General features: G+C 58.8%; 49 protein-coding genes and 1 pseudogene (2 of these 50 running past the window's edge). 28 read left to right on the top strand and 22 right to left on the bottom strand.

Annotation, left to right across the window (positions count from 1 at the left end; genetic code table 11):
* The 5 genes from AC07T0_RS07255 to AC07T0_RS07235 form a co-directional block, all read left to right on the top strand.
* A protein-coding gene (locus AC07T0_RS07255; RefSeq protein ID WP_495000510.1) for a chromate resistance protein ChrB domain-containing protein crosses the window boundary here: on the top strand, positions 1–129 show its 3' end. Its footprint begins 816 nt before the window's first position; 129 of the gene's 945 nt are visible here — the last part of the coding sequence; the start codon falls outside the window, past its left edge; its stop codon occupies positions 127–129.
* Positions 122–1,480: a chromate efflux transporter gene (chrA, locus tag AC07T0_RS07250; RefSeq protein ID WP_495000555.1), complete on the top strand. Its 1,359-nt coding sequence runs from the start codon at positions 122–124 to the stop codon at positions 1,478–1,480. The genes AC07T0_RS07255 and chrA overlap by 8 nt, the downstream gene beginning before the upstream one ends.
* 80 nt (positions 1,481–1,560) lie before the next feature.
* The gene (locus AC07T0_RS07245; protein ID WP_495000509.1) at positions 1,561–2,013 is read left to right on the top strand and encodes a chromate resistance protein ChrB domain-containing protein; all 453 of its coding nucleotides are present in this window, start codon (positions 1,561–1,563) and stop codon (positions 2,011–2,013) included.
* A 696-nt stretch (positions 2,014–2,709) separates the two neighbouring features.
* Positions 2,710–5,709, top strand: coding sequence for an ATP-binding protein (locus AC07T0_RS07240; RefSeq protein ID WP_495000508.1), 3,000 nt, complete (start codon positions 2,710–2,712; stop codon positions 5,707–5,709).
* 6 nt (positions 5,710–5,715) lie between these two features.
* Entirely contained in the window at positions 5,716–6,705 is a 990-nt protein-coding gene (locus AC07T0_RS07235; RefSeq protein ID WP_495000507.1) for a response regulator, read from the top strand.
* A 325-nt stretch (positions 6,706–7,030) separates the two neighbouring features.
* Here the strand turns inward: AC07T0_RS07235 and AC07T0_RS07230 are convergent, their stop codons facing one another.
* The 8 genes from AC07T0_RS07230 to AC07T0_RS07195 form a co-directional block, all read right to left on the bottom strand.
* Positions 7,031–7,639, bottom strand: coding sequence for an ANTAR domain-containing response regulator (locus AC07T0_RS07230; RefSeq protein ID WP_495000506.1), 609 nt, complete (start codon positions 7,637–7,639; stop codon positions 7,031–7,033).
* Between the two features lie 4 nt (positions 7,640–7,643).
* Positions 7,644–8,795, bottom strand: a complete 1,152-nt coding sequence (locus tag AC07T0_RS07225; RefSeq protein ID WP_495000505.1) for a transporter substrate-binding domain-containing protein — start codon at positions 8,793–8,795, stop codon at positions 7,644–7,646.
* Positions 8,796–8,804: 9 nt separating this feature from the next.
* Positions 8,805–9,806, bottom strand: a complete 1,002-nt coding sequence (locus tag AC07T0_RS07220; RefSeq protein WP_495000504.1) for an asparaginase — start codon at positions 9,804–9,806, stop codon at positions 8,805–8,807.
* Positions 9,807–9,811: 5 nt separating this feature from the next.
* On the bottom strand, positions 9,812–10,519 hold the full coding sequence (locus tag AC07T0_RS07215) for a branched-chain amino acid ABC transporter ATP-binding protein (RefSeq protein ID WP_495000503.1): 708 nt from the start codon (positions 10,517–10,519) through the stop codon (positions 9,812–9,814).
* On the bottom strand, positions 10,516–12,249 hold the full coding sequence (locus tag AC07T0_RS07210) for an ABC transporter permease subunit (RefSeq protein WP_495000502.1): 1,734 nt from the start codon (positions 12,247–12,249) through the stop codon (positions 10,516–10,518). The genes AC07T0_RS07215 and AC07T0_RS07210 overlap by 4 nt, the downstream gene beginning before the upstream one ends.
* A 70-nt stretch (positions 12,250–12,319) precedes the next feature.
* Positions 12,320–13,153 carry a branched-chain amino acid ABC transporter permease gene (locus AC07T0_RS07205; RefSeq protein ID WP_495000501.1) on the bottom strand — a complete coding sequence of 278 codons (834 nt, stop codon included), beginning with the start codon at positions 13,151–13,153 and terminating at the stop codon, positions 12,320–12,322.
* Between the two features lie 58 nt (positions 13,154–13,211).
* On the bottom strand, positions 13,212–14,375 hold the full coding sequence (locus AC07T0_RS07200; protein WP_495000500.1) for a substrate-binding protein: 1,164 nt from the start codon (positions 14,373–14,375) through the stop codon (positions 13,212–13,214).
* 39 nt (positions 14,376–14,414) lie between these two features.
* A complete protein-coding gene (locus tag AC07T0_RS07195; RefSeq protein WP_495000499.1) occupies positions 14,415–15,311 on the bottom strand; it encodes a nitrilase family protein in 897 nt (298 codons plus the stop codon).
* Positions 15,312–15,746: 435 nt separating this feature from the next.
* Between AC07T0_RS07195 and AC07T0_RS07190 the strand changes: the two genes are divergently transcribed.
* Positions 15,747–18,119 (top strand): bifunctional diguanylate cyclase/phosphodiesterase, encoded by a 2,373-nt coding sequence (locus AC07T0_RS07190; protein WP_495000498.1) that lies wholly within the window; start codon positions 15,747–15,749, stop codon positions 18,117–18,119.
* A gap of 4 nt (positions 18,120–18,123) precedes the next feature.
* Here the strand turns inward: AC07T0_RS07190 and AC07T0_RS07185 are convergent, their stop codons facing one another.
* From AC07T0_RS07185 to AC07T0_RS07175, 3 genes are all read right to left on the bottom strand, one after another.
* The gene (locus AC07T0_RS07185) at positions 18,124–18,561 is read right to left on the bottom strand and encodes a type 2 periplasmic-binding domain-containing protein (protein ID WP_495000497.1); all 438 of its coding nucleotides are present in this window, start codon (positions 18,559–18,561) and stop codon (positions 18,124–18,126) included.
* An 11-nt stretch (positions 18,562–18,572) separates the two neighbouring features.
* Positions 18,573–19,811, bottom strand: a complete 1,239-nt coding sequence (locus AC07T0_RS07180) for a porin (RefSeq protein WP_495000496.1) — start codon at positions 19,809–19,811, stop codon at positions 18,573–18,575.
* Positions 19,812–20,002: 191 nt separating this feature from the next.
* Positions 20,003–21,892 (bottom strand): sensor histidine kinase, encoded by a 1,890-nt coding sequence (locus tag AC07T0_RS07175; RefSeq protein ID WP_495000495.1) that lies wholly within the window; start codon positions 21,890–21,892, stop codon positions 20,003–20,005.
* Positions 21,893–22,185: 293 nt separating this feature from the next.
* Here AC07T0_RS07175 and AC07T0_RS07170 point away from each other — a divergent pair, with 293 nt between their 5' ends.
* The 5 genes from AC07T0_RS07170 to AC07T0_RS07150 all read left to right on the top strand — a co-directional run bounded on the left by AC07T0_RS07170 (position 22,186) and on the right by AC07T0_RS07150 (position 27,050).
* Positions 22,186–22,401 (top strand): tautomerase family protein, encoded by a 216-nt coding sequence (locus tag AC07T0_RS07170; protein ID WP_248745806.1) that lies wholly within the window; start codon positions 22,186–22,188, stop codon positions 22,399–22,401.
* Complete coding sequence (locus tag AC07T0_RS07165; protein ID WP_495000494.1) at positions 22,398–23,048, top strand: DsbA family oxidoreductase; 651 nt, start codon at positions 22,398–22,400, stop codon at positions 23,046–23,048. Before AC07T0_RS07170 ends, AC07T0_RS07165 begins: the two co-directional genes overlap by 4 nt.
* Positions 23,049–23,092: 44 nt before the next feature.
* Entirely contained in the window at positions 23,093–23,803 is a 711-nt protein-coding gene (locus AC07T0_RS07160) for an SDR family NAD(P)-dependent oxidoreductase (protein WP_495000493.1), read from the top strand.
* A gap of 199 nt (positions 23,804–24,002) precedes the next feature.
* Complete coding sequence (gene ftsH, locus AC07T0_RS07155; RefSeq protein ID WP_495000492.1) at positions 24,003–25,919, top strand: ATP-dependent zinc metalloprotease FtsH; 1,917 nt, start codon at positions 24,003–24,005, stop codon at positions 25,917–25,919.
* A 126-nt stretch (positions 25,920–26,045) separates the two neighbouring features.
* Positions 26,046–27,050, top strand: a complete 1,005-nt coding sequence (locus AC07T0_RS07150) for a zinc-dependent alcohol dehydrogenase family protein (protein ID WP_495000491.1) — start codon at positions 26,046–26,048, stop codon at positions 27,048–27,050.
* 31 nt (positions 27,051–27,081) lie between these two features.
* Here AC07T0_RS07150 and AC07T0_RS07145 read toward each other — a convergent pair whose 3' ends face one another.
* The 5 genes from AC07T0_RS07145 to AC07T0_RS07125 form a co-directional block, all read right to left on the bottom strand.
* Positions 27,082–28,440, bottom strand: coding sequence for an MBL fold metallo-hydrolase RNA specificity domain-containing protein (locus AC07T0_RS07145; protein ID WP_495000490.1), 1,359 nt, complete (start codon positions 28,438–28,440; stop codon positions 27,082–27,084).
* 122 nt (positions 28,441–28,562) lie between these two features.
* Complete coding sequence (locus AC07T0_RS07140; RefSeq protein ID WP_495000489.1) at positions 28,563–29,744, bottom strand: ABC transporter permease; 1,182 nt, start codon at positions 29,742–29,744, stop codon at positions 28,563–28,565.
* The gene (locus AC07T0_RS07135; RefSeq protein WP_495000488.1) at positions 29,702–31,195 is read right to left on the bottom strand and encodes an efflux transporter outer membrane subunit; all 1,494 of its coding nucleotides are present in this window, start codon (positions 31,193–31,195) and stop codon (positions 29,702–29,704) included. The genes AC07T0_RS07140 and AC07T0_RS07135 overlap by 43 nt, the downstream gene beginning before the upstream one ends.
* On the bottom strand, positions 31,195–32,082 hold the full coding sequence (locus tag AC07T0_RS07130; protein ID WP_495000487.1) for an efflux RND transporter periplasmic adaptor subunit: 888 nt from the start codon (positions 32,080–32,082) through the stop codon (positions 31,195–31,197). The genes AC07T0_RS07135 and AC07T0_RS07130 overlap by 1 nt, the downstream gene beginning before the upstream one ends.
* Positions 32,079–32,798 (bottom strand): ABC transporter ATP-binding protein, encoded by a 720-nt coding sequence (locus AC07T0_RS07125; protein WP_495000486.1) that lies wholly within the window; start codon positions 32,796–32,798, stop codon positions 32,079–32,081. The genes AC07T0_RS07130 and AC07T0_RS07125 overlap by 4 nt, the downstream gene beginning before the upstream one ends.
* 291 nt (positions 32,799–33,089) lie before the next feature.
* Between AC07T0_RS07125 and AC07T0_RS07120 the strand changes: the two genes are divergently transcribed.
* From AC07T0_RS07120 to AC07T0_RS07105, 4 genes are all read left to right on the top strand, one after another.
* Positions 33,090–33,515, top strand: a complete 426-nt coding sequence (locus tag AC07T0_RS07120; RefSeq protein WP_495000485.1) for a potassium channel family protein — start codon at positions 33,090–33,092, stop codon at positions 33,513–33,515.
* 264 nt (positions 33,516–33,779) lie between these two features.
* Entirely contained in the window at positions 33,780–34,592 is an 813-nt protein-coding gene (locus AC07T0_RS07115; RefSeq protein WP_495000484.1) for a polysaccharide deacetylase family protein, read from the top strand.
* Between the two features lie 26 nt (positions 34,593–34,618).
* Positions 34,619–35,860, top strand: coding sequence for a putative glycoside hydrolase (locus AC07T0_RS07110; protein ID WP_495000483.1), 1,242 nt, complete (start codon positions 34,619–34,621; stop codon positions 35,858–35,860).
* Complete coding sequence (locus AC07T0_RS07105) at positions 35,812–38,199, top strand: exo-beta-N-acetylmuramidase NamZ domain-containing protein (protein ID WP_495000482.1); 2,388 nt, start codon at positions 35,812–35,814, stop codon at positions 38,197–38,199. Before AC07T0_RS07110 ends, AC07T0_RS07105 begins: the two co-directional genes overlap by 49 nt.
* 41 nt (positions 38,200–38,240) lie before the next feature.
* On the opposite strand, the gene AC07T0_RS07100 is transcribed toward AC07T0_RS07105, so the two are convergent.
* Positions 38,241–39,146: a LysR family transcriptional regulator gene (locus AC07T0_RS07100; protein ID WP_495000481.1), complete on the bottom strand. Its 906-nt coding sequence runs from the start codon at positions 39,144–39,146 to the stop codon at positions 38,241–38,243.
* Positions 39,147–39,350: 204 nt separating this feature from the next.
* Between AC07T0_RS07100 and AC07T0_RS07095 the strand changes: the two genes are divergently transcribed.
* The 5 genes and pseudogenes from AC07T0_RS07095 to AC07T0_RS07075 all read left to right on the top strand — a co-directional run bounded on the left by AC07T0_RS07095 (position 39,351) and on the right by AC07T0_RS07075 (position 43,698).
* Positions 39,351–39,995 (top strand): Rossmann-fold NAD(P)-binding domain-containing protein, encoded by a 645-nt coding sequence (locus AC07T0_RS07095; RefSeq protein WP_495000480.1) that lies wholly within the window; start codon positions 39,351–39,353, stop codon positions 39,993–39,995.
* An 87-nt stretch (positions 39,996–40,082) separates the two neighbouring features.
* Entirely contained in the window at positions 40,083–41,015 is a 933-nt protein-coding gene (locus AC07T0_RS07090) for a LysR family transcriptional regulator (RefSeq protein ID WP_495000554.1), read from the top strand.
* Positions 41,016–41,356: 341 nt separating this feature from the next.
* On the top strand, positions 41,357–41,746 hold the full coding sequence (locus AC07T0_RS07085; RefSeq protein WP_495000479.1) for a hypothetical protein: 390 nt from the start codon (positions 41,357–41,359) through the stop codon (positions 41,744–41,746).
* A gap of 23 nt (positions 41,747–41,769) precedes the next feature.
* Positions 41,770–42,843, top strand: a pseudogene (locus AC07T0_RS07080) (Cache 3/Cache 2 fusion domain-containing protein); the annotation flags it as partial.
* The gene (locus tag AC07T0_RS07075) at positions 42,835–43,698 is read left to right on the top strand and encodes a methyl-accepting chemotaxis protein (RefSeq protein ID WP_495000553.1); all 864 of its coding nucleotides are present in this window, start codon (positions 42,835–42,837) and stop codon (positions 43,696–43,698) included. The pseudogene AC07T0_RS07080 and the gene AC07T0_RS07075, both read left to right, overlap by 9 nt.
* Before the next feature lie 50 nt (positions 43,699–43,748).
* Here AC07T0_RS07075 and AC07T0_RS07070 read toward each other — a convergent pair whose 3' ends face one another.
* Positions 43,749–44,756: an AraC family transcriptional regulator gene (locus AC07T0_RS07070; RefSeq protein WP_495000478.1), complete on the bottom strand. Its 1,008-nt coding sequence runs from the start codon at positions 44,754–44,756 to the stop codon at positions 43,749–43,751.
* A gap of 356 nt (positions 44,757–45,112) precedes the next feature.
* Here AC07T0_RS07070 and antA point away from each other — a divergent pair, with 356 nt between their 5' ends.
* The 6 genes from antA (at position 45,113) to AC07T0_RS07040 (ending at position 53,717) form a co-directional block, all read left to right on the top strand.
* On the top strand, positions 45,113–46,516 hold the full coding sequence (gene antA / locus AC07T0_RS07065; protein WP_495000477.1) for an anthranilate 1,2-dioxygenase large subunit: 1,404 nt from the start codon (positions 45,113–45,115) through the stop codon (positions 46,514–46,516).
* A gap of 2 nt (positions 46,517–46,518) precedes the next feature.
* Positions 46,519–47,010, top strand: coding sequence for an anthranilate 1,2-dioxygenase small subunit (gene antB, locus AC07T0_RS07060; protein ID WP_495000476.1), 492 nt, complete (start codon positions 46,519–46,521; stop codon positions 47,008–47,010).
* A gap of 17 nt (positions 47,011–47,027) precedes the next feature.
* Entirely contained in the window at positions 47,028–48,059 is a 1,032-nt protein-coding gene (antC, locus tag AC07T0_RS07055) for an anthranilate 1,2-dioxygenase electron transfer component AntC (RefSeq protein ID WP_495000475.1), read from the top strand.
* Between the two features lie 396 nt (positions 48,060–48,455).
* Positions 48,456–50,381 (top strand): IucA/IucC family protein, encoded by a 1,926-nt coding sequence (locus AC07T0_RS07050; protein ID WP_495000474.1) that lies wholly within the window; start codon positions 48,456–48,458, stop codon positions 50,379–50,381.
* Positions 50,371–51,582: an MFS transporter gene (locus AC07T0_RS07045; protein WP_495000552.1), complete on the top strand. Its 1,212-nt coding sequence runs from the start codon at positions 50,371–50,373 to the stop codon at positions 51,580–51,582. The genes AC07T0_RS07050 and AC07T0_RS07045 overlap by 11 nt, the downstream gene beginning before the upstream one ends.
* 14 nt (positions 51,583–51,596) lie before the next feature.
* Entirely contained in the window at positions 51,597–53,717 is a 2,121-nt protein-coding gene (locus AC07T0_RS07040) for a TonB-dependent receptor (protein ID WP_495000473.1), read from the top strand.
* 171 nt (positions 53,718–53,888) lie between these two features.
* Here the strand turns inward: AC07T0_RS07040 and AC07T0_RS07035 are convergent, their stop codons facing one another.
* From AC07T0_RS07035 to AC07T0_RS07020, 4 genes are all read right to left on the bottom strand, one after another.
* On the bottom strand, positions 53,889–54,389 hold the full coding sequence (locus AC07T0_RS07035; protein ID WP_495000472.1) for a GNAT family N-acetyltransferase: 501 nt from the start codon (positions 54,387–54,389) through the stop codon (positions 53,889–53,891).
* Between the two features lie 59 nt (positions 54,390–54,448).
* Positions 54,449–54,883 carry a nuclear transport factor 2 family protein gene (locus AC07T0_RS07030; RefSeq protein ID WP_495000471.1) on the bottom strand — a complete coding sequence of 145 codons (435 nt, stop codon included), beginning with the start codon at positions 54,881–54,883 and terminating at the stop codon, positions 54,449–54,451.
* A 290-nt stretch (positions 54,884–55,173) separates the two neighbouring features.
* Positions 55,174–55,335, bottom strand: coding sequence for a DUF2986 domain-containing protein (locus AC07T0_RS07025; RefSeq protein WP_495000470.1), 162 nt, complete (start codon positions 55,333–55,335; stop codon positions 55,174–55,176).
* 166 nt (positions 55,336–55,501) lie between these two features.
* Positions 55,502–55,966: a MarR family winged helix-turn-helix transcriptional regulator gene (locus tag AC07T0_RS07020; RefSeq protein WP_495000469.1), complete on the bottom strand. Its 465-nt coding sequence runs from the start codon at positions 55,964–55,966 to the stop codon at positions 55,502–55,504.
* Between the two features lie 298 nt (positions 55,967–56,264).
* Between AC07T0_RS07020 and AC07T0_RS07015 the strand changes: the two genes are divergently transcribed.
* Both AC07T0_RS07015 and AC07T0_RS07010 read left to right on the top strand, forming a co-directional pair.
* Positions 56,265–56,612, top strand: a complete 348-nt coding sequence (locus AC07T0_RS07015; protein ID WP_495000468.1) for a DUF6124 family protein — start codon at positions 56,265–56,267, stop codon at positions 56,610–56,612.
* Positions 56,613–57,112: 500 nt separating this feature from the next.
* Positions 57,113–57,671 carry the 5' portion of a hypothetical protein gene (locus AC07T0_RS07010; protein WP_495000467.1) on the top strand. The gene runs 125 nt beyond the window's last position, so the window shows 559 of its 684 coding nt (coding positions 1–559); its start codon is at positions 57,113–57,115; its stop codon lies off the right edge, out of view.

Here is a 57,671-nt window from a genome sequence, read left to right as displayed (position 1 = left end):
GGCATCGAACGGGTGCTGGCGGGGCTGCGTGAAACCATTGCTCTTGACGACCCGCTGCTGGCAGCTGCGAGCGCCATCTTCGACGGCCTGCTCGCCGGGTTTACGAAAGAGGAACAACCCAATGAGTAAGGTTTTGGTATCGGCGGTTGAAGAGAATCCTCCCAGGCCGGTAGAGATCAGTTTGCGTGAGGCGTTCTGGTTCTGGCTGAAGCTCGGTTTCATCAGCTTCGGCGGGCCCGCGGGGCAGATCTCGATCATGCACCAGGAGTTGGTAGAACGACGGCGCTGGATCTCCGAAGGGCGATTCCTGCATGCCCTCAACTTCTGCATGTTACTCCCCGGGCCGGAGGCTCAGCAGTTAGCAACCTATATCGGCTGGCTGATGCATCGAACCCGCGGTGGTGTGATTGCCGGGGGGCTCTTTATCCTGCCCTCGCTGTTCATCCTGATTGCCTTGTCCTGGATGTATATCGCGTTCGGCGACGTACCCGCGGTGGCGGGTCTCTTCTATGGCATCAAGCCTGCCGTCACGGCCATCGTCGTTCAGGCTGCCCATCGCATCGGCTCCCGAGCTCTGAAGAGCGGTTGGCTGTGGGCCATTGCCGCCGCCTCATTCGTGGCGATATTTGCCTTTGATGTGCCCTTCCCGCTGATCGTACTGAGTGCCGCGCTGCTCGGTTACCTGGGCGGGCGCCTTGCCCCCGAAAAATTCAAAATCGGCGGTCACGGTGCCGCTAAAAAATCCTATGGCCCGGCCTTGATCGATGACGACACCCCATCCCCCGACCATGCTCGATTCAGCTGGGTAAAACTGGCCCTGCTAGTGCTTGTCGGCGCTGTATTGTGGGCGTTGCCAATGGCCATCTTGACCGCGCTGTTTGGCTGGGAAGGCACCTTGACCCAGATGGGCTGGTTCTTTACCAAGGCCGCTCTGCTGACATTTGGCGGTGCCTATGCAGTGCTTCCTTATGTTTATCAGGGCGCGGTGGGGCACTATGGATGGCTGACCCCAACACAAATGATCGATGGCCTGGCCCTGGGTGAAACCACGCCGGGGCCGCTGATCATGGTGGTGGCTTTCGTCGGCTTTGTCGGCGCCTATGTCTCCCAGGTGTTCGGTGCTGATCAGGTATTTCTGGCCGGAGCCCTCGCCGCCACGCTGGTGACCTGGTTTACCTTTCTACCATCGTTCCTGTTCATTCTCGTGGGTGGTCCGCTGGTGGAGGCCACGCACAACGAACTCAAGTTCACCGCGCCGCTGACCGGGATCACCGCCGCCGTGGTTGGGGTGATTCTCAATCTGGCGATGTTCTTCGGCTATCACGTGCTGTGGCCAAAAGGGTTCAGCGGCACCCTCGACTGGCCCTCTGCACTGATCGCGATTGCCGCAGCGATTGCCTTGTTTCGCTTCAAGCGTGGCGTGATTCAGGTATTGATGGCCTGCGCGCTGGTTGGTTTGGCAGTGCATCTGCTGCGCTAGTGTGGGGTGATCGACGGTTCTCTGGTGGGCATCGTGCCGACCAGATCACTCAGCCTACTGAGTTAGGCAGGAGGTGTTCCATGAAGTGGATTACCCGTGAACGACCCAAGATCGACAGGATTGCCTGTCCTTGGCTGATCACCCGCTTTATCGATCCCGAGGCCGATTTCTTGTACGTGCCCAGCAGGGAGGTTTTGCGGATTGCCGCAGAAAAGGATGCAACGCCCTACGATATTCCCGGCGTTGAGCTTACGCATGAGGGAGAGCTGTGCAGCTTTGATGCCTTTCTGAAGAAGTATCAGCTCGATGAGCCTGCCTTGCAGCATCTGGCGAAAATCGTACGAGGAGCAGACACCTCCCAACTGGACCTGACGCCGCAATCGGCTGGGCTTTACGCGATTTCGCTGGGGTTATCGCAGTGCTTTGCCGATGACCACGAAATGCTGGCGCACGGTTTGATCATGTATGACGCACTGTATGCCTGGTGCAAGGAGTGTCAGGGTGAGTCGCACAATTGGCCGCCACAGATGTGAAAAGTGCCTCGCACCCGTATTTTTTTGAAGCGGCGTTCTGAAGATTCGCACGCGGAATGTGTATTGAACTGTATCCCCTCCGGCCTCAACCAACTGCGCATATGCGGTCCCTACATCTACCGTACTCTGTCCAGTTGGCACTTGGGGCCCTGTTTTCAAAAAAACCCAATTGCTTATTTTCTGCATCCAGCTACTCTTCAGGCTTGCAGTCACTATGAAAGGGTACTTCCCATTATGGTACCACTATCGTCTTTCCACTTCGTGCTTACTTACTCCAGAGTGCTGACACACGTCCGACCCAAAACATTGCCTACCAAGACCAACACTTTATGGGGGCCTTCCACTTCAATTCGGAGCGATATAATTACAGCCATTTCACACCTAAAAAATCTAACGAAAACCACTACAAAATCGACGCAGAAAAAGATAAACCAATGACGACCACAGAAGCAATTACGGGCAAAACAATACCCGACAAAAACCCATACAAAAGAGCAGTTATATACTCAAGTGGAAACCTTATTATTTCGACAGCAGAAACAGTGGAACAACTTTTTGAGTCTCCCCTGAGGAAAAAAAATCAAAAACAATTGCAGGGTTGATGCCAGGGAAAAATGTGGGCGAAAGCCGTGCCGCGCAAGCGAGTGTCAAGCGGTCACGCGCGCCTGACATTGGCAACTGCCGTGAGGGAAAATCATGATGCTGTTCAGATCCTCCATTCGCTTACGATTGACGCTTTTCATTGGGGCGTTCGTCGTGGTCATTGTCGGGGCGGCAGTGACCACCGCTGTGGCATTGAAGGTGGTCGATCGAAACACGGAGGAGATCGCGCAGAAATGGCTCGTGGGGGCGACACTGCTCGGCGAGATCGACGATCGCGTCGCGGCGTTCCGGATCGCCGAGATGAACCATGTGCTGGCTCCCGACCAGAAGGCGCGAGCGGCAGCCAACGTGAGCGCCAACACGCAAAAGCAGAACATCGCCGATGTGGAACACGAGTATGTCAACCTGCTCGGCGACCAACTTCCGAGCGGTTCTCTGGATTCGTTTCATGAGGCCTGGAAGAACTATCAGGCGGAGCACGATGCGTGGGTGAAGGCGGACGTCAATGGCGCGAGCAGCGAGCCGGTATATGACGACAGCGCGTTGGGTCGGCGATATCGGGCGACGGATACGGCGATCGAGCACCTGGTCGACTTACAGCGGGACATCGCTTATGCCCGAGCGGACGCCGTGCAACAGATCATGGACCAGATGATCATCAGCGCTATGGCGATCTCCGCGGCAGCGATAGTGCTCGCCATAGCGTTGATGGTCGGGATCCGCAACCAGATCACCCGGCCGCTGGCGGCCATCACCGGGGCGCTGTCGAAGGTGGCCACCGGACGCCGCGACATTGAGGTACCCGAACTGAACCGGTTGGACGAGATCGGAGAGATAGCGAGGTCCTGCGAGGTGTTCCGTGTCAAAATGCTGGCGCAGGAACAGTCTGATAAGGCCAGACGGGTGGCGGTCGAAGAACAGCTTTCAGCGATTGTTACCTCCACCACCGACGCCATCATCAGCAAAACCCTGGACGGGGTTGTCACCAGTTGGAATCCCGCAGCCGAGACCTTGTTCGGTTACATCGAACGGGAAATGATCGGGCAGCCGATAACGCGGCTGATACCACCGGATCTTGCCGATGAAGAGACGCGGATCCTTGCCAAGATCCGGCATGGCGAGAACATTACGCATCTCGAAACGACCCGGAGATGTAAAAACGGTGAGCTGATCCCCGTATCGGTCACCATTTCGCCGATCAAAGACGCGGCCGGAACCGTCATCGGTGCCTCCAAGATCGCGCGCGATATAAGCGAACAGAAGAAAACCGAGAGGAGCCTCCAACAGGCCAAGGAAGATGCCGAGGCCGGTGCGCGAACCAAGGCTGCTTTCATCGCCAATATGAGTCATGAAATTCGTACCCCCATGAATGCCATCCTCGGCTTCGCCGAGGTTGCGCTTCAGGATACCCAGCTTGCGCCACAGACCGCCCAGCATGTCCGGATCATTCTCAGCTCGGCGAAGGCGTTACTGACAATCCTCAACGACATCCTCGATGTCTCCAAGCTGGAGAGCGGCAAGCTGGAAATGGAGACCGTCGCTTTCCACCTCTCCAACGCGCTGGCGGAGGCCTTGCGCGTTTTGGATCAGTCCGCATCCGACAAGGGCCTGAAGCTCGTCATGGAATACGATGCGGATCTGCCTTTGCGTTTCCTGGGGGATCCTGCGCGACTGAGACAGGTGGTGCTGAATTTGGTCAGCAATGCCATCAAGTTTACCGAGAAAGGCTCGATCACGCTTTCGGTAAGACCGTGGAACCAAGCAAACATGCTTCACTTCGCCATCACCGATACGGGAATTGGCATGACCCCCGAGCAGTCAGCAAAGGTGTTTAAACCTTTCTCCCAGGCGGATGCCAGCACGACCCGTCGGTTCGGCGGGACCGGCCTGGGTACTGCGATATCCAAGCAGCTCGTGGAACTTATGGCGGGAAAAATCTGGGTCACGAGTGAGCTTCGGAAGGGATCCACTTTTCATTTTACCGTCCATCTGCCGGAAGCCCCCGCCAATGATGACTGCCTTTACGAAACAGGCAGCGCCGTCGGCGGCGACTATGTCTCACCAAGGGCATTCCATGTACTGCTGGTTGAGGACATCCAAACCAACGCGACCCTCGCGATGCTCCGGCTGGAGGGGCAAGGCCATCAGGTCGAATGGAGAAAGAATGGACTGGAGGCGGTAGCCGCGTTCCAGACCGGTCGATACGATCTGATCCTCATGGACGTCATGATGCCCGAGATGGACGGTCTGGAGGCCACCCGGAAAATTCGCAAGCTCGAAAAGCCTGAGGAGCACACCCCGATAATCGCGCTTACCGCCAGCGCCATGCGCGAAGACTACGACCTGTGCATAGTGGCCGGAATGGACAGCGTCCAGGCCAAGCCGATCAACTTCAGTGAACTGCTTTGTGCCATGGAACAGGCCGTTCCCGAAGGGCTGGGGCAGCCCGTCACTGCGCGCCGGATCGAGATCGTCACGCCGATCGGGGTGGACTTTTCTCCGCTGGACGGGATTGTCGATCATCAAAACGCGATCAGAATCTGGCGTGATCCGGTTGTCTACGCCAAGGCCTTGGCTGCCTTTGCAGCGGATCGCTCCCGGGATGCCGACGAAATAGAGCGCTTACTGCTGGCAAGCCCCGGTAATTCGGAGACGGCCCGTGCCGTGGCCCATACCCTCACGGGCGTTGCAGGAAATCTCTTCATCACCAAGGTTGCCGGCCTGGCCATTAAGATCGATTCCGACCTGAAATCCCAGCATCGGAAGGCTGCTATATCTGAACTCGGACAATTGCGCTGGCTCCTCGCGGAAGCCGCCAATGCCATCAACAAGATCGTCCCCTGCGACGATGATACCGCCGCAAGGGCAAAGGTTTTCAACCAAGCGGCGGTGGTGGCGCTGCTTAAAGATTTGTCTTGCGCCCTGGAGAAACTCAATCCGTATGTTGCCGAGCCGATCCTGGCGCGACTGGCCGAGTACCTACAAAAGACCGACCTGGCGCCCATTCAACAACGGGTCGATGCATTTGATTTTATGGGCGCGAGGGCAAGGGTGGAAGCACTTGCCGAGATGCTCGGTGTCAACAACGGGTAACACGACATGCAGAAGAAACTTCTGGCCATTGATGATGAGCCCAACAATCTCCGGGTGATCGGGCAGATCCTGCGGGATCGCTATGAATTGATTTTTGCCACCAACGGTGAGGAAGCCATCGAGGCCGCGGCCAAGCACCAGCCCGATTTGATCCTGCTGGACATTATGATGCCAGGTATGAACGGCTATGAGGTATGCGAGAAACTCAAGGCCAATCTATCCACGCGGGAAATCCCCGTGATCTTTGTCACCTCCATGAGTGAGGTCGAGGATGAGGCACGAGGGTTCGACGCGGGTGCGGTGGATTACATCCAGAAGCCGGTTTCCGCTCCCATTCTGCTACGCCGAGTGGAGACACATCTGTCCCTGGTCCGGATGCATGAATTGGAAGAAAGCCAAAGGCAGGCCGTCTTCATGCTGGGTGAGGCCGGACATTTCAACGATACCGATACCGGCGCTCACATATGGCGCATGGCGGCGTATGCCGGTGCCCTGGCGTCGGCGGCAGGATGGCCCGATGATCTGGTGGAGCGCCTCGAACTCGCCGCGCCCTTGCACGATACCGGCAAGATCGGCATACCGGATGCCATTCTTAAGGCACCGCGCGAGCTGACGGCAGAGGAATGGGGGATCATGCAACAGCATGCGCAGATCGGTTTCGGTATCTTGAGCAAGTCCAATTCCAAGGTATTCGCAATGGCTGCGGAGGTCGCCCATCATCACCATGAAAAATGGGACGGCAGCGGCTATCCAGACGGCCTCGCGGGAGATGCGATTCCTGAGGTGGCCCGAATCGTCGCCCTGGCTGACGTTTTTGATGCCTTGATGACAAAGCGTCCGTACAAGGAGCCGTGGAGCATCGAGGACACCCTGGCAGAAATCCGAAAGGGCGCGGGGAGCCATTTCGAGCCGCGCTTGGTCGATCTGTTCGAGAAGATCCTCCCGCAGCTTTTGCGGATCAAGGAGGAATGGAGTGAGAAAGAGGCCCGACTTTAAGCTCAACACCTAAGACAATGCGCGGCGAGCCCACTCAAAAGCCTGATCAACCTGACTACGCACTTTCCGCGCGCTCAACCGACTCTTTGCCTGGCGGTCACTAGAAGTTTCGAACCGCATCCGATATTGCTCTAAATTTTCCCAGGCCATTTGCAACGGTTGCTGCTGAGCTTCAGGTAAATACCTGAGCAAATTGTCAATGGCTGTTTGGGTATCAACCCTTGCCATTTCCCAAGGAGTACGGCAGTCATCGTCGGGCTCAAGAATGAATGTGGCTTCACGATCACACACACGCCATCATTGACGCATCAATGCCGCCTCCAGACTAAGGTTTCAAACCAAGCCTTTCCATGGCCTCATGGGCCTCGATGATCATTCCGGACACCTCGGCGACCGTTACATGCAAATTAGTTGCCCGCGACCTCATGTGCTCGTAAGCCTGCGTCTCGGTCAAGTTTTGACGTTCGACCAGTACACGAATTGCTTTTTCGATCTGTCGACGAGATTTTATGGTCAATTCCAGTTTGTCGATTTTCCCTTGCAACCGCTCTTGATAGCTATACGAGGCTCTCGCAAGTACCAGTGTGCTGAGAATTCCGGAAGAGCGAAACGGTTTGGAAATCACACCGTGAGCACGCGTATCGAGTAACAACTTCAAAATGGTCGGGCTTTCGTAGTCGGAGAGCGCGATGAGCGCCGCAGAAACAGATGCGCCCGACCAGATTTTGTTTCCTTCCAGTTCCTGCGTGATCTGAAAGAGAATGACGTCAACGTCCGCAGGAGGCTCTGAAGGGAATGGCCATACGATCTTCACCCGGCATCCAATTCTTTTCAGCTGCTGCATGACAATATCGCGATCATCCCCAGGGGGATAAACAAACGCAACGCAGATACTGCGCAAATCTTCATAGAGACGGCGAAGGCTGGAACTCATGGCGTTACCTCAACCAAAACTCAGAGAAGCCGAAAGTGGAGAGATAAGGATCGGGTTTGACCGGCCCCGAACCTTCCCATACGACGTCGAACTGGCCATCACTGCGGCAGATGCCGATCCGGGGAGTCAGGGCGCAATGGTTATTTTCCGCATCAATCGCTATCGGACCTTCTGGCGAAGCGAACTTCACCTTGTGTACGGCGTCGACTAATTTGCGCCTATCCAGACTACCAGCTCGCTCCAGGGCACGCGCAAACAGGTGAACCTGGGAATAGGCCATTTCCGACCAGGTACTGGTTGGGCGATCGCCGAATCGTGTGCGCCAAAGCTCAATGAACCGTTGATTACTGTCGTTGCGCAGCGAACCGAAATAGGTGGCTGCGGTGATGTGGCCCTCACACCGTTGCGGCCCAATTAGCCGGATTTCTTCTTCGGTCATGGAGAGACTGGCAATGGGCATCTTTTTGGGATCAAGCCCATGCTCGCCATAGCGTTGATAGAAAGATCGGGCCGACTGTCCGACCAGGGTCGAGAAAACAACATCCGGCTGGGCTTCGCGGATTTCATTCAAAACATCCTTGAGTTGCTCTACGCCTGCGTCGATGGGCAGGTAGACCTCATCCACAATTTCGCCACCGTATTGTTCAACAACGTCCCTCATGATGCGATTGGATTCACGCGGATAGATGTAGTCCGCGCCCACCAGAAAGAACCGGGTACCCTTGTTTTGCAGCAGGTAGGCGGCCAGTTGAATGCTGTTCTGATTGGGGACGGCACCGGTATAAATGATGTTCGGTGAATATTCGAACCCTTCATAGAACGAGCAATACCAAAGCAAAGCGTTATGGCGTTCGATGAGCGGCAGCACCGCTTTTCGGCTGGAAGATCGGGAACAGCCAAAAATGACGTTGATCTCCTCTTCGATCAGTAACTTGCCGGTCAAGCGCCGGTATTCTTCCGTAGACCCCTTGGGGTCATAAGCGGTTGGGATCAACGGCAGACTCAGGACGCCACCCAGCGCGTTGATTTCCTCGATCGCCAGCGCAGTACCAAAAAAATGCTCGGACTCGGTGACACCGGTAGCACCCGAGCGCGAGTACAAGATGCCAATGGGCCACCCCTGATCTTTAGTGACTGCTGTCTTGGTGCTTGGCATGACGCTCACCTATTGATCAAAAATTTCTTGTAGTTCGGTTGCGGACCTGAAGTTTTGGATAGCCAACATCAACAATATCCTCGCTTTCTGCGGACTCAGGTCATTGGCGAAGATGACACCGGTCTCTTTCAACGTACTACCGCCCCCGGTAAAACCATAGAGGGGCCTGACCCGACCACGGGGGACGCGGGAGGCAACGACCACCGTGATACCGGCTTCGATGGCCTGCGAAATGGCCACATACACGTCGGCATTCACATTTCCCGCCCCCAGCGCCTGGATGACGATCCCCCTGGCGCCCGCCTGTACGGCGGCTTTCACCGATGTAGCGTCGGCGCCGGCGTACATGGCCACAATGTCAACGCGAGGCAAGCGGTCTCGCCCCAGAGGCAAGTATTGTCGACGACAGGATGAGCGATAAAAAATGACGGTGTCGCCGTCCACTCTTCCGAGAAAACCGGCGTCGCCCGAGTTGAACGACTCAACGTCCGAGGTATGGGTTTTGCTGACTTCCCGTGCTGCGTTGATCTGATCGTTCAGGGCCACCATCACACCCTTGCCCGAAGACTCAGGCTCAATGCAGACCCTGGCGCCGCTCATCAGGTTGCGTGGCCCGTCGAAGTCCGATTCGGATGCATTGCGTTGAGCACCGATGAGCACAACAGGCTTGCGGGACGTCAACGTCAAGTCGAGAAACCACGCGGTCTCTTCAAGGGTATCGGTGCCGTGGGACACCAGCACACCCGCGATATTCTCACGGGCCAACGCGGCTTCAATGACCTGATGGAGCTGTACCCAGCGCTGCGGCCCCATTTCGACTGACGGAACATTGGACAGGTTGTTGATTTCGAGCCGCGCGATCTTCGCTATGGCAGGAACGGCCTTGATCAAGTCGCTGCCCGACAACGCAGGTATCGGAGCTGACGTTGAAGGGTCAACTTGCATGGCAATTGTTCCGCCTGTTGCGATGAACAGGCACAACGGCAGGTCGTCAGAACTGGACGGGGCCATAAGCGTCACACCCTCAGATGGTTGAAAATGGCTTCGGTAGCACCCGGCGCACGGGCGTCGCCTTCCTCTTCGATCTCACCTTGTTTAAGCACCAGGTATCGATCCGCCACCTTCAAGGCAAACGGCACATTTTGCTCGATAAGCAGCAGGGTCGTGCCGTGGAGTTGCCGCTCGTGCACCAGTGCGACAGCGATCCGGTCGATCACCGAGGGCTGCAAGCCTTCAGTGATTTCGTCCAGCAGAATGATGGAGGGGCGCATCATCAACGCACGCGCCACCAGCAGCATTTTTTGCTCGCCTCCCGACAGCGTGCCGGCGTACTGCTTCAGACGGTCCTTGAACACCGGGAACACGGATTCGATGGTGGCGAAACGCTCATCGAACAACGCGTCTTTCTCGAGCCCCATACGCAGGTTGTCCCGGATGCTCAGTTCGGTGAAAAGCGCTTTTTCCTGAGCCGCATAGGCGATACCCACTTGTGCGACTCGATGAGGCGACAGTCGGGTAATGTCGCAGTCGTTGACTTGAACAGCGCCTTGTTTCTTGGGTAGGTACCCCATGATGGTCTTGAGCAATGTCGTCTTGCCCATGCCGTTCTTGCCCAGCAAAGCGACCGCTTCGCCGGCCGCGACTTTGAACGACATATCCCGTATGACGACTGACGCCCTGTAACCGCTCGTGACTGAATTCAGTTCCAAGGTGGCACCGTTCATACGACCTCCAGTGGAGCAAGTGCAGATCCGGCATAAATCGTCTTGACCAAGTCCGAGTTGACGACTTCTTCGAAGGTGCCCTGCATGACCATCGTCCCTTGGTGTAATACCACGATTCGGGTAGCGATCTGTTGCACAAAATCCAGATCGTGTTCAACCAGCAGGCAACACAACTTGTAGTGGTTTGCGAGCATGGAAAGCACCACGCCGATTTGCGTGCGCTCGGTCTTTGTCAACCCTGCTGTAGGCTCGTCGAGCAGTACGATACGAGGTTCCAGGGCAAGCACCATGGCCAGTTCCAATGCTTGCTGTTCACCGTGCGACAGGTCTCGAGCGACCACGTCCAGCATGGTATCCAGCCCGGTAACCCGCAAAACGTCCAAGGCATAGGATGGCAAGGCCAACGTCTCCGCCCGAGTGAAAAACAAGGGCCGTTCGTGCAGGGTGCCGGCCATACGCAGACACTCGGCGACGGTCAGGGATTCGTAAATATTGGCATTTTGAAATTTGCGCCCGAGACCAAAACGAACGCAGGCCTCAGCCGGAAGCCGACGGATATCGTTACCGCACAGATGCACCGTCCCGGATGTACGGTCGGCCCCGTCGCTCATGCACCGCATCAGTGTTGTTTTACCGGCGCCATTGGGGCCGATCAGTCCAACCAGATCACCGGCCTCGGCCTTGAGGTTGATCCCCTGCAATACCTTGAGCGAACCATAGCTCTTCGTCACATCTTCCATCAGGAGTGCAGGCACACCCTTCGACTCGGGGACCGTTTTCCCGGCACGTTCAACCAGCACAGGTATTCGCCGCGAACGTGCGCCGAACCCGAGGGGCTTGAGCAGTGCCGGGACGATCCCCTGAGGCAGCAAGACGATCACCAGCACAAAAGACAGGCCAAGGATCAGTTGCCACAAAAACGGCATCCGGCTGCCGAGATAGGCCGTGGCGACGTTAATCAGAATCGCCCCCGCCATGGGTCCCCACAGCGTTCCGCGTCCACCCAGCGCAACCCAGATGATCAACTCGGTACCCAAGACGAAACCGGATAACTCGGGTGCTACCACGCCACTGAAGGCGCCGTAGCCAAAACCTGCGATCCCTGTAATAGCCGCAGTTGCGATCAGCAGAAGGATTTTGATATTCGGGACGTTGATCCCCAGGTACGCACATCTGGACTCGTTGTCACGTATCGACGCCAGCACACGCCCGGCATCACTGCGCACGAACAGCCAGGCGAAAAGCCCTATCAGTGCCACGCTACTCCCGGCGATCCAGTACCAGGCGTTCAGCGACAAGTCGAAGGTGTCATAGCCGGTCAGGCCCGAACTGGAGCCCGTCCACTCACCGCCAGACAGCAGCAACTGGGTCATTACGATGGGCAACACCAGCGAGATAACCGTGGCAAAAAACGGCGAGGAGCCCCTGTAGAAGGACAGCCACCCCACCAGCCCTGCAACCACCATCGGGACGACAATTGCGAGCCCGATGGCGATGGCAATGGAACCGGGCGACAGGCCAAAGTGAGTAAAAACCAGACCTGCGGCATACGCACCGATACCAAAGAACGCCGACTGCCCGAAGGTGAGATATCCGGTGTAGCCCCACAGCACATCCACCGTGATGACGACGATCGAAAACAGAAAGGCCTTGATCAGCAGGTTGAGAACATAGCTGTCGAATATCCATGGACCTGCGACCAGCAATGCGATACCGACCAGAGCCAGCATGCCCGAACGTCCCCAAGCGCCCTGGCGACCGGACCCCGTGGGTCGGCTGTTCGCCGCCTGCAATGTAGTGTTAGCCATGTGCGAACCCCTTTGGACGAATACGCAAGGTCAGCGCCGCCAACACGGCAATCGTGAGTCCGCCAAGTACCGGGCTCGCATAGGTGCTCACGATGACTTGGCATGCACCGAATACCGCGCAAGTCATGATCAGGCTGGGCATCGAATGCCCGGAGACCATGACGAGCATGAAGGCAGAAACCAGCCAGGTAATCCCCATGCCAGGGTCAATACTCGAAAGCGGACTGATCAAGGCGCCTGCCAATGTGCCTAGACCCGCGCCCAGGCTGAAGGTAATGAAGCGTATACGCCCGGCATGGATGCCCAGGCCACTGGCCAACTCCTCGTTCATGATGACGGCGCGGGTTTTGACACCGAAGCGGGTGCCGTTGAGTAGCGCCGTCAGCAAAGCGCACAGGCCGAGTGCCAAGGGAATCAACAGCAATCGATAGGCGGAGTAATCAGTTCCGCCCAGCGACCAGGTTCCTCTCAGGGGCACGTCGGCAAACTTCACATCCCGGCCAAATGCGAGAATGATCAGTTGACCGATCACGATACCCAATCCCCACGTTGCCAGGATGGCATCCAGGGGGCGTTTATAAAGCGGCCGAACAATCAGGCATTCGATGATCGCGCCAACAATCATCCCGGTCGCGAGAGCCAACGGCCAAGCAAGCCAAGGACTCCATCCCAGTTGGGTCACGACAAACGCCGAATACCCGCCCATTGTCAGCAAGGCACCGTGAGCGAAGTTGACGATTTTCATTATTCCGAAAATCATCATCAGGCCCGCAGTAACAATGAACAGCATGGCTATTGTTGTTGTTATATCTAGAATTAACACCATGACGTCTCCCTCCGGGGAGAATGCAACGTGAAGCGATACTTAGTCATCAAGCAATGGACTATTTAAAACTCGGGCATTGAATACCTGGGCTGACTCCTTCTTGGGTTTCAAGGATGCGAATAGACCCGTCGCGTTGTATTTGGCCCAGACGCATGGCCAGGGGGGTATGGCGGCTGGCATTCATCTGCACAACACCGCGAGGCCCGACTATCGAGACATCGTTCAACGCCTCTACAACCGCAGCGGAGTCGATGGAGTTGGCTTTTTCCACCGCGGCCTTGTAGAGAAAGAAGGCTTCATATTGCGGTTCGGAAAGCTCGTTTGGCGTGGACATGTTCCCTGCAAACTTCTGGCCGAGGTCGCTCAGGAATTTTTTATTTTCCGCTGTGTCGATACTGGTCAAGTACGAGGCCGACATGTACATGCCCGTTGCGACATCCCCCATGGTCTTGCCGGTGCCTTCGTCGATGGCCAGGTTGCCATAAGGCAGTGTTAACGCCGCCGCTTTCAACTGCTTGGCCAACGAGACGTTAGGTGCGCCACCCGCTGTGGCACTGATAAGCGCGTCAGGTTGCGTCGAGCGAATTTTTGAAATAACGGCGGTCCAGTCACTTCCGTCCATCGGCAGGTACTCTTCACCGACAACCTTTCCACCGTGTTGCTCAATGTACGCTTTAGTAAACTTCAGCATGCCCCGGCCAAAGGCGTAATCGCTCCCGACAAGAAAGTAGTTTTTTGCCCCGAGTTTCTGGCTGAAGTAATCCACTACAGGGGCAACTTGCTGCTCGGGTACCCAACCGTTGACATACATCCACTTATTGCAAGAACGGCCTTCATAGAACGAGGTGTAGATATAGGGCACGCGACCTCGGGAAATAACCGGCAAGGCGGCATTGCGCGCGGCGCTACTTTCCATCGCGATAATGGCGTTTACTTTCTTTTCCAGCACCAGCGTATCAAATGCTTTCTGTGCACCTAGCGCGCCGGAAGCATCATCAACAATCTCCAACTGCACAGGACGACCCAGTATTCCCCCTGCGGCGTTGATTTGCTCCACCGCGAGCTGTGAGGACTGGACAACAGCGGGTGCCACGACGCTATTGGCGCCTGACAACCCCACCGCTACACCAATCTTGATAGGTTCAGCGGCGTGCCCCTGAGCGGCTACGAGCGCTGTTGCAGCAAGAACGGCGATGCGGATGCGGGGAAAAGTGGATTTCATGTGAGTATCCTCAATCGTTTTTATTGTAGATAAGGGGGGTTAGTAGCGAGGTAGCCGCCAGCCGGTACCTAGCATGGGGTCATAGATGTCGGTGCGGCGGTCACGCAGGACCGTGTTGAACGTCGTAAGGTGCCGGGATTGGCGGGACGCCTTCAGATTGATATCGGCATAGAGTATTTGCTGGCGGTCTGCACTGCCTGGGGCAGCCAATGGCCAACCGTCGGCGCCGACAATGATGCTGTTGCCCACAAAGAGCTGAGCACGCTCGGTGCCTACACGATTAGCGCAAATAATGTTCAGACTGTTCACATGCGCATTGGCCATGACCAGGGTATTGGCCATGATCATGGCGCCGTTACCCTGTCCCGGCATGGGCACCCAGTTGGTTGGCATACAGACGATATCGGCGCCTTGCATGGCCAACAGCCGATATACTTCCGGGAACCAGCCGTCATAGCAGATGATCATCGCCAAGCGGCCAAAAGGCGTATGGAACACAGGTAAACCAAGATCTCCGACTTCGAAATACACATGTTCGTCACCCCATAGATGGAGCTTGCGATAAGTCCCTACATAACCTTCGGGGCCGACCATGACGGCGGAGTTGTAAAGCTTGTGCCCCACTCGTTCCGCGACGCCGGCTATGACGTAAATGTTGCGCTGCCGAGCGATGTCTTCCCACGCTTGGGTGCTGACCCCTCCCGGTACTGACTCGGCGAGTTCAAATGCCTCCTCGCGACTGGAAAAGACATAACCGCTGCTGACTAGCTCGGGTAGCACAACGATTTGCGCACCAGCGGTAGCCGCGTCGTCTATCAAACGAAGTGACACTTCGAGATTTTCAGCCTTGCAGCCCACTCGTGGTTCCATTTGTAAGGCGGCCACCGTGATACTCGGAAATGCTTGGATTTCGTCAGAAGATTGCAAAGTCGACATTTAAAATTTTCCAAAAAAAAAGCCCCCGAATGCGCTATCACGCAAATCAGGGGCTTCTATAGCCGGTATGTAGTCAGCAATACTGCTGATGGTCTGAAATTTCTTGGCAAGAAAAATCGACCTATGGGATCTACGTTACACAGGGATATCGAGTGATGTCAACGTACTTTTTACCGGCTAGAATCGAACCTTCGCTTAACAACATCGGCATCCCGGGCCACACGTAGCGTTCCCCTGCCCATCGGTTGTTGATCTGGTCCAGCACGGTCATCACTCCTCGGGGACAAACGCGGTTTGTAGTCTATAGTTCCTACCGGGTCAGTTGATAATCTCTTTCGCACAGACGCTACCAGGAGCATTGGTTCCCCTCCTCGAGCCCCGACCCCGTCGGATACCCGCTAGCCTAGAGTGTTGCTACAACGCAGGGAGCACAGCATGTCGATCCAACGGACAAATGGACTGAGATCGACTCCCGGTATCGCCCAGCCCGTTGACACCCTTGCCAAGACCCGCCGCAGTCTCTTTCGGCGCAGGCTCGAGCCGATCAAGGAAGCCTATATCCTGCTCCCGCTATTGGCCGCCCTCCTCTTGCTGGTCACCTGGTCGGCCACCCTCTACCTGATCAAGCTCGAACAGACCCGGGCGCAACGCAGCGCCGCCACCGCCAGCCTGGAGATCAGCGCCACCTACGAAGCGCAAATGTTGCGTGCCGTTCGCGAGATTGATCAAACCCTCAAGCTGGTCAAATACGCCTATGAGGCCGAAGGTGAGCGTAATCCCCTGCCCAAGCTCAAGGAGCGGGCTCTGTTGCCGCCGGCCCTGTTGTTTGACGTCAGTGTGGTCAACCCGGACGGTGAACTGGTGGTGAGCACCCGTGCCAACGAGACCGGAAATAGCACCGAGCCGGATGAACAGCAGACGCTGCGGCACAACGATACGCTGTCGATCAGTCGTCCCTGGAAAAGTCCGCTGACCGGAGAGTGGCGCTTGCGCTTCAGTCGCCGGCTCAACGCAGCGAACGGCACGTTCTCGGGCATTGCCCGGGTCGAGGTCGATGCGACCTATTTCGTCAGCAGCTATGACGACTCGAAGCTCGGCGACCACGGCGTCCTTGGCCTCCTGGGCACCGATGGCATCTTCCGGGTACGGCGCACCGGAGAGTCGGTGCAAGCCGGCGATGCCGTCGACTACACGACACTGGCCCCAAACACCGAAGACAGCGAAGCGCGGCTCTCGACCAATGCCTGGGATGGCGTGCAGCGCTACACCAGCGTACGCCAGCTGTATGACTTTCCCCTGGCGGTGATTGTCGGGCTATCCGCCGAAGAACGCCTGGCCAGCGTGACCCGACAAGCGCAGACCTACCTGTGGCGAGCCGCCGCTGGCAGTCTGCTGCTGGTGCTCCTGGCCGGCCTGCTCAGTCGCATGAACTGGCAACTGGCGCAAAGTCGCTTGCGCGCAGCCGAAGCCAAGGTCGCCTATGCCGAGCGTGTCGAGTATCTTGCCTATCACGATGGCCTCACGGCGCTGCCCAATCGCAGTCTGTTCAGCAAACTGCTGAGCCAGAACATCGGCGAGGCGCGCCGTTATCATCGACAACTGGCGGTGCTGTTCCTTGACCTCGACCGTTTCAAGCACATCAACGACACATTGGGCCACCATGCCGGCGACCAATTGCTGCAAGAAGTCGCGATTCGCCTCAAGGCCTGCCTGCGCGCCAGCGATACCGTCGCCCGCCTGGGGGGCGACGAATTCGTGGTCTTGCTGCCGGAGCTGTCCGAGGCCAAATACGTGGCGACCACCGCGCAGAAAATCCTCTCCGCGATTGCCAAGCCTTTCAACCTTCAGGGACAAGAGTTCCGGGTGACTGCCAGCGTCGGCATCAGCCTTTATGCCCAGGACGGCCTGGACGAACAGACCCTGACCAAACATGCCGACATCGCCATGTATCAGGCCAAGCAACAGGGTAAAAACAACTTCCAGTTCTACTCCGAGAAACTGAACGCGGAGTCGCTGGAACGGCTGACCCTGGAACTCGGCTTGCGCCACGCCCTGGAACGCAACGAGTTCCGCCTGCACTATCAGGCCAAACGCGATATCCGCAGCGGCCAGATCACTGGCATGGAGGCGCTGCTGCGCTGGGAACACCCCGACCTGGGGCTGATTGCGCCCATGCAATTTATTCCCGTGGCCGAGGAAACCGGCTTGATCGTGCCCATAGGCAAGTGGGTACTGAGGACGGCCTGCCTGCAAAATATCGCCTGGCAACAGCAGGGGCTGCCGCACCTGGGGATCGCCGTGAACCTGACGGCCCGGCAGTTTGTCGATGACAACCTGCTCACCGATCTCGCCGCGATACTGACAGAGACCGGCATGGATGCCGGCTTGCTGGAACTGGAGATCGCCGAGAGCCTGCTCATGCAAGATGTCAAAAGAGCGTTGCAGGTATTGAACGGCCTGAAAAAACTGAAAATCCGCATCGCCATCGACGATTTCGGGATTGGCTACTCGTCGCTCTCGGCGCTCAAGCAGTTCCCCCTCGACTCGATCAAGATCGATCGCTCGTTTATCCGTGACGTCACCAGCGTGGCGGAAGACAAAGCCTTGACCGAGGCGATTATCGCAATGGGCCGAACCCTCAGCCTGACCGTGGTGGCCCAAGGCGTGGAAACCCGCGAGCAAGCCGATTTCCTGCGTGACAACGCCTGCGACGAATTCCAGGGGTTCTACTTCAACAAGCCGGTGCCGGCCGATCAGTTCGGGGTCCTGCTCCGGAGCCAGGCGACCAACACGCCGCCTGCCAGCTAAACACTTATTGCGGGTCGGGCGGCAGTGCCCTGACACTGCTATCCACTTCACGGGCCTCGATATAGCCGATGCTATCGGGATTCTCGGCAATCCGTTTTTTCACTTGCGCGCTGTTTGCAAGGGCTTCTGGAGGCTGGCCTCGGCCGGTAAAAATGATTTTCGACCAGTGCGCCTTGAGTTGCGCGGCCGATTTGCCGGTGAAAGTGGTGTAGAACTCGTCGCGGGTCGCGGAGCCTTCGGTCTGGTCGATCGCAATAGCCTGCTTGCCGCTGGGAAAGCGATTGGTCTTGCCCAGGAAGATATCCGCCACCTGATTGTGCGTCAGCGTCTGCACCGGGCTGGCAGCCGCGACCACCACCACGACATCGGCCATGACCAACGCGCTGCCGAGGCACAGGGCGAACCCCGCCAGCGTGCAACCGGCACGTTTGAGAAATCTCATAATCGGCGCCATCAGAAGACAAAATCGACAGCGAGGCTGAGCAGATTGAACGAGCCTCCCGGCTCATAGCTCGGCTGGAGATTGATCAATGGACCACTGGCGTTGCTGTCTAAACGCGTGTGGTCGTACTGCAGTTTGGCATCCATATTCTTCGTAAAATCCCAGCGCATGCCGACGGACAGGGTTTGCTGACCACTGCTCGATGCCAGAAGGGTATTGAGTGCGTTGTTGAGGCCAGCAGCCTCCCCCGCCAAGGCAGGCGGTAAAGCCGAGGTGTTCAAGCCCGCAGTGGAAGTTTCGCTCACCGTCTTTGAGCGTGCGTAAGTGACATAGGGCGTGAACGCATCGATCCTGTAGCCACCGCTAACATACCAGGCGCTCATTGTACCTATGGCCGAACGGCTGTCGAAATGCCCCCATTCGCCCATGACGAACCATTTGCCTGGATCATAGATGGCCCCCAAGCCAACGAAGTCCAAGGGCTTGTCCTTGACATCATAGCGGTCCGCAATAGCGTTGCCCTCCTCGCCAAAGCTTCTGAAACCATCGAAGAGTGAATTGAACGACTCTACGGTCAAGTGGGTTTTCTGATAGGTGACGCGGGTGGTCAAGTCCCCGTATTCAGTCAAGTTGGAAATGCCCCAGGCGTCCCGGCTCAAGGTCCTGCCGGTGTTGGCGGGCATCCGGAAATCGCCCTGGCCGACATTGCCCTGCACGGTATTGGTCAGGTCGCCGAAATGCTGCCGGTAGCTGAGGTCGAGGCCATCGGTGCTGGTGACCGGGATCAGGCTATAGACCTCTCCCGGCGGACGTACCCATGGCAAGGTATAACCGACCTTGCGGCTATCGGACAGCAGGAAGGCCGGCTGTACCGTGCGCCCGACACGTAGGCTGAAGTCGGGGGTGAACTGGTACTTGAAGTTCGCCCATTCGAGGCTCGGGCGGTAGCTGTTGTCGTAGCGCTGCTCCGAAATGACCTGTACCACGGCCGAGAGCCGAGGGGTAAAGTTGGCCGTTGCCTGGGCCCCGATCAGGCTGTCGACATCGGCATCCCAGTTACGGGTGTGACCGGCACCGTTGGGTTTGTAGATGCTGGGGGTGAAGTCGGCGTTTTTCTCGCTGGAGTGGACAATACCGGCCGTACCGAAACTGCTCAGGGAAAAGCTCGGCAAGCTGGCATCGTCGGCGTCGACGGTCGAGGCATATAACGTCATCACGGCCAAGGCCAGCGTATTGAATGTGGGCCTCATGGGATCAACGCGACGGCATCGCAGGATGCGCAGGCATCCAGGCAGGCATTGGCTCGGGACGGGTTTGGACAGTGACTGATGGGTTGTCAGGGAGGACTGCGGCCATTCGTTCTATTCCTTGTAACGTTGGCTCAAAGAATCCTGCGGTGCCACCAGCCAAATTGTAATCGACAAAACCCCGCACGCCCGGGTTATCCAAGCGTATCCGAGGCCGAGGCCTTGAGGGGCAGCTCCAGGGTGAAGATCGCCCCCTGTCCCGGCCCGTCGCTGTGGACCTTCAATTCGCCGCCCATCTCCATGGCCGCCAGGATGCAGCTGTGCAAACCGAAGCCGTGGCCGTCTTTGCGCGTGGTGAATCCGTGGGCAAAAATCCGCGTCAGGTTCTCCGCTGCAATCCCCTCACCGTTGTCGATTACCCTGATGAGCAGGGTTTGCTCCGGCAGCATCTCGGTATGCAACGTCATTCGCGGGGGGCGATCCGACGGATTGTCCATCGCGCCGCCGGCATTTTTAATCAGGTTGACCAGGATCATCAGCACGCGGTGCTTATCCAGTTGCAGCAAGGGTGTTTCGGCAAACTCTTTCACCACGCTGACCCGGCGAGCCGTGAGAATGCTGGCATTCATCCGCAGCGCATCCTCTATCAACTGCGGCACCTGCACGGCCTCGCAGAGACTGGAGGCACCGGCATAGGATTGCTGGGCCGCGACGATTTCCTTGATGTGATCAATGCTCGTGGTCAATTGTTCGAGCTCGTCGGCCATGCTCTTCTGTTCGACCGCCAAAGCCTCCACCAACTGGTTCAGATAGCCCGGCAGCAGCTTGCCTTTCTCATCAACGGAGATGAAGTGGCCCAAGTCCTCGGCATGCTGGTTCATCAACTGCACCGCCTTGCTCAGGCCCAAGGCTTTGCTGGTGCGCAGCTTACGGGTAATGACTTCGGCGGACACATTGACACTATTGAGCACGTTCCCCACGTTATGCAGGACATTGGTGGCGATTTCCGCCATGCCCGCCTGGCGCGCGATAGCCACCAACTGGGCCTGGGCTTCAGCCGTGCGCAAGCGGCTTTGCGTGAGCTGCCAGCTCATCCGGCTCAGCAGGCCGACCAGCAACACCAGCAGCAGACTGCCGCCTGCGGCCCGCCACAGGTAGGTATGCGCTTGCCCGGTCACCGTCGCCAGTTGCTCTTCCTCGGATAACCCGACAATCACCGCCAGGGGCAGGTCATAGAGCTGGCGGGCACTGGTGTAGCGGCGCACGCCATCCCAGGTATTGGTCGCCAGCAGCGCTTGGGTGTCCTCGGTGTCCGGGACCAGCGCCGCGTAATCCACCGCGTCGCCGGCCAGCACCGACTCCCCGGTGCGGCGCACCCGGAAAACGCCATCGGTACCCAACAAGCCAAGGACGCCCTGGTCGCCGAGCTTCGAGGCGTCGTAACTGCTGACGAAATAGGCCGCATCGACCTCGACTCGGGCGATACCAGAGAACCCACCGTCCGGCGCGTTGAGGCGTCGGCTGAAGCGCAGCCGCCACTCTCCCGTCAGCGGGTTTTTCCAGGGGTGGCTGATCAACAGCGTGTCGTTGTGCTGCAGGGTCTGTTGCTCATCCCGGTCCGCGCTCGTTTGCGTCTCGTTGGCCCGCGTGCTCGCCACCAACCCGCCGTCCGGATGGGTCACACTGACGTCAAACAACAGCGGCGGCGGCAACAACGCCCGTTCCTTGAGCCTGGGCAGTGGATTACGCTCGCCCTCGGCCTCATAGGTGTATTTGACCAACTTGAGGGTTTGATCGATTTCGTGAACGGCACGCAACATTTGCGCTTCGTAGGTGGCGCCGATCTCCAGGCTGGCGGTGGTCGCACTGCGCTGCGCCCGCGCCAGTTCACTGCTGATGAGGTGCAGCGTGGTCGTCCAGATGACCAGCAACAGGACAAGTGCCAGCAGGGGGAACAGGATGTAGGCTTCCTTGACCTGATCGAGCCCACGCCGCAACAAGCTGCGGGTGGCCTGGGCAATGGCGTCCGCAGACCGGGCAATAGTGGGAGCCGACCTCAGTCCGTCTGGTCGTAGGATCGACATGCTGTGCTCCCTGCGTTGTACCAACACTACTAGGCTGACGGACATTCGCCGGGTGAATGACTCAAGGAAGTAGCGGGTGCTCCCTGCAGCGTCCGGGCGAAGAGATTATCGACAGATCCACTAAGGACTATAGATCACAATTGGTTGAACGAATCGGCTGAACGAGCGGCCCACTCATTACACTGCATCACTAATGATGTTCTTCAACACCTATTTATCCATCATGAACAACCTAATAAATTGACTCCACTGCCTGCCCATCATGCCGATGGGCTGGTCACTGGAGAGTTGTCATGCCTTTTGTCAGCGTGCGCATTACCCGCGATGGCGTTACCTCAGAGCAGAAAGCCCAGGTCATTGCCGAAATCACCGAGACCCTGCAACGGGTCCTCAATAAACGCCCGGACCTGACCCACATCGTGATCGAGGAAGTCGACACCGATAACTGGGGCTATGCCGGTATCAGCACCACCCAGTACCGCAAGCAACTGGCGCAAAACCCATCATGAGCACACCGGTCAAACTCGACTTTATCTCCGATGTGGTCTGCCCCTGGTGTGCCCTGGGCGCGACGGCGCTGGAGCAGGCGATCGCCAACCTGGCCGGTGAAGTCTCGGTGGAGTTGACCTTCAAACCCTTCGAGCTGAACCCGGACATGCCCGCCGAAGGCGAGCACGCGGTCCGGCACATGATGCGTAAATACGGCCGTAGCGCCGAGGAAGTCGCCGCCGGCAAGCAGATGTTGATGAGCCGCGGTGAGGCCATCGGTTTTAAGTTCGACCTGGAAAAACGCAGTCATTTCTACAACACCTTCGATGCCCACCGCCTGTTGCTCTGGGCTTTGCAGGAAGGCCGGCAGATCGAACTGAAGCGAGCGTTGCTGCGCGCTTATTTCAGCGAAGGTCAGAACCCGAGCGACCGCAAAACCCTGGTGCGCCTGGCGACTGACGCGGGATTGGACGCCGAGGGTGCCCGTGACGTGCTGTCCTCTGGCGCGTTTGCCGACGAGGTCCGTGAACTGGAAGCGTTCTACCGCGCACGCGGCATCAACTCGGTGCCGGCCATGATCCTTAACGACCGCCACCTGGTCTCCGGTTCGCAATCGGTCGAGTACTACGAACAGATGCTGCGGGAAATATCGTCTACCGCCGCTTGATTGATCACGCCCTACCCCATTTATCTGTCTATAGAGGTTCTATCATGAGCAATGTAAAAAAAGTCGTTGTCATTACCGGCGCGTCCCAAGGTATCGGTGCTGCGCTGGTCAAGGCCTTCCGTGACCTCGACTACCGGGTGGTCGCCACTGCCCGCTCGGTCAAGCCGTCCACTGATCCGGACGTCCTCACCGTCGCCGGCGACATCGCCGACCCGGCCACCGCCGAGCGTGTGATCCGTGAAGGTGTCGCCCGCTTTGGTCGCATCGACAGCCTGATCAACAACGCGGGGATCTTCCTTGCCAAACCGTTCACCGCCTACACCCACGAAGACTACGCCAACGTGCTGGCGGTGAACCTGAACGGTTTCTTCTACATCAGCCAGTTGGCGATTAGCGAGATGGAGAAGCAAGGCCAGGGCCATATCGTCAACGTCACCACCAGCCTGGTGGATCATGCGATTGAAGGTGTGCCATCGGTACTCGCCTCGCTGACCAAGGGTGGGCTCAACTCGGCGACCAAATCCCTGGCCATCGAGTACGCCAAGCGTGGGATTCGGGTCAATGCGGTCAGCCCCGGGATTATCAAGACGCCGATGCATGCGCAAGAAACCCATGAGGCGCTGGGACGCTTGCATCCCGTTGGGCGGATGGGGGAAATCAGCGATATCGTCCAGGCGATTGTCTATCTGGAGTCCGCCGGGTTTGTGACTGGTGAGATCCTGCATGTGGATGGTGGACAGAGCGCCGGGCACTAAGGAATTCAGCTGAGAAGACGCCCCCTCGTGGACCACAGATCCGGGCATTGTTGATATAACTCAATGATTTCTCGGCCCCAAAGCGTAAAAAACAGAGGGTGGCCGGCCTGTTGCGATCTGTCATGAACTACGATTTCGACAACAGATAGCCGGGTTTGAAAACACCGCCCTCTCCTCTCTTCCGCCCAGGGCCAAGGTCATGAAAAAGACTCATCAATGGAACCTGTCGTATTTTTTTATTGCCTTACTCGTGTTTGCCGCGTTGCAGATGTTCCTCAGTGGACAACACACTGTGGAAAACCTGCCCTACAGCCAGTTCCTCCAACTGCTGGACGCGCACAAAGTCAGTGACTTGCAGGTCGAAAAGGATCAGATCAGCGGCAAGTTGCAAGAGCCCATCAATGGCCATGACCGGTTCACTACGGTACGCGTTGATCCCGCGCTGGCGACCGAACTGGCACAGTCCAATGCCAACTTCTCTGGCGTTAACGAAAACACCCTGCTCACGGGCTTGATTGGCTGGCTGCTGCCTTTTGTCATGATCATGGTGGTCTGGCATTTCCTGTTCCGCGGCATGGCTGAGAAACAGGGCCTCGGCGGAATGATGAATGTCGGCAAGTCACGGGCCAAGATTTTTGTCCAACGCGATACCGGGGTGACCTTTGCCGATGTCGCCGGCATCGACGAGGCCAAGGCCGAACTGGTGGAAATCGTCTCTTTCCTCAAGGACAAGGAACAATACTCGCGCCTGGGCGCGCATATTCCGAAAGGCACGCTGCTGGTCGGTCCTCCGGGAACCGGCAAGACGTTGGCGGCCAAGGCGATTGCCGGCGAAGCCGGTGTGCCGTTCTTTTCCATCTCGGGTTCCGAATTCGTCGAGATGTTCGTTGGCGTGGGGGCTGCCCGTGTCCGTGATCTGTTCGAGCAAGCGCGGCAGGCCGCTCCGTGCATTATTTTCATCGACGAACTGGATGCATTGGGCAAGGCCCGCGGTGTCGGAGCCCTGGGTGGCAACGATGAAAAAGAACAGACCCTCAATCAGCTATTGGCGGAGCTGGATGGCTTTGATCCCCGCGAAGGGGTGGTCCTGTTGGCGGCCACCAATCGACCGGAGATCCTTGATCCGGCCCTGCTGCGCGCCGGGCGCTTTGATCGACAGATCCTGATCGACCGTCCCGACCGCAAGGGACGCCTGGCCATTCTCAAGGTCCACTTGCATAAAATCACCCTGGACCCCAGTACGGACGCCGAACGGATTGCCGATATCACCACCGGTTTCAGCGGGGCCGACCTGGCCAACCTGGTCAATGAAGCCGCCATCGTCGCCACCCGCCGCGCAGGCTTGAGCGTCAACCTGCAAGACTTCACCAACGCGGTAGAACGCATCGTCGTCGGCCTGGAACACAAAAGCAGCCTGCTGCATCCCGAAGAACGCCTGATCGTGGCCTATCACGAGATGGGGCATGCCCTGGCTGCCGCGACGCTGCCCGGGATGGATCCGGTGCACAAAGTGTCAATCATTCCCCGGGCAGCCGGGTCGTTGGGCTACACCTTGCAGCGACCGACCGAGGATCACTTCCTGATCAGTTGCCAGATGCTCAAGGATCGGATGGTGGTTCTCATGGCCGGACGCGCGGCCGAATACACCGTCTACGGCCAGATCTCCACCGGCGCGGCCGACGATCTGGCGCGCGCCACCGATATCGCCCGGCAGTTGATTACCCGCTTCGGCATGAGCGCCGAGCTCGGCCAGTCGGTACTGGAACGGCAGTCGCCCACTTATCTGGGCGAGCGTCTGCCTGGCATGGGCGAAAAAGACTACTCGGAACAGACCGCCCGGGAAATCGACCTGGGAATTCGCGCCTTGCTCGCCGAAGCCTACGAACGGGCCAAGACCCTACTCAACCAGCGGCGCGTCGACCTGGATAACGGTGCCAAGCTGCTGATGGAAAAGGAGACGCTCACACCGGAAGAGTTCCCCGCCTTGATGCCCTTGGCGCCCCTCAACACCGAGTTGCGCCACGTTATCGCCCCCGCCAGCCTCCCGGGCGTTGCCGCGGACGCTACGAAGATAATCCCCGAGTTGCACCAGCGAGCGGGTATTGAGCACCTGTGATTTCTCCAGCCAGGCTCGTCGGGCGCGACCGACATCATCAGGCAGGTAGTCGAAATCAGTGCCGAGTCGCGCGTCGGCCTTGATGAATCGGGGCGGCCTCAAGACCACTGCTTATGGAGAATCGTCATGCATGTCATGGTTCTGCATTCCCCCGGCCAGCCGCTGCAATCGGAGGAACGGCAGGTTCCGCATCCGGCCGGCGGGCAGTTGCTGATCAAGGTATTGGCTTGCGGCGTGTGCCGCACCGACCTGCACCTGCTTGACGGTGAATTGCCCCAGGCGGTACTGCCGCGAGTGCCCGGGCATGAAATCGTCGGTGAAGTGGTTGCCGTCGGCGACGCTGTCGCGGTCAGCTGGATCGGCCGTCGGGTCGGCGTGCCCTGGCTGGGCTGGACGTGTGGGGAATGCGAATTCTGCCGCTCGGGCCGGGAAAATCTCTGTGGGCAGGCCCGCTTCACCGGTTGTCACCTGGACGGCGGCTATGCGCAATACACCGTGGCCGATGCGCGCTTCTGCTTTGCCCTACCCGAAGGCATGAGCGCTACTGAGGCAGCCCCCCTGCTCTGCGCCGGCTTGATTGGCTTTCGCGCCCTGCGCCTGGCCGGCCCGGCGCAGCACCTGGGTCTCTACGGTTTCGGCGCGGCGGCCCATCTGGCGATCCAGGTGGCGCTCGGCCGGGGCCAGCAGGTCTATGCCTTTACCCGCCCCGGGGATGTGGAAGGCCAGGCTTACGCACGCACACTGGGCGCGACTTGGGCGGGGCCTTCCGACCAGCCGTCGCCCCAGCTCCTGGACGCGAGCCTGATCTTTGCCCCGGTCGGCCCGCTGGTGCCACAGGCCCTGGCGTCCACCGTGCGGGGCGGTTGCGTGATCTGTGCCGGTATTCATATGAGCGATATACCGAGCTTTCCCTATCAGTTGCTGTGGGGCGAACGTTGCCTGCGTTCGGTGGCCAATCTCACCCGTGACGACGGCACGGCGTTTTTCGACGAAATCGAGCACACCCCGATCCATTGCGACGTCACGGTGTTTCCCCTGGCCGAAGCCAACCAGGCGCTGGCGTTACTGAGGGCCGGAGCGGTCAAGGGGGCAATCGTGCTGGTCCCCTGGCCAGCAATCGAGCCCGATTGATCGCCAGGGTGCCATTGCCCTTGTGATGGAGTCAGTTGAGTTCGACGCTGTCCCGGTACTCCGACACCGACACCGACCAACCCAGCTCCTGACTGATGCGCTGGCGCAGTACATCCGAGGCATTCGGTTCGCCGTGTACCACGTAGGTGTGCTTGGGTGGCCGTTTGAAGCCACGCAACCATTGGATGATTTCATCGGCATCGGCGTGCGCGGACAAACTATCCATCGGCACCACCTCGGCGCGGATCGGCACATCCTGGCCGTGGATACGCACCGCAGGCGCGCCGGCGACAATATGCGCCCCCCTTGTGCCGCCGGCCTGGAAGCCTGGTATCAACAAGGTGTTGAGCGGGTTCGGCGCCAGCATCTTGAGGTGGTACAGCACCCGCCCGCCGGTGGCCATGCCACTGGCGGCAATGATCACCGCCGGGGTCCGTTGCTGATCGAGATCGATGGACTCCTGGGTCGAGCGCACAAAGTGCGTGCCTTCGCACATGCCCCGGCATTCCTCCGCTGACAAGCGGTGCTCATCGCGAAAGCGCTCATACAGGCGCGTGACATCCGTCGCCATGGGGCTGTTGAGATAGATGGGCAAGTCAGGGATCGCATGCTGCTGTTTCAACCGATACAGGTGATACATCAGCAACTGTGCACGCCCGACCGCGAACGACGGCACCAGGGTGATGCCGTGGCGCAGCGCGGTGCGGGTAATGACCTGGGCCAATTTTTCTTCCGGGCATTCGACAGGGTGTTTCCGATCGCCATAAGTCGACTCCACCAGCAGATAGTCCGCTTGTTCGATGGTTTCCGGCGCGAACATCAGCGGATCGTTTGGTCGCCCGAGGTCACCCGAGCACACCAGGGTCACGCCATCGGCAACGATTTCCACCGTGGCGGCCCCCAGGATATGCCCGGCACCGCGCAACTGCAGGCTCAACTGCGGGAGGATCTCGACCTTGTGGTGCAATGCCAGTGGCCGCAACAGCTTCAGCGCCTGCTGGGCATCCTGTTCGGTGTACAACGGCAATGCCGGATTATGCTTGGAAAAACCATGGCGATTGGCGAACTCGGCTTCTTCTTCCTGCAAACGACCACTGTCCAGCAGCAGGACCTTCAGCAATTCGCAGGTCGCGGCCGTGGCATAGACCGGGCCGCGATATCCGTGGCGCACCAGCACCGGCAGGTAGCCACTGTGATCCAGATGAGCGTGGGTCAGCACAATGGCGTCAAGCTGGTGAACCGGCAGCCCGAATGCATCCCAGTTGTGCAAGCGCAACTGCTTGTAGCCCTGGAACAAGCCGCAATCGATCAGCACATGTTTGTCGTGGTGCTCCAGCAGATACTTGCTGCCTGTGACCGTACCCGCCGCACCGAGAAATGTCATTCGCATGGTCGTCTCTTTGAACACAGTTTAAGTGTTCTATTCATCCTCCCTTTGCAGGTAAAGACTGTTGACCATTATCAATGGGAATGACTTCCCTACCCGCCTGATGAGCTCAACAAGCCCGCCCATCACCCCCTGAAAATATCGAAGGGTTCGATTTTCAGGACCTTGCGTACGCCCACATAACTGGATACCCCGGCGATCAACAGCACCAGAGCGAAGGCCAGCCCGAGATTCCAGAACGTGATGATGGCCGCATAGTTCGGCAGATTGGAGCGCGCCACGGAGATCATCAGCGTGACCAGGCCGATGCCCAGCCCATAGCCGGTCATCGCCGTGAAGGTGGCCATGAACAGGATCATGTAGATCAGCTCACGGCTCTTGGCACCAATCGCCTTGAGCGCCGCGAACTTGTCCAGGTTTTCCAGGATGAAGGTGTAGAAGGTCTGCCCGGAAATCGACAACCCGACCAGAAAACTGATGATCGTCATCATCAGGATGTTGGTACCGACCCCGGTCTGGTAGATGTAGTAATTGGCGATACGTTGGTTGAACTCGTTCTTGGTCAGGGCGATATAGCCCAGCTTCGAAACCTGTTGTTTGATCAGGCTCACGGCCGCTTCGCTCCTGGGTTCCAAGAGGATATAGGAGATGGTGAATCGGGTGGTTGGCAGGTATTCGATGGCGCGACTGTAGGTGGTGTAGAGGGTCGGTATCCCGGTCAGGCCACTGGTGAGTACCTTGGCAATGCCAACGATGCTGCCGCGATGGTCATTGAGTTCAAAGGAGGTGCCTATGCCGGGGTTCTCCAGCTTCGAAAACTCGGCATCGTGGACCATGATAAAGGCGTTTTCGGCGTAGATATCCTCGATAGCGCCCTGCTCCAGCTGCGGCCGGCCGAACAGGCTGGTGTCGTCCAGGCCGATCACACTGACCGACTGGTAAGTGCCGCTGGCCAGCCGGACCTGGGCACCGCCAATGAAAATCGGCACGGCATAGCGAACCTGGTCCATGCTGCGCACCGCATCGAGCAGGTAATCAGGCAAAGGGATAACGCTGGTCGGGGTGTTCACCGCAGGGTCCATTATCCACATCGCCGCCCCGACGTTGGTCACCGTCGAGTAGGCGCGATTGAGGATCCCGGCAAACATCGCAGTCATCTGCATCATCAGGAACACCGAAAAGGTAATCCCGACCAGTAGCGCGGAGAACTTGGAGCGATCATTGACCAGCAGCTTGAAGCCTATGCGCAGAATACCCGTGTACTTCATCGGGTCGGCCCACTGGCGGCAGCCGCCGGACTGTTCCACCAACCGCCACCCAGGGCAACGAACAGGCCGACAGTGTCCTGGTGACGTTGGGCCAGCGCTTGCAGATAGGCGATATTGACCTGATGCAGCTGCACATCGGCGGCCAGCAGGTCCAGATAGGTCACCAGGCCCGAGCGATAGTTGGCTTGCACCAACCGCAAGGCTTGTTCGGCGGCGTCCTGGGCTTCGGCCTGTTTTTGCAAGGCCTGGGCATCGAACTCCAACGCCTTGAGGGTATCGGCGACCTGGGCGAAAGACTCCAGTACCACTTGCCGATAATTCGCCGCAGCCTGCTGATAGGCATCGATCGCGGCTTTACGCCCAAACCACAGGCTGCCACCTTGAAACAGCGGGATATCGACCGAAGGCCCGACACTCCAGAAACGCCCCGCACCGGCGAACAGTGATCCCGAGCTCGATCCGGCGGCGCCATAGGTACCGGTCAGGCTGAAGCTGGGAAACATCGCCGCCGTTGCCACGCCGATGGTGGCGCTGGCCTGGTGCAGTTGTGCTTCGGCAGAGAGAATGTCCGGGCGCTGGCGAACCAGTTCCGACGGCAAGCTGAGCGGCAGATCCTTGGGCAACGACAATCCTCTCAACTGGATGTCCGGGAGTTTGACTTCAGCGGGCACCACGCCTTCCAGAGTGGCCAGCAGATGCTCGGCCTGGCTGATTTTCTGTTTCAGGGCCGGCAACAACGCCTCGTTGCTGGCGATCAGGCTTTGCAAGCTCAGGATCGCCGAATAGGCTGTGGTACCGCTGCGCACCTGCACCTGCGTGGTTTGCAACTGTTGTTTTTGCAGTTCAATCAGTTGTTCGGTGGCCTGGATCTGCGCGGCATAAGCGGCACGGGCGATGGCGGTATTGACGACATTGGCGGTCAAGGTGAGGTAAGCCGCATGGCTTAGCCAGGTCTGATGATCGACCTGGGCCTGCAGGCCTTCCACGCTGCGACGTGCGCCGCCGAAGATATCCAGGGTGTAGCTGATCGTGCCACTCAAGGTCAGGACATTGAAGATCGACCCCGCCGTACCCTGTCCTTGCTGGATGGGTGCACTGCGTTCGCGGTCAGCGCCTGCATGAGCATCGAGGTGCGGGTAGAAAACCCCATAGCCGGCCATGAGGGTATCCTGGCTTTGCCGCAAGCTGGCCTCGGCCGCCTGCAGGGTCAGGTTGTTGGCAATCGCCTGGCGTACCACCGCATCCAGCGACGCCGACTGGAACAGTCGCCACCAGTCAGGCGTGACCTCGGCCCCCGGCAAAAAGCGCTGCACCTGCCCCTGCGCGGCCACGGTGCGAACGACCGGGTCGCGCAGGTAAGCCGCCTGCGATGGGGCTGCCGGGCGCGAGAAATCTGGACCGAGCGTGCAAGCGCTGACCAGCGTCAACAGACCAGGGATCAACCAACGGCCACAGGGCCATGTCAGGCGAAGTACGCGTGGTCGGCCCATTATTTCTGCCCTATGAAAACATCCACCAGCTGCCCCGGATAGACCATCGGGAGGTCTTTTTTCTCAAAGCGGAAAATCACCGGCAGTACCCTCAGGTCGACTTTCTCCTGGCGCTGATCGGACAACTCGATTTTTGGCGACACGTAGGGTTGCACCCGCACGAACTCCAGCGGCACCTTGATATCCGTGCCATGAATCTGCATCTGCGCGTGGATGTGTTCGGGGGCCGGCAAGCGGGCAATCAGGATCTCGTCGACGTAACAGCGCACGGCCAGGTGATCCTGCGCGGAGCTCATGACCAGCAGCGGACTGAAGCCCTGGGTGTAGGCGTCATAGGCGCCCTGGGACGACACATAGCTGCCGACGGTACTGTTGATGGCCAACACCACCCCATCCGCCGGCGCCTTGATTGCATACTGTGCCAACGTCGCCGCCGCGGCCTTCAACGCCGCCTGGGCCTGAGCAGCCGTATCTCTGGCGGTATCGAGCGTATCCTTGCTGATGGACTTGGGGTCCAGGCTGTAGGAGGCCAGGCGCTTGTTGTACTGGTCCCGGGCAGTGGCCAGATTGGCCTGCGCCAATTCGAAATTGGCCTTGGGCACCGCGTCGTCGAGGGTAACCAAGGGCATTCCCTGGGTCACTTTCTGCCCCTCGTGCACCAGTAGTTGCGTCACCGGCCCGGCCACCTGCGGATAAATCACGATATCGGAGCCACCGGACTGTTCGCTCTCGATAATGCCGTTGGCAAAAATCGCGGTCTCATAGGGGCTGCTCGCCGGGGCGAAGACCGGCGGTGGCGTCCGCGGTACGCGTCCAAACAAATAAGCGGCCACCAAACCGGCCAGGACACCGACCACCGCCAGGCTGAACAGCAGGCGATTTTTCATGAGGCGACCCGTTCAAGTTCGGTGATACGCCCGTCTTCCATATGAATGATGCGATCAGCGTACTCGTTGATCCGCGCATCGTGGGTGACGATCAGAATGCAGCGCTGCTGATTGAGGATTTGGGTCTTGACGAAGGCGATGATCATTTTCCCGGTATCGCCATCGAGGGAGGCGGTCGGCTCGTCGAGGATCAGGATCTGCGGTCCACCAACAATCGCCCGGGCAATGGCCACGCGCTGTTGTTCGCCGCCGGAAAGCTTGACCGGCAGAATATCCCCGCGGTCCTTGAGACCGACTACTTCCAGGCTTTGTCTGGCCCGGGCGATCGCATCGTCCCAGTCGTGGTGCTGAAGAATCAGCGGAATCGCGACATTCTCGGCGGCGGTCAAGCGTGCGAAGAGGTGATAGTCCTGAAACACGAAGCCAATATTATTCAGGCGCAGCTCGGCCAACTGGTCGGTGTCCAGGCTCCAGATATCTTGTCCGTTGATCATCACCGTACCGGAGTCGGGGCGCAGGATGCCGGAGATCATGCTTAATAAGGTGGTCTTGCCACTGCCGGAAGGACCGACAATAAACACCATTTCGCCAAACCCGGCGACCAGTGCCACCTGGTCGACCGCCTGCATGCGCGCACTACCTTCGCCAAACCACTTGCTCAGGCCGTTTGAAACGATCGCCGGATGCGTTACAGAAGCGGCTGATTCCGTACTCATTATCTCTCCTGCCCAACATGGCCTGGTATGGAATGGCTACGCGGTGTTTGCCAGCCTTGGATGCATCGGTTGCGACAGAACGCTTCCACGGATTTCAGGGGGTGTTGCAAGTATCTGGCGCCCTTGCCAACGGCCCCTGATCTTTATCAACAAATGGCCATCTATCGACCGGCCAAAGGCACTGTTGATTTAGCTCAATTATTTTTCGATGCCCAAGCGTAGAAAGTACTGATCGATACCAGGCGTGAGGACGGTAGGCGATCATTTTTCCTCTATTGCTGGAGGTCGGCCATGCTGGCGGTCACCCTGATCAATACACTGGTCGTCATCGTCGTCGTGGTGATCCACTACGAATGCCTGTTACGGTTGAACGACTGGCTGCCCCGACTCAAACTCTGGAATCGTTTCAGGCTGGTCGTCGGGGTATTCGGTGCGCTGGTGGCCCACGCGGCAGAAGTCTGGTGCTTCGCGCTGGTCTATTACCTGATGGTCAGTTCCGGCAAATGGGGAAGCCTGGTGGGCCCGTTCGATGGTTCGTTCATGGACTGCGTGTACTTCTCCTTCACCACTTACACCACGATCGGCTTCGGCGACATTTCCCCCGTCGGCCACCTCAAGTACCTGACCGGGTTGCAGGGATTGACCGGCCTGGTGCTGATTTCCTGGACGGCCTCGTTTCTGTTTCTCGAAATGCAGAAATACTGGAAGAACAAATAACCCTCGAGGCCACTGTCAGGCTCTGGAGATGAAAAAGTCAGGTTTGATCGCTCAACGCATTTGCTAGTAACCGTCGCTTTACACCGTCGCCCATCAACGATGAACTAACCTTGAGGTAGATCAAATCAGCACTCCGGAGCGTTCCCTGTGGCACGGATTTGATTTGCATCATATGGCCGCAGCCATAGACGACACACACTGGATACGCCGCGCTGTCGCGAGGCGGATAACGCGAGTGACAAGGACTCGCGCAGGAGCACTGGCATGTGCGCAAAATTCATGCTGTCTGTGGTACTGGCCAGTCTCTGCGGATTTGCCTGGGGTGCGGATGGCTCCACGCCCACTACCGAGCCCCACGTCGCGATCCTCGTTTACCACCGCTTTTCGGAGACTGCGGACGACTCGATGACAGTGCGCATGCGCACCTTCGAGACCCAGTTACGCGTCCTCCACGAGCATGGTTACCACATCGTACCGCTGCGTGAGGTCATCGACTGGTTGCGCGATTCCAATGCGAGGTTACCGGACAAACCGGTGGTGATCACCGTGGACGACGGGCATCGTTCGGTATTCGAGAAGCTGCTGCCCATTGTGCTGCGCGATCAATTTCCGATCACGCTGTTCATCTATCCATCGGCGATCTCGAACGCCTCCTATGCACTGACCTGGGAGCAATTGCGAACGTTGAAACAGACCGGGCTGTTCGACATCCAATCGCATACCTACTGGCACCCCAACTTCAAGGTCGAGCGCAGACAGCGTACCCCTGCGGATTTCCAGCAGTTCGTCCGCACACAACTGGACAATTCACGTCGCCGTCTCGAAGCACAAACGGGCGCGCATATTGACATGCTCGCCTGGCCCTACGGCATCTACGACGACGAGTTGCTCGCCCTCGCCGCCGAGGAGCACTACGTCGCGGCCTTCACCCTCGATGCCCGCAAGGCGGACCGGCACGCACCGCTACTGGCACTGCCGCGCTTCCTGATGATCGATGCTTATGGCGCCCACGCATTCGCGCACCTGCTCGGCGAACCGGACTCGCTGCCGATGCCCGCAACGGAGAACCGGCAATGACCCTCCAGCAGCGATTGAGGTGTTGCATGATCGCGGCACTGCTTGCCATCGCCACCCTGCTGACCGGACAAAATGCCCTGGCCGTCAGCGGCGTGGTGCTCGACTCAAGCACCCAGCATCCGATCGCCAACGCAATAATCACGACTGCCACCGAGGTACTGCGCACCGATGACAACGGGCGCTTCACGACCTCCCTGCCGGTCACCGGCGTGAGCGCCCGCGCCCCCGGTTATCTGCGCAGCGAGGCACAGGTGCCCGACGAAACGCCAGTGACCCTGGCGCTGACCCCGTTTCGAGCAAAAGCGCTCTATCTGTCGGTATTCGGCGTAACCAACACGACCCTGCGCAACCAGGCAGTCAGCCTGGCCCAGAGCACGGTCATCAATGCCTTGGTGATCGACGTCAAGGGCGACCGCGGCCTGACGCCCTATCACAGCGTGGCCCGCGAGAAGATCGCTGCCGTGGCCCAGCTGACCCAGCGCGCACCGCAAGTACGGGACTTTCCGGCGTTGCTGGCCAGGCTGCATGCGCAACACCTGTACCTGATCGCGCGCATCGTGGTGTTCAAGGACGACCCGCTCGCCAGCGCGCATCCGGAGTGGAGCGTGCACACCGTGGAAGGCACGCCATGGCGCGATAGCGAGAAATTGCAATGGATGGACCCGTTTTCCCACGAAGTCTGGCAGCACAATCTCGATGTCGCCGAAGAGGCGGCGCGGATGGGCTTCGACGAGGTCCAGTTCGACTATGTGCGCTTTCCCGACAAGGGCGGGCTGCGCTTTGCCCTCTCGAACACCCGGCGCAACCGGACCGCGGCGATTGTCGGTTTCCTGCAGGCTGCACGCACACGACTCGCGCCCTACAACGTCTTTATCTCCGCGGACATCTTCGGCTACGTTTGCTGGAATCTCGACGACACCGCCATCGGCCAGCAACTCGAAATGCTCGGTACACCGCTCGACTATATTTCACCGATGCTCTACCCGTCCGGCTTCACCTGGGGCCTGCCGGGCCTGAGCGACCCCGTCAGCGATCCCGGCCAGATCGTCAGGCGCTCCCTGGCGGAGGCGGTAAAGCGTAGCCAGCTACCGGGAGTGCGCTTTCGCCCATGGCTGCAGGCCTTTCGCGATTATGCGTTCGATCATCGCGTATTTGACGCCGCGGCAATCAGTGCGCAAATAAAGGCCGCCGAGGCCGCCGACAGCGATGGATGGATGTTATGGAACCCGCACAATCACTACAACGCCGCCGATTTGCCGCCACGTTGATCGGCACCCTGAAATGCTCGGCGCTGCTGGCCGCCATGCTGACGACGCCGATCAGCGGGGCCGTCGATCTCGATGCGGCAACGCGCCTGCAAGCCGCGCGGATCGTCGAGGGGCAAATCGCCGCTGGGCGTATTCCAGGGGCCGTGGTGCTGATCGGGGACGCCAGCCATGTGTTCTATCGCCAAGCCTTTGGGCAACGCGCGACCCTACTGACCCCTGAGCCGATGACGCTGAACACCGAGTTCGACCTCGCCTCGCTGACCAAGGTTATCGCCACCACCACGGCGATCATGCAACTGGCCGAAGCGGGGCTCATCGACCTGGATGCCCCTGTCGCGCGTTATTGGCCAGCCTTCGCGGCGCACGACAAGGACACGGTGACCGTGCATGACCTGCTGGCGCACACTTCCGGGCTACCCCCAGGCCTGCCCGCACCGCCGGTACATCCAGGCCGCGCGGGTGTATTGGAGGCGATCGCCGCGGAACGTCCGCGCAGCGCGGCGGGTGAGCGCGTTATCTACAGCGACCTGAATTTCGTGGTCCTCGGCGAACTGGTCCAGCGTATCAGCCACCTTCCCCTTGACGCCTATGGCCAGGCTCATATCTTCGGCCCCCTGGGTATGCGTGACACACTCTTTCTGCCGGATGCCGGGCGAGCGGCACGCAGCGCCCCGACAACCCCGGACAAGGCCGGCATGCGCCAAGGTCAGGTGCACGATCCGACAGCCCAATGGATGGGGGGTGTCTCCGGCAATGCCGGGCTGTTTTCCACGGCGGACGACCTCGCCCGCTTCGCGCAGATGCTGCTCAACGACGGACACGCGGGCAGTAAGCAGATCCTCCGGCCGCAGAGCATCAGCGCGCTCGCCACGGCCGCCTCGCCGCTCGCGAGCCTGCCCTGGCGCGGACTTGGCTGGGAACTGGACGCCCCCTTGGTGCCGAACCGTGATCGTCTACCGCCGATCGGCATGATCGGTCACACCGGCTACACCGGTACGGGCCTGTGGATCGATCAGCTGACACACCAGTTCATTGTGATCCTGAGCAACCGCGTGTATCCGAACGACCGTGGTGATGCCCGCCCGCTGCGGGCGCAGTTGCTCGCGCTGCTGGCAAGCCGGGGCACGCCGGCAAGCGTCGCACAAATCGGCCGGTTGCAACCCTCGGCATGGCCGGCGCTGCGTGCCGCCGAGCGTCTGCCGACGTCGACCGGTCCTGTGCAAACCGGTATCGACGTGCTTGAAGCGGAGCAATTTGCGCCGCTCGCCGGCCTGCGCGTCGGCCTGCTCACCAATCGCAGCGGTTTCGACGCCAGCGGCCGACGCACCGTCGATGTACTCGCCCACGCGCCAGGCGTCACGCTGGCCGCGCTGTTCTCGCCGGAACATGGGCTGAACAGCGATCTGGACGAGCGCGTCGGCGACGTAGTCGACCCGGCGACGGGCCTCACCGTCCACAGCCTCTACGGCGCGACACAGCGCTTCCCGGCCGGCTCGCTGCGCGGATTGGATGCGCTGGTCTTCGATATCCAGGATGCCGGCGTGCGCTTCTTTACCTACGAGACAACACTGGGCTACGCACTCGAAGCCGCGGCGGCCCGTGGCATCCCGCTGTTTGTACTGGACCGACCCGACCCGCTGGGTGCACAGCGCTTCGGCGGACCGCTACAGGACAGCGGCCACGAATCCTTCACCGGCTATTTCCAGGCGCCGCTGCTGCCCGGCATGACAGTCGGCGAACTGGCGAGCCTGTTCAACCGCAACAAGCCCATCGGGGCGGATCTGCGCGTCGTGCCGATGCAGGGATACCAACGCGCGATGACCTTCGCCGACACCGGTCTGGGCTGGGTGCCGCCCTCGCCGAACCTGCGCACGCTGCCCCAACTGGATCTGTACCCGGATGTCGCTTTGCTCGAAGGCGCGAATCTGAGCGTGGGCCGTGGCACAGCCCATCCATTCGAATGGATCGGCGCGCCGTGGATCGATGCGACCCGGCTCGCCAACGCGCTGAATGCACTGGATACCGGCGCGCATTTCGAGCCGGTCGACTTCGTCCCGACCGAGTCAACCTGGCGCGGTCAGCTCTGTCATGGCGTCAGCATCGTGCGCAACGCGAGCGCCGCGCCACGCCCCATCGCCAGCCTCGGCCTGGCGCTGCTCGCGACACTGCACCGGCTCTATCCCGACACCTTCGATCTGACCGCAACCCGCGCGTCGATCGGCTCACAAAAGGTCTGGCAAGCGATTCGCGACGGCGCGTCGGCGGACGCCGCGCAAGCGCTCGACGCCAGCGCGCTAGAGCGCTTCGCGCGACTGCGGCGGGAGAGTTTGCGCTACTGAGCTGTGGGCGTACCGAACCCATCCTGGCCTCAGGCCCGATTTCAGTCACGCACGGCGTAGGGGGCATTCTCAAAGCACTGGCCCAGCCACTGGGCGAAAACACGTACGCGAGAGGACAGCTGTCGGCTCTGCGGATAGAGCACCGTCACGGGCATGGGCGGCGGCGCGAAACCGGGCAATATGATTTTCAACCGACCTTCGGCCAGTTCCCTCTCGATCCGATAACGCGGCACTTGCACCAACCCCAGCCCGCAGAGTGCGGCGCCCGTGTAGAGGTCGGCCCCCGTTACCGAGACGATAGAACACAGGTCGATCTCGACGACTTCATTGCCAACCTTGAAGTCCAGCCCGAGGGGCCTGCCGGTGGCACTGGAAACATAGCTCACCGCTACATGGGAACGCAGGTCGTCGAGGTCGACAGGTTCACCGTGACACTGCAAATAGTCCGGACTGGCCACCGTGACCTGCTCCATACGTGCCACGCGCCGGGCAATCATCGAAGAGTCCTGCAGTGAACCGGCACGCAACACACAGTCCACCCCCTCACGCACCAGGTCGACCAGCCGATCGTCCTCGCTCAGGTGCAGGGTGATATCGGGGTATTGAACCAGAAAATTTCTCAACGCCGGCATCACGAAGTGCTTGGCCAGGGTGCCTTGCAGATTCACTCGCAGCAGGCCCTTTGGGCGGACATCGCTAAAGGAGGTTTCCGCTTCCTCCAGATCCGTCAGCAAACGCACGCAACGATGATAGTAAGCCTCACCGTCGTGGGTCAGGCGCACCTGCCGCGTCGTGCGCTCCAGCAGGCGCACGCCAATGCGCAACTCCAGCCGCTTGATCAGGTTGGTAACCGTGGCCCGAGGGATCCGCAGATCTTCCGCCGCGGCGGTGAAACTCTGGCGATCGGCGACTCGCACAAAAACCTGCATCTCTTGGAATCGATCCATCGAAAAGTACGACGTCTGATAGTTGTAGTAAATGGAATTATATAGCCTATTTTTACGTAATTATCTCCTCATAAAAACAGTCCATCATTGCGCCCGATTGCAACCCTTGCGCTATTTGCAACGATGGAGCTCGCGGCGCGTAGCCCCAGCCCCCCTCTCCCACACCACCGGGGCTTGCGGCCCTCAGAACAAGAGACAACGACGATGACGATGACGATGACGCTATTGATTCTTGGGGCGACGGGCCAGGTTGGCCGTAACGTGCTTCAGCAAGCCCTGGAAAACGAGCGTATCGAGCAGGTTATCGCACCCACGCGCAAGGCCCTCCCGGCGCATCCCAAGCTCTATAACCCAGTGTCAGAGGATTTAGGCCAGGTACTGGTGGATCTCGCCAAAGGGCCGATTGACGCCATGATCTGCGCGATGGGAACAACCATCGCGAAGGCCGGTTCGAAGGAGGCGTTTCGACAAGTCGATTACCTGTTGCCGATCAAGTTCGCAGAACTGGCCTTGGCGCTAGGGGCGAAGGTTTGCGCACTGATCTCTTCACCAGGGGCTTCTCTCTCCATCCCCCTGTACTACTGCCGGACTAAAGGTGAGCTGGAACGGGATATCCGGCGCATCGGGTTCCCCTCATTGACGATTATTCGTCCGGGAATGATCGGTGGCCGCCGTGAGGAGTTTCGTCTTGCCGAACGCTTGATACTTCCCATGGCCGCCCTGCTTCAGCCGATATTGCCGCGAGGTCTGTGGGTCAACCCTCCCGCCAATATTGCCAAGGCGCTGATCGATGCCGTGCTGTCCAGGGTACCCGGCGAGCGCAGGCTCACCTCCAGAGACCTTGTGTGACCGCGTGCCGACCGACGTCGTTTGGTCGGCTCTTATTGGCGCTCTTTACCCGGAGCCTCTCGATCGATCCGAATTTTTCAGGGCGCTATGGAACTTCGACATTTGCGGTACTTCCTGATGGTCGCCGAGGAACAGCATTTCACTCGAGCAGCCGTTCGACTGAACATACAACAACCACCGCTCAGTCAGCAGATTCGCTCCCTGGAAAAGGAGCTGGGATTCGATCTGTTTCGACGTCATCCCAAAGGCGTCGACCTGACGCCCGGAGGGCTGATTTTCCTTCAGGAAGCCCGGGATATTCTCAACCGGGTCGCGGACGCCGCACGGCGTTCGGCCAAGGTCGCCCAAGGGTATGAGGGAACGCTGTCGATTGGCTTCACCTGTTCAGCCGCTGCGCACCACTTGACTCCCTGCATCATCCGCGCCTATCGCGAGGCGTATCCAGGTGTCAGCCTGTTGCTCAATGAGGGCAGTGCCCGGGAACTGACCGACGATGTGGTCCAGCACAAGCTCGACGTCGGTATCCTCCGTGTGCCCGTAAGCCGGTCCTACGAAATGACCTTCTATCAATTGCTCGAGGAGGACATGCTGCTGGTCCTTCCGATCGGGCACCGGTTATTGAAGTGCACAGGTAAAAAAAACACGGCGGGCGGCGACGAGTCGATGCCTGTCATCGCGATCAAGCACCTGGCTGATGAGCCGTTCATTCTCGTTCGACGCAGTGGCACCACGGGAATGTATTCAAAGCTGATCGAGGCCTGCGAAAACGCCGGCTTCACACCCAAGGTTGCCTTCGAAGTCGAACACATGCTGACCAATATCAGCCTGGTGGCCGCCGGGGCGGGGGTTTCCATTGTGCCCGCGTCGATGAACGGGTTTCATCGCAAGTCAGTGGTCTACTGCCGCATCAACGCCCAGCCACAACTGGTCGCACCGATCACCCTGATTTGCCGGCATGAAGAGCAAGGACCGATCCTGTACAACTTCATCAATCTGGCAAAACGTATCGCCATGAGCTGAACGCCCCATGCCTGATAACGCCGTCCGCTCAACCCGGCTGAGCGACAGCGTAAACTCGATATCTTTAAAATATCGAGATCGATTTTTTATGTATTTTAAATCCATCCGTATTGTAGATAACCTGCATACATTCAAGGATGTATGTTAAGTGCCAGGCGTTACTCGACAGTCCAACCGAACTATTTAAATTGCGAACACGTCGATTCACCCCATCCACGAGCACCCCCGTCAGACGGTAAAGAGTTCAGATCACTTTTAATGGGTTGTCATAAGAGCACATCATGTCTTGGAATCCGCGCCATCTATCGATCCGGCAATCGTTAACGGACTCGCGAACGCGAATGATCGATATACAAGAATGCCTGAGCCATCTCGAATTGATCCCCTGCGATTCCGATGCCACCCAATGTTTGATCCGGCATATCAGGTGGTTAGCCCTGTCGGCCGACACTGCACTATTCGTTTCGATCAATCGCTTCTGCCTGGAACTCTACACGTTAATCAACACACCCAGAATCAAAAAAAAAATGAACGGCCCTACGCTGCAAGCCCTTAGAAAATGCTGCAACTTGCTGGCTTGGCAACTGGAGCTCACAAACCCGCGCACGGGCATTTTGCACATGGACAGATGGGAAGAAATGATTCTGCTCAGCGAGCTGAAAAAATCGTTAACAAACACGCTAAGCACAACCACCCGCTGTGCTAAAACACCGCGCCTGCTCACCCCATAAAAACACCACCGAGTGGATGTCCCATGGTTTCTCGTAGCCTCCAATTGAAGTTCGTTTTCCCTGTTTTCGCCATTGTGGCGTTTACCACACTTGTTCTTGTCGCCGTCATTTCCGAAAAAACGAGCCATGACATCGAACAGTCCGCGCAAGACAAAATGCAGGAACAGCTCTCGAGCATGCAACACGTCCTCAACGTCACCGATACGCTCGTGATGGAACGGGTAAAAGGATCGATGAAGTTGCTGATGGAGCAAGGTCAATATCTGCGTGCGCCCTATCAAGGTGACCCCATCGCCCTCAGTGGCCGGATGGTTCCCGAGCTCCTTCTGGGCGGTCAGGCACAGACGAACAACTTCGAACTGGTTGACCGCGTGACGTCAAGTCAGGGCGGCTCGGCTACTTTATTCTCCAAGGCCGGTAGCGAGTTTGTCCGTATCAGTACCAATGTGCAGTTCGAGGGAAGGCGTGCCATTGGCACGCTACTGGACCCCAATGGATTGCCGAGCGCCGCTATTCGAAAAGGCCAAGCGTTCTATGGGCAAGTCGATATCCTGGGCAATCCCTATCTGACAGGGTACGAACCGATTCTGGACGACCAGAAACAGACGGTGGGCATCTGGTATGTGGGTTACAAAGTCGACATGCAAGCCTTGCAGGCATCCATTGCCAAAAGCCACATACTGAACGGCGGCTTCGTCGCGTTGCTGGACGACAAAGGCAATGTGCGCTTTCAGTCGCAAAGTGTTCCATTGGATACCGTCCAACGGGTTGCAGGCGGCAACCTGAATGGCTGGGTCGTGAAGCGTGAGATGTTCTCCCCTTGGGGATTCACTATCATTGCCGCTTACCCCGAGGATGAGGTGCGTGTTGCAGTAAAAAATCAAATTATCCAAGTGACGGCTATTGGCTTGGCGCTGTCGGGCGCGTTGATGGGCCTGGTTTTCTGGCTGTCGCGCTCGCTGGTCGTCACGCCCCTGAACCAGGCGGTATCGATTGCTCGCAAGATCGCGGCGGGAGATTTGTCATCACCGCCGCCAATCACCTTACGTAACGATGAAATTGGCGACCTGGTCCGCTCACTGAGCAATATGCAGACGTCATTGCGCCAGATGATCGGAAACATCGCGGATAATGCCCAAGGTATTTCCACTCTGTCGTCTTCACTTTCTTCCTCCGCCGAAGAGGTGGCCGCTCAATCGGCGCAACAGAGTGGCGCGGCGGCGTCCGCCGCCGCCGCGTTGGAAGAGTTGAGCACCAGTATCGGACATGTCGCGGTCAAGGCCCGCGAATCCTTTGCCTTGGCTCAAGACGCTGGCGACAAAGCCAGGTTCGGCGGTGTCGTGGTGGAGAAGGCTTCGGCAGAAATGCACAACATCGCCGATAGCGTCGGCCAATCTTCCGAGCGAATAACCTTACTTGGGCAGCACTCTTCCAGGATTTCGATCATTGTCGGCGTCATTAAATCCATCGCCGAACAAACCAATCTGCTTGCACTCAACGCGGCCATTGAAGCCGCACGTGCCGGTGAACACGGGCGCGGCTTTGCAGTAGTCGCCGATGAAGTGCGCGAACTTGCCGAGCGCACCGCCAGGTCCACGGTGGAAATCAGCACAATGATTGACTCCATCCAATCGGGAACGGAACAGGTGGTGGAGACCCTGCAACAGGGGCAGGACCGTGCCAACTCGGGTGTCGAAATGGCTGGTGAGGCAGGACGTGCCGTGAATGAGATCAGCGCTTGCTCCGAACAGGTCGTGGATGCCGTCAATAGCATTTCCACAGCGCTTGAGCAGCAAAACGCGGCCAATCATGAAATAGCCATCAATGTGGCCGATATGGCGACCCTCTCTGAGAAAAACACCTCCGCCGTCCAGCAAGTCGCGCAAGCATCCAGGCAGTTACAAGCCTCGTCCAACTCACTACAGGCAACGGTTGACCTGTTCACGTTGTGAGCCATCTTATCGGCAGCAAGGACCGAACACCCGGGGTGTGGTTACGCTCATCAAGACCGGTCACGCCGGGCATCGACCCGCTGCAGGGTCATGCTCGGCGTCTCATCGAACAGCTTGCGGTATTCGCAGGAAAAGCGCCCCAGATGGCTGAAGCCCCAGCCCATTGCGATCACCGAAATATTGTGGGCAGAACGATCTTCGAGGATTTCCTGGCGGACACCCATCAAGCGATATTTCTTCAGGTAAGCCATGGGTGACATTCCGAAGTATTTCTTGAAGTCTTCGAACAGCTTGAACCGCGACACCCCGGCGGCGGCTTCGATATCGTCAAGGTTGAGGGCATCACGGGCATGGGCATGAATGAAGTCCTTGGCACGCACCAGGTAATGCGGCAGTTTCACCCCCAGACGCTCGCGTAGCTCAGCAGAATAGTTGTGCGGTTGGGACAGGATCAGGCCCTTGAGCAAGGCACTCTCCAGGTCACGATTGAACAGCAACTGGCCGTACAGCTCACTGCGCTCCATCTCTTCGATGAAGTGCTTGACCGTGCGCCACCAGGAGGCAACCGACCCGGTCACCGCATCCATTTCGGGCTCAAAACGCAGGGTGGTGCCCAAGGGATGCTGCAACATGTCTTCCAGGGTCTTGCGCATGGCACTGCGGGTGATCACCACCTGCAGCTTGCGACAGTCGCCGGTGATACTCAATTGCTGACTCTCGTTGGGCGAAACGATGACGCCATGGTCGCGATCAGAGCGCAACAGCTCCCCGCCCCGACTCAGCTCCTGCTCACCACTCAACGGCAAGCTCAGGCTGTAGCTGTTGAAGCTGTCGACGTCGGTAACCCCCACCGTGACATCAGTGCCGTACTCGATGATGCCCAGGGTGGTCGACATCGACTTGAGCACGTTGCCACTGTGGTGGAACTGGATGCTGTTGGGTTTGCTCGCATGAAGCAAATGTGGGCCGCAGATCGTCGACATCCATGAGTGCGCCCCAGCCAGGTCGAAGTGATCGGCATGGATGTCACGAAAATGATTGTCGGGCTTGCTACTCATCGGCGTTACTCAACAAGGCTATTTTCGATACGGGCTCTGACGGCGCGCTGGCTTGTCCGGACGCAAGCTCCATGCCATCACCGGGTGCCAACAAGCACCCGATGATGTTCCGGATAGTCTTTGGCCATCTTACACAACCGGCAGTACGCGGGTGCCACCCGCTGAATGGACGGTCTGGTTTGCGCTATTTACTGTGCGATTACCGGCCACGTCCATGGCTCGGACGGTTGAATGTCGCACGCCGGACAGACGCGCAAAATTTCCGGACTGTCTTCGCCAACTATGCGGATAGACCGAAGGTCTGCGCCGACTCTTAATACGTGTACCGATTCACCCGATGAAACAGGTACCGACTTATGCATTATTCAAAAAGCGTCGCCCAATGGCAGACCTTCATCCAGGGTTGCCTGGACTTCCGTCCGGTGGAGGGCATCTACCGTATCGCCCGGGAAATGTTCACCGAACCTGAATTGTTCGATCTCGAGATGGAACTGATCTTCGAAAAGAACTGGATCTACGCCTGTCACGAAAGCGAGATCGCCCACAAGCATGACTTCATGACCCTGCGTGCCGGGCGCCAGCCACTGATCATCAGCCGCGACGGCGAAGGCCGGCTCAACGCCCTGATCAATGCCTGTCAGCACTGTGGCACGACCCTGACCCGCGTCGGCAAGGGCAACCAGTCGACCTTCACCTGCCCCTTCCACGCCTGGTGCTACAAAAGCGATGGCCGCCTGGTCAAGGTCAAGGCGCCGGGTGAATATCCCGAGAGTTTCGACAAGGCCACCCGTGGCCTGAAAAAAGCCCGTATCGAAAGCTACAAGGGCTTCGTCTTCGTCAGCCTGGACGTCGACGGCGGCGACAGCCTGGAAGACTACCTGGGCGACGCCAAGGTGTTCTTCGACATGATGGTCGCGCAATCGGCCAGCGGCGAGCTGGAAGTGCTGCCCGGCAAGTCGTCCTATACCTATGACGGCAATTGGAAGCTGCAGAACGAAAACGGCCTGGACGGTTATCACGTCAGCACCGTGCATTACAACTACGTCGCCACGGTGCAGCATCGCCAGCAGGTCAACGCCGAGAAAGGCAGCGCCTCGAGCGACACCCTGGACTACAGCAAGCTCGGTGCCGGCGATGCCGAGACCGACGACGGCTGGTTCTCCTTCAACAACGGCCACAGCCTGCTGTTCAGCGACATGCCCAACCCGGCGGTGCGCCCCGGCTACGCCACCATCATGCCGCGCCTGGTCGAAGAATACGGCCAGGACAGGGCCGAATGGATGATGCATCGCCTGCGCAACCTGAATGTCTACCCGAGCATGTTCTTCCTCGACCAGATCAGCTCGCAGCTGCGGATCATTCGTCCGCTGGCCTGGAACAAGACCGAGATCCACAGCTTCTGCCTGGGGGTCAAGGGCGAGTCCGATGCCGATCGCGAAAACCGTATCCGTCAGTTCGAAGACTTCTTCAATGTCTCCGGCCTCGGCACCCCTGATGACCTGGTGGAGTTCCGTGAAGCCCAGCGCGGCTTCCAGGCGCGCCTGGAGCGCTGGAGCGACATCTCCCGTGGCCATGACCAATGGGTCACGGGGGCCACCCGCAACAGCGAGACCCTCGGCATCCAACCGGTCCTGACCGGAACCGAGTTCACCCACGAAGGGCTCTACGTCAACCAGCACGGCAACTGGCAGCGCTTCCTGCTCGAAGGCCTGGCGCGCAAGGCCGCCGAAGAGCAACCCCTGCAACTGCGCGAGGTGTAATCATGAATTCGCAACTGCAATACCGTGTTGAACAGTTTTTCTACCGCAAGGCCGAGCTGTGCGATGCCCAGGACTGGGACGCTTACCTCGACCTGTTCAGCGAGGACAGCGAGTTCCACCTACCGCAATGGGATTCGGAGCACGTCTACACCACTGACCCGAAGAAGGGCATGTCACTGATCTACTACGCCAACCGCGGCGGCCTGGAAGATCGGGTGTTCCGCTTGCGCACTGGCAAGGCCGCCTCGACCATCCCAATGCCACGCACCTTGCACATGATCAACAACCTGCGCATCGCGGCGCTGGAAAACGACGAACTGGAGGTCCGGGTCAACTGGCAGACCCTGTACTACCGCATGGCCACCTCCGAGCAATTCTACGGCCGCGCCACCTACCGCCTGCGACCCGACGGCGAGAGCTGGAAGATCGCCCGCAAACATGTGCTGCTGCTCAACGACACGATTAATTCGGTGCTCGACTTCTACCATTTGTAAGCCACGGAGTACCCGACATGAACCACAAAGTGGCTTTCAATTTTGCCGATGGCAAAACCTCGTTTTTTGAGGTCAAGGCCAACGAATTGTTGCTCGACGCGGCCCTGCGCAACGGCGTGAACATTCCCCTGGATTGTCGCGAAGGCGTCTGTGGTACTTGCCAGGGACGCTGCGAATCCGGCCAGTACACGCAAGACTATATCGACGACGAAGTGTTCAGCGAAACCGACCTGGCGCAAGGCAAGATGCTCTCGTGTCAGACGCGCGTGCAGTCCGCGGCGTCCTTTTACTTCGACTTCGATTCAAGCCTGTGCAATGCCGGCGCCACCCAACGCCTACACGCCGTCATCGCCAAGGTCGAGCAGGTTTCCAGCAGCACGGCGATCCTGCATGTCGACGCCAGTTCCAGCGAGCGGCCGCTGGACTTCCTGCCCGGTCAATACGCGCGCCTGAAGGTGCCTGGCACCGAGGCCTGGCGCTCCTATTCGTTCGCCAACCAGCCCAACCCGGGCAATCAGTTGCGGTTCCTTATTCGGCTGCTACCGGATGGCGTGATGAGCAACTTTATCCGCGAACGGTGTGAGCCCGGGCAAGCGCTGGAGTTCGAGGCCCCGCTGGGCAGTTTCTATCTGCGGCAGGTCAACAAACCGCTGGTGATGGTGGCCGGTGGCACGGGGCTTTCGGCGTTTCTCGGCATGCTCGACGAGATCGCCGACAAAGGCGGATGCCAACAACCAATCAAGCTGTTCTATGGCGTCAACCAACACACCGACCTGTGCGAACTGAATCGCCTGGCGGAGTATCGAACGCGCATCGCGGGTTTCGAGTATCACTTGGTGGTTAGCCAGCCCTCGCCAGAATGGCCAGGCAAGACCGGACGGATTCCCCAACACTTCGACCGCCAGACCATGAACGCCAACCCGTTCGACATCTACTTGTGTGGCCCGCCGCCCATGGTCGAGGCGGTCAAGACCTGGTTTGTCGAGCAACGTATCGACGGCTTCCATCTGTATTACGAGAAGTTTATCGACAGCAACTCGGCGACCTGATCACTAACCCTGACCCGCGTCCGACCTGCTCGAGATAGGCCTCCAGCACGGACTCGACCTCGACAGAGCACCGCCTCTGACAGCGCCGTCAGAGGGTGCTCGCGACGCTTTTGCAAAGCGACCAGTCCACACAACCCCACCCTAAGAGAAGTCCCGTTTCTACGTAGTAAATTTTTACACTTCTTCCCCGTGGGTGGATCCAACCGACCACTTGGAAACCCTCAAAGCCATGAAACACGCGGGTTTGAACCGCTTATCCGAACCCATAAAATGATCGTATTTTTTGAGCGAATGTAAATTTTAAGATACCAATAGCAATGATTATCATTGGTTTTCGTATTTTTACTCGTTATTCTCCGCGTGCTTTCACTCAAGGCCGTGCACAAGGAGTCTGACTTGAAGAATGAATACAGCAAGAAACCGCAAGCCCTGCTAAGTCGCTGGAGCGAAGCACTGGGCAACCCTCTTTTCCAGACCCACCACATCACCCTCGACGCGCTGGTCAACACCCTCGCGCCTGCCGCCGAACGCAGTTTCCAGCGCTTGATCCAGGCGCTGTTTCGCGAAGGCCTGCTGGAGGCCAGCGCTCTCGAATACGATGAGCCACCTCGATGCTGGCTGACCCTTCCTGACCGAACCCGCCTGTGCTTCGAGCATTTGCTCCCCGGGCGCATGAGCAGTTGGGACCTGCGTGGCGACATCACGGCTTACGGCGACGATCATCCCCCGCACAAGATCCAGTTTCCCTCGGAACTGCTGACCCTGCTCAACAATGGCCTCGAGTCTTCCGCCGACGCCGAGGTGCTGAACCGCCTCAACGAAGAGCTTGACGACAGTTTCGCCAACGACACGCTCTGCCTGGCCTTCCACGAACGCTGGACACGCCAACTGCATGAGTCCATGGACCCGGTACATGGCGACAATCTGCTGGGCTGGCTCAAGGATGAGCCGAGCATTGCCAACCCGACCTCGCTGCTGGAACAGTGGGGCACGCTGGGCCACCCATGGCACCCCAACTACAAAACCAAACTGGGCTTGAGCACGGAACAGGTCATCGCTTTCTCGCCGGAGTTCGAGGCTCGTTTCCCGGTGATCCTCTGCGCCTTGCACCGCCAGTTTGCCCATGTCGAATCACTGGCGGGCAGCGTGGATTACTGGCAGTGGTGGCAAGGCCACTTCCCCCAGGCTGCACAACAGTTGAGCACTGAACTGGCGCGTCAGGGTCTTGAAGCCAGCGACTATCTGCCGCTGCCGGCCCATCCCTGGCAGGCGCGCCAGGAGCTGCCGCAGACCTTCGCCAATGAGATCGGTGACCGCTTGCTGATCCTGACCGACATCGTCGCGTTCACGGCGCATCCGACCATGTCGTTCCGCACCGTATTGCCTGAAGGCCGTGGTGACGCACCGATGGTCAAGCTGCCGGTGTCCCTGCGCCTGACCAGCGTGCAGCGTACCGTTTCGCCACGCTCGGCGCGCATGGGCCCGCGCATCAGCCAATTGATGCAAACCATCCTGCAGCGCGAACCCGCGATTCAGAACATTCTCGGCATCGTTACCGAACGCCTCGGTGTGCATTTCAAGCCGCAACCGGCAAACGACGAACGCTCCCGCCACTTGGCCGTGCTGTACCGGGACAACCCGCTGAGCCAGTTGCAGCCAGGTGAAATGGCCATTCCGGTCGGCAGTCTGTTTGCTATCGACCAGCACCAGCAACCGCTGTTGCGGCAGTGGGTGCGCCTGGCAAAGGGCGCGGACGACAGCGCCGCCATGCGCTCGTTCTTCCACGACTACGCTTCGATTGCGGTCCCTGCCCTGCTGGGCATGTACCTGCGTTACGGCGTGGCGTTCGAGGCCCATCAACAGAACAGCTTCATGATCATGGCCGCGGACGGACAACTGAACCGCCTGTTGCTGCGAGACTTCGGTGATATCCGGATCGACCGCAAGACCTTGCACGCACAGGGCCTGGACATCGAGCTGCATGATCCGAAGATGACCCTGTATGACGACGCCGGCTTCGTGCGCGACAAGCTGCTGCATACGGTCTTCATGTGTCATCTGGGCGAACTGGTGCTGCTCAGCGCCCGCCACTTCGACATCCCCCAGGCCCTGCTCTGGGGTGAACTGGCAACGCAGGTCAGTCAGTGCTTCGACAACTTGCGCGATCAGGTCGAACCGCAGCGCTGGGCGACCGAGCGCCAGGCCTTGCTGGAACAGGACTGGCCCGCCAAGTCGTTCATGCGGATGCGCCTGCTCGACAGTCACGCCGATATCGTCGGGCGCCTGCGCAACCCGCTGAGCGTCAATGCCGATGGCCGCTAACGGCACCGCGTTGCGGTTGCTGGTCGGGATCCAGTGGGTGTCCATGGGGGCCATGGAAATGAGCGGCCCGTTCTGGCCCTTGCAGATCCAGAAACTGCTCGGCACCGCCAATGCCCAGTACACCGGCCTGCTGTCCGCGCTGGTGTACGCCGGGCCGATGATGGCGGCGATGATCCTGACGCCCTTGTGGGGGCGACTGGGCGACCGGACCGGCCACAAACCGATGATCATTCGGGCGCTGCTGGCGTTGGCGCTATGCCAGGCGCTGGCCGCTATCACCTTCGATCCCTGGTTACTGGTGGGCATCCGAGTAGTGCAAGGGGCGCTGGCCGGGTTCATCGCCGCGGCCCAGGCCTATGCACTGGCCTGCTGCGGCGACAGCGGCCGCGGGCAGATTCTCGCCCGACTGCAATCGGCCACGGCGGTTGGTTCGTTGGCCGGGCCGGTGCTGGGTGGCTGGCTGATGGATGTCTCGGGGTTCGCCGTGCTGTGCTACAGCGCCACCGCGATTTGCCTGCTGTGTGCCGTGATCAGCCTGTTTTTGCCCAGCGACACACAACGCATCGCGCACAAGCAAAAACCGGCGCACGCCGCCCTGCCCAAGGGTTGGCTGGGAGCCATGCTCGGGGTCATCGTGCTGATCCAGGCCGCCAAGATGATGCCGCAGCCTTTCTATGCCTTGTACGTGGCGGACGTTCTGCACGCGCCTGGTTGGTTGATCGGCGCCAGCTATGCCGCCAGTGCGGCCACCCTCGCCTTGTCCGCGCCGCTGTGGGGTCGGCTGTTCGACCGCCATCAGCCCGCGCACACCTTGCGCGTCATCGAATGGGTCGCCTGGTCCTGTGCCTTGACCCTGGCCTTTACCGCCGTGGCCAGCGAATGGATGGGTTTTCTTGCCAGCCGACTGCTTTGGGGCGTGTGGCAAGGCGCACTGCTACCCGTCGCTTACACCCTGATCGCCAACACCATTACCCCCAGCCAGCAAGGTTTTGCACTGGGCCTGGGCAACAGCGCGGCCAAGGCCGGGGCGTTGTGCGGGGCCTTGATGGGGGGCATCGGCATGGGAATCGTCGGCCTGGCGCAGAGCTTCTGGCTGGTGGCAGTCACGTACGCCATTGCCGCCCTGGGTATCCGCGCCATCCGGGCATTTTCACAAACGCCGGAAACAACCGTTTTATCGACCAACACGCCTCGCGGCTAAATAAAGAAAGAGCAATGAAAAAAACACAACTGTCCATCCTGCTGCCCTTTATCGGCTCGTTGAGCACACCGGCCTGGGCCGATCAGAGCGAACCTGCCCAAGCGGCGCCCGGCACCCTGCAACTGCAGGAAATGGTGGTGTCCGCCACCCGCAGCGAAACCAGCATTGCCTCGATTCCAGGCTCCGTGCAGGTGATCAACGAAGAGCAGATCCGCCAGCAGACCGGTGCCGGACGACGGGTCGCGGATATCCTCGGCCAACTGGTGCCGGGCATCTCCCCTTCCACCGGCGGCATGAGCAACTTTGGCCAGACCCTGCGCGGGCGCAACACGCTGATCCTGATCGACGGGGTTTCCCAGAACGCGACGCGAGACAACTTTCGCCAGCTCAACAGCATCGCCCCGGAAAGCATCGAACGCATCGAAGTGGTCTCCGGCGCCAGCAGCGTCTATGGGGCGGGCGCGTCGGGCGGCATCATCAACATCATCACCAAGCGCAACAAGGGCGAGGAACTGGCGTTCAGCAGCAAGATCGGCATGACCACCGGCAACAACCTCAATCGCAAGGGCTTTGCCTACGATGCGTTCCAGAGCGCAACGGGGCGCAAGGACGCGCTGGACTGGTACGTCTCGGCCAACACCGTGCAACGCAACGACCAGTTCGACGGCAACGGCAAGCGCATTCCCCAGGACACGTCCCAGGGCAGCAACATGGACACTCGCACCTACGACCTGCAAGGTCGTTTCGGCTACGCGCTGGATACCGACAAGAAGATCAGCCTGTCGCTGCAGGACTACAAGGACCAACAGGACACCGGCTACACCAAGGACCCGCGCAACACCAACAACGCCGTCGCGGTAAAAGGTCTGAAGCTGGATGACCAGCCATTCACCCACAACCAGGCCGTCAACCTCAACTACACCGACAAGGATTTCCACGGTCAGGGGTTGCAGGTCGAAAGTTACTGGCGGCGTGCCGATGCGCTGTTTTTCCCGGACTTGTCACGGGGCCGTGCGGGGATCTCCGACAACAATAGCGTGCAGGACGTCTACGGTCTGCGGGCGGCGATCGAAAGCAAAATGCCGGACATCGGCCCGGCCACCGGCACACTGGTCTGGGGCGCCGACTATGACCACGAGACCTCGCGCCAACGCGGCGATCAGTACAAGGTCAATGGGCTGACCTACACCAAGACCGGCACCACCTTTGAAATGGGGCCCGACGTCGCGACCGCCACCAAAGCCATTTTTGGTCAGCTGTCCTACGACGTCGGCGACTGGACCCTGCGTGGCGGCGTGCGTCGCGAATGGATCGACAGCGAGATTTCCGACAGCATTGCCTATGGCGAAATTGTCCAGACCGGCAATCGCGCGACGCTGCCCGGCGGCACCCTGAACTACAACGACACGCTGTACAACCTCGGGGCGGTGTACCACCTGAACGAAAACCAGGATGTGTTCGTCAACTTCAGCCAGGGCTTTTCCCTTCCGGATATCCAGCGCTTCCTGCGTGACGTCAGCAGCACTTACGACATCCACAAACTCAACGCCCAGGCCATCAAGGTCAACAGCTATGAGCTGGGTTGGCGTGGTAACTGGGACCAGTGGCAGGCCAGTGTCACGGCCTACGAAAACACCTCGGATGTCACCCAGTTCTTTGATGCCAACGACCGCGTACTGCGCTTGATCAACCAGAAGGAGCGCGTGCGCGGTGTGGAAACCAGCCTGAGCTACAACGTGACAGACCAATGGTCGGTGGGTGGTACTTACGCTTACGCCAAGGGTGAGACCGACCAGAACGGCAAATGGATCGACTTGCCCGCCACACGTATTTCCCCGGCCAAGACCACGGCCTTCGTCGGTTATGACCGTGGCGACTACAACCTGCGCCTGCAAGCCATGCGCCTGTCGGACTACGACGCGGCCTTCAAGGACAACAACGGCCGCGATATCAAGGGCTACACGCTATTCGACCTGCTGGGTTCGGTGGCGTTGCCGGTGGGTCGCCTGGAAGGCGGTGTCTACAACCTGGCCAACCGCAACTACCAGAACATGTTCGCCCAGGCCAACGCCCGCGCGCCCTATCCGAATGCTGAAGGTCGGACCTTGAGCCTGAGCTACGCGGTCGATTGGTAACCCCCCACCCACGAAGGTGTCAGTCCAGAACCATTGGCTGGCGCCGGTTCAGCCATCCAGTAGGGCCCTGCCTGGCTGATCGCCTCACCTGATCGCGCGTAAAAGACCCGGCCGGAACGACCGGGACTTTACGCGTTGGAAGAAGATGGTGGGGCAGGTCAAAAACACTGTTCAGATCGAAAGTATAAATCGACCTTCGTCCCTGGTTTGATCCATCCAGGAGTTCGGCTCAACCAGGAACCCACACCGCTCAAGTACTCTTCTTGAGCCAATATTGTCCTTGTACACATGGGCCAACAATTGCGTGAGGCGCCAGCGCATCCGTGCTTCCTGGATAAGATGCTTGAGTGCCAGCGTGGCCAGTCCCTGCCCGCAGAAGCGTTGATCGATCCGATAGCCAACTTCCGCGGAACCCTTCGGCGAGTTGATGCTTTTCAGATTGGCTCGCCCCACTATCGCGCCACTGGAATCCTCGATAACCAAGGGGTGCCAGACCCCGATAGCAAAATCGGACAAATAGCGCTCGATATGATCGGTTACCCCCTGCAACGAGTAGAAGGAAGGGTCGCGCGCGTCAATCTGGGATTCGAACCACTCACGGTTACGGATTTCGAAAGCCAGCAACGCTTCAATATCGGTATTTTCCAGCTTGCGAACACTGACGATTGTCATGGGGGGTCGCCTCTCCTTGCGTAAATAAATCTGCCGCGTTCTCAGTCTTGCGGTGAACTTCAGCCCTGGGCCTTGGCGGCCGCCAGATAAGGCGCCAAACGCCGACCCATTTCCTCACCGAGTGCCTGCAACCCACTTATGGGACGGACCATGACTTCGAACTCGACAATCTTGCCGGCCTCGTCGAAACGTATCATATCGATGCCCTTGAGTTGTCGACCCGCCACCTCGGCGCTGAACTCCAACACCACACTGAGGCCGTCAGCCGTGACCAGTTCACGATGATAGGTGAAGTGCTCGAAGACCTTGATGACCGTACCGAGGATGGTCGAGACCACCAACACCCCGGGGTAGGGTTGATGGGCCATGGGAGAACGGAACACCACATCCGCCGCCAACAGTTCGGGCAAAGCGGCCAGGTCGCCGTGCGCGACCATCTCATGCCAGTGTTGCAGCGAAGCAGCGGCTTGCGGGTGAAGCTTGAGTTCGGACATCTGACGTTCCTCGGTATCGTTATTGTTTTGGATAGCGTTCAACGTTCAAGCCCCAGGGTATTGAGGGTTTGCCGGGACCTCTGCCTTCATTGAACGGTGCGGTGCAGCCCTATACCCTAGCCGCTGAGAGCTTATGCCAAGGATATACGTTTAGCGTTCGGCTACGACCGAGGTGGTTGGGGTGGGTTCTGGATCCGCTGGTTAATCGGGTGTTCGAGCGCGAGACTCGGCAGCGGTTTGCGGCGATGGCGGCGTACCTGCGAGGTATCGCCAAGGAGCGCGGGAATGGATCAGCTCTCAGGGGAAACGATTGAGTCTGGACTGGCTTCAGCCGCCAGCTTCAATCGGTCAGCTTTACTAATGTATTTAGACTTGCTTGCCGGTGCCAGTTTGGCACTGGCCTTTTTTGCGTGCGCCTGTAACAGCTGCTTTATTTTCTTACGACGGTTCATATTTTCTACTCGGTTTGTAAATTCTTGAACGATGACAAAGGTTTGCGCATAAAGCCCAGGTAGTAAGAGAGGGTATGGTAAGCGTGAATCGGGGGCAGTGGCTAGGTTGTTGAGCTGCCGGGACCAGCAGCGCCCGCTTCGGGACTGCCGCTTTCCGAAGCCGTCTCTATCCTGGCACTGATTCCTTATCGAGCATGTTCTGGAAAAGAAGCACGAGGCTGGATTGCTGTTCGCCCAAAGGTGCAAAAAATTTGCGATCTACAGCCTCCACAATCACGATCGCCTTATGGGCCATATCACGACCGGCTTCGGAGACTGAAATAATCTTGGCCCGTGTGTCGGTAGGATGGGCATCCCTCACAAATAGCCCATTGGCAAGAAGCATTCTGACGACTTGGGAGGTTGTCATCGGGTCGCTGCCCGTCAGCTGGGACAGGCGCATCTGGGTCAGTGGCTCTTGCGAACCGAACCAGGTTGCGACTGCCAGCATGACAAACTGAGTGTGCGTCAGACCCAGCGGTTGCAAAGCAGCGCGCTGCTCACGCTGCCAGGTATTGGAGATGCGCCAGAGCAAAAATCCCGGACTATCCGACGGTCCGCCATGGCGGGTGGGCAGCGGCTTCGACTTCATGGGTGACACCTCGGTACTGCGAGATCAATGTCCATTGCGCAGGCAATGGTGCAAAACGCCAAGCCACGCATGGCTTACCAATCCTTCCAATCGGTAACGGCTTCGAACAGCGCTCAGACAGTAGCGGCTGATATGCTGGTTTCCTGGCTGTATGAGGCACTGTTATGGTGGTCGTGCGCAGGGCACTTCGGTGCCCCGGGTTTCCTGATCACCGGTCTGCTAACCTGCGTACGGCTGCCACCCTCTCGTTTAGCAGCGATGTTGGCGGCTCCCTCAACAGATCGGGAGTAACCACTCTATGTTCAAGATCACCCCCAATCCACCGGCAACATCCAACATTGAAACCATCGATCCTCGTCTCGCCGACCGGGTCTTGTCTCATTACAACCTTGGTCCGGCTGCAGGTTCGAAACCAGTCCAAAACACTGTGTTGCATGGTGATCTACCTGATCCTAGAAATCAGGAAGACACCTTGGTCAACGTCTACTCGATTCTGCAATCCGCTGCGGCCACAGCCTATGAACACGCCGACAACCAAACCGGTTCGAACCGCAAGGTGGCAATGGGTGTGGTGCACCTGATTGAGCTGGCACAACTCAGGATGGACTCGGTGTTGGATGGGCAGACAGTCGGCGTCAGCGGCTGACAGCGTTCTGCGGATAAACGGGAAGCCTGGCTTCCCGTTTTGTTGATCGCGATTCACATCTTCGGTTGCTCGGAAACGTTGAATATCAGTGCTAATCCTGTAAGCAATGCACGCATTGTCGCTCGCTAGCTTCTCAGCTGCCCGCGCAGACCGCTTCCCAGGAACAACTGATTTCGTCCCAATGACTGCAATCGGCCAGGAGCGGTCAGTTGCCCATACCGTTGCGTGGACGTTCAGACGTCGGATCCGCCCAGTTAACGGACTCCGACGCAATAATGAAGAGCCTCAGGCCTAAAGATGCACGAGTGGTTGTAATGTTGAATGTCTGCGGTCCGGTGCAGTGTATCCAGACTCGGCGCCCATTCTGAAATCGGCGCTTTATTTGATGCGCGCTATGATGTAGTTTTTCTCGATTATGCCGATAACATTCTGGGATTCAGGTTTCGTTTATCTCTAGCTGACCGTTCCCGCAAGTTGATCCTGTGCAGAAGGAAATTAACGTGGGCGTAGTGCAAGCAGGAATCGTTTTTCGCTCAGGCGAAGAGAGCTTCACCCCGGAACTGGCCGTTGCGAGCCTTTTTGGGAAGTCTGTAAACAGATTATCAGCCCCCATTGACCGCTCCTTTGACAGCCGTCATGACCACCATGTTCTCGTACAGCAGTTTGGCGACGTCTGGATCATCAGCAATCACGCGCTGGTTTGGCCCATTCTCGAAAACCCTGAACATGACCTTTGCGGCTTGCACGAAATACTCGATAAGCCGGCGTTGATGATTGCCTTCTGTCAGTACGACTCCGGCGACAGTTATGGTTATGCACTCATCGAAGACGGTGTTCTGACTCGATCACGACTTCAGGACAGCGGATCTGACGTGCGGCTGTTCGGCGTAACAAAGCCATTCGAGCAAAAGTGGGAAACGGCTGAATTCTATTTGGATGAAGACGATTGTCCGGAAGAAGAGTGGCAGAAGGTCTATTACCTTGATGATCGCAAGGTGACTGTGCCGGAGTACTACTTGACCAGTCGTTTGGTGTACGAAGCGCTCACTGAAAATTTCG

This window comes from Pseudomonas sp. GW821-FHT04D07 (assembly GCF_059420225.1).
The sequence above is the reverse complement of the archived record's forward strand: the minus strand, read 5'-3'. Positions and strand labels throughout refer to the sequence as shown.

Excerpts from the sequence above, each read along its gene's own strand:
- antB (WP_495000476.1), top strand. The coding sequence starts at position 46,519 with ATGAATTCGCAACTGCAATACCGTGTTGAACAGTTTTTCTACCGCAAG.
- AC07T0_RS07245 (WP_495000509.1), top strand. The coding sequence starts at position 1,561 with ATGAAGTGGATTACCCGTGAACGACCCAAGATCGACAGGATTGCCTGT.
- AC07T0_RS07240 (WP_495000508.1), top strand. The coding sequence starts at position 2,710 with ATGATGCTGTTCAGATCCTCCATTCGCTTACGATTGACGCTTTTCATT.
- AC07T0_RS07075 (WP_495000553.1), top strand. The coding sequence starts at position 42,835 with ATGCAGACGTCATTGCGCCAGATGATCGGAAACATCGCGGATAATGCC.
- AC07T0_RS07030 (WP_495000471.1), bottom strand. The coding sequence starts at position 54,883 with ATGTCCGAACTCAAGCTTCACCCGCAAGCCGCTGCTTCGCTGCAACAC.
- chrA (WP_495000555.1), top strand. The coding sequence starts at position 122 with ATGAGTAAGGTTTTGGTATCGGCGGTTGAAGAGAATCCTCCCAGGCCG.
- AC07T0_RS07095 (WP_495000480.1), top strand. The coding sequence starts at position 39,351 with ATGACGATGACGATGACGCTATTGATTCTTGGGGCGACGGGCCAGGTT.
- AC07T0_RS07085 (WP_495000479.1), top strand. The coding sequence starts at position 41,357 with ATGATCGATATACAAGAATGCCTGAGCCATCTCGAATTGATCCCCTGC.
- AC07T0_RS07175 (WP_495000495.1), bottom strand. The coding sequence starts at position 21,892 with ATGTCGATCCTACGACCAGACGGACTGAGGTCGGCTCCCACTATTGCC.
- AC07T0_RS07185 (WP_495000497.1), bottom strand. The coding sequence starts at position 18,561 with ATGAGATTTCTCAAACGTGCCGGTTGCACGCTGGCGGGGTTCGCCCTG.
- AC07T0_RS07160 (WP_495000493.1), top strand. The coding sequence starts at position 23,093 with ATGAGCAATGTAAAAAAAGTCGTTGTCATTACCGGCGCGTCCCAAGGT.
- AC07T0_RS07230 (WP_495000506.1), bottom strand. The coding sequence starts at position 7,639 with ATGAGTTCCAGCCTTCGCCGTCTCTATGAAGATTTGCGCAGTATCTGC.
- ftsH (WP_495000492.1), top strand. The coding sequence starts at position 24,003 with ATGAAAAAGACTCATCAATGGAACCTGTCGTATTTTTTTATTGCCTTA.
- antA (WP_495000477.1), top strand. The coding sequence starts at position 45,113 with ATGCATTATTCAAAAAGCGTCGCCCAATGGCAGACCTTCATCCAGGGT.
- AC07T0_RS07190 (WP_495000498.1), top strand. The coding sequence starts at position 15,747 with ATGTCGATCCAACGGACAAATGGACTGAGATCGACTCCCGGTATCGCC.
- AC07T0_RS07215 (WP_495000503.1), bottom strand. The coding sequence starts at position 10,519 with ATGAACGGTGCCACCTTGGAACTGAATTCAGTCACGAGCGGTTACAGG.
- AC07T0_RS07115 (WP_495000484.1), top strand. The coding sequence starts at position 33,780 with ATGTGCGCAAAATTCATGCTGTCTGTGGTACTGGCCAGTCTCTGCGGA.
- AC07T0_RS07220 (WP_495000504.1), bottom strand. The coding sequence starts at position 9,806 with ATGGCCCCGTCCAGTTCTGACGACCTGCCGTTGTGCCTGTTCATCGCA.
- AC07T0_RS07025 (WP_495000470.1), bottom strand. The coding sequence starts at position 55,335 with ATGAACCGTCGTAAGAAAATAAAGCAGCTGTTACAGGCGCACGCAAAA.
- AC07T0_RS07145 (WP_495000490.1), bottom strand. The coding sequence starts at position 28,440 with ATGCGAATGACATTTCTCGGTGCGGCGGGTACGGTCACAGGCAGCAAG.
- AC07T0_RS07150 (WP_495000491.1), top strand. The coding sequence starts at position 26,046 with ATGCATGTCATGGTTCTGCATTCCCCCGGCCAGCCGCTGCAATCGGAG.
- AC07T0_RS07225 (WP_495000505.1), bottom strand. The coding sequence starts at position 8,795 with ATGCCAAGCACCAAGACAGCAGTCACTAAAGATCAGGGGTGGCCCATT.
- AC07T0_RS07180 (WP_495000496.1), bottom strand. The coding sequence starts at position 19,811 with ATGAGGCCCACATTCAATACGCTGGCCTTGGCCGTGATGACGTTATAT.
- AC07T0_RS07125 (WP_495000486.1), bottom strand. The coding sequence starts at position 32,798 with ATGAGTACGGAATCAGCCGCTTCTGTAACGCATCCGGCGATCGTTTCA.
- AC07T0_RS07210 (WP_495000502.1), bottom strand. The coding sequence starts at position 12,249 with ATGCTGGCTCTGGTCGGTATCGCATTGCTGGTCGCAGGTCCATGGATA.
- AC07T0_RS07015 (WP_495000468.1), top strand. The coding sequence starts at position 56,265 with ATGTTCAAGATCACCCCCAATCCACCGGCAACATCCAACATTGAAACC.
- AC07T0_RS07170 (WP_248745806.1), top strand. The coding sequence starts at position 22,186 with ATGCCTTTTGTCAGCGTGCGCATTACCCGCGATGGCGTTACCTCAGAG.
- AC07T0_RS07135 (WP_495000488.1), bottom strand. The coding sequence starts at position 31,195 with ATGGGCCGACCACGCGTACTTCGCCTGACATGGCCCTGTGGCCGTTGG.
- AC07T0_RS07195 (WP_495000499.1), bottom strand. The coding sequence starts at position 15,311 with ATGTCGACTTTGCAATCTTCTGACGAAATCCAAGCATTTCCGAGTATC.
- AC07T0_RS07205 (WP_495000501.1), bottom strand. The coding sequence starts at position 13,153 with ATGGTGTTAATTCTAGATATAACAACAACAATAGCCATGCTGTTCATT.
- AC07T0_RS07105 (WP_495000482.1), top strand. The coding sequence starts at position 35,812 with ATGGAACCCGCACAATCACTACAACGCCGCCGATTTGCCGCCACGTTG.
- AC07T0_RS07120 (WP_495000485.1), top strand. The coding sequence starts at position 33,090 with ATGCTGGCGGTCACCCTGATCAATACACTGGTCGTCATCGTCGTCGTG.
- AC07T0_RS07040 (WP_495000473.1), top strand. The coding sequence starts at position 51,597 with ATGAAAAAAACACAACTGTCCATCCTGCTGCCCTTTATCGGCTCGTTG.
- AC07T0_RS07070 (WP_495000478.1), bottom strand. The coding sequence starts at position 44,756 with ATGAGTAGCAAGCCCGACAATCATTTTCGTGACATCCATGCCGATCAC.
- AC07T0_RS07020 (WP_495000469.1), bottom strand. The coding sequence starts at position 55,966 with ATGAAGTCGAAGCCGCTGCCCACCCGCCATGGCGGACCGTCGGATAGT.
- AC07T0_RS07110 (WP_495000483.1), top strand. The coding sequence starts at position 34,619 with ATGATCGCGGCACTGCTTGCCATCGCCACCCTGCTGACCGGACAAAAT.
- AC07T0_RS07165 (WP_495000494.1), top strand. The coding sequence starts at position 22,398 with ATGAGCACACCGGTCAAACTCGACTTTATCTCCGATGTGGTCTGCCCC.
- AC07T0_RS07090 (WP_495000554.1), top strand. The coding sequence starts at position 40,083 with ATGGAACTTCGACATTTGCGGTACTTCCTGATGGTCGCCGAGGAACAG.
- AC07T0_RS07100 (WP_495000481.1), bottom strand. The coding sequence starts at position 39,146 with ATGGATCGATTCCAAGAGATGCAGGTTTTTGTGCGAGTCGCCGATCGC.
- AC07T0_RS07045 (WP_495000552.1), top strand. The coding sequence starts at position 50,371 with ATGGCCGCTAACGGCACCGCGTTGCGGTTGCTGGTCGGGATCCAGTGG.
- AC07T0_RS07035 (WP_495000472.1), bottom strand. The coding sequence starts at position 54,389 with ATGACAATCGTCAGTGTTCGCAAGCTGGAAAATACCGATATTGAAGCG.
- antC (WP_495000475.1), top strand. The coding sequence starts at position 47,028 with ATGAACCACAAAGTGGCTTTCAATTTTGCCGATGGCAAAACCTCGTTT.
- AC07T0_RS07130 (WP_495000487.1), bottom strand. The coding sequence starts at position 32,082 with ATGAAAAATCGCCTGCTGTTCAGCCTGGCGGTGGTCGGTGTCCTGGCC.
- AC07T0_RS07235 (WP_495000507.1), top strand. The coding sequence starts at position 5,716 with ATGCAGAAGAAACTTCTGGCCATTGATGATGAGCCCAACAATCTCCGG.
- AC07T0_RS07200 (WP_495000500.1), bottom strand. The coding sequence starts at position 14,375 with ATGAAATCCACTTTTCCCCGCATCCGCATCGCCGTTCTTGCTGCAACA.